Source organism: Aeromonas sp. RU39B, assembly GCF_900156095.1.
Taxonomy (GTDB): Bacteria; Pseudomonadota; Gammaproteobacteria; order Enterobacterales; family Aeromonadaceae; genus Aeromonas.
The window spans coordinates 225,886-282,812 of the sequence record NZ_FTMJ01000002.1; the positions used below are offsets into that span (position 1 = coordinate 225,886).

Consider the following 56,927-nt stretch of genomic DNA (forward strand, 5'->3'; position numbering starts at 1 on the left):
ACCCGGCTTGATGAGGCACTTGAGTTGACAAAAACCGTTCATTTGAGAGAGCGTCATCCGTCCACCCTGTCAGGTGGTGAGGCTCAACGGGTTGTGATTGCCGGAGCATTGGCGATGTGCCCCCGCTTGTTATTGCTTGATGAAGCTTTTACCCGGTTAACACCCCATGCGACCGGCGAAATGCTGAGCATGCTTTTAGCTTGGGCTGAGACTCACCAAAGTGTCGTCATATTGTTTGAAAAACATATTTATCCAGCACTGGGATTTTGTATGAAGGGGGTGGTATTAGAACATGGTTCAATATTAGCTGAGGGTGGCGCTGAAGATATACTGCCGTATGCCAGTCAAGCTGGGGTTATTATTCATCATGGTTGATGAACACTATGTTAATCACTGAGCATCTGAGTTGGCTGTGGCCGGGCAATCTCGCACCTTGTATCAATGATCTATCACTTAATATTGCCGATGGGGAGTGGGTCGCGTTAGTTGGCGATAATGGCGCAGGAAAATCGACCCTACTGCGTTTACTTGCCGGTCTGCTGACTCCCCGCCAAGGCGTTGTTAAATTAGATGGCATGTCACTGACGTCACTGACAGCAAGGCAACGAGCCAGTCGTATTGGCGTATTGTTTCAAGAGGTGGAAAAACAGTTATTCCATAGTTCGGTATTTGATGAAGTCGCGTTCGGTCTGCATGCCCAACAATTACCAGTCCGTGATGTTCTGAGTCGAACTCACGAGGCGTTAGCGTTTTGTGGTCTTACCGATGTTGCCAAGTGTCACCCTTTGGATCTTAATGCCGGGCAACGACGGATGATAGCCGTTGCTGCTTTAATGGCCATGTCACCCGATGTGTTGCTCCTTGATGAACCAAGCCGTGACTTTGATAGCCATTGGCTGGTCGTCTTTGAGCGTTGGCTTGCTTATTGTAAAGGGCAGCCGTGTACGGTGCTTTGTATTAGTCACGACTATCATTTTATTCTGAAACACTTTCATCGTTGCATCCGGCTCGACCAGGGCGAAATAGTGCAAGACCAAGTGCCGAAGCATGTACTCGGTCATTCACCTCATCACCAATAATTATCAGCAATCAGCGGCCAAAAAAGGGATGGACTTGTTGGCTGTGATGGGCAGTAGTGGCATCTCAGTATCGGACTCTTTGTCAGCTCGCCTATACGCTGATGGATTTTAACCCGATTCATCACCCGGGTTGGACTGGCTGTTGACGGTATTGAGGCGTAGCATGCTGCCCCTCTGAGCTTTTTAATCTCATGCAAGCTAACGGCTGAACGTGTCAGTATTGAGTTAGGACACAGTGGCATATGCCGGTAATAGGTTCTGGCTCGCGTGATAGTGATTATTTAAGGAGCAGGAGATTAGCTTCTGTGTATGCATCTGGCGGATATCTATCAGCGCGACCTGATATGAAATGTTGTCTGTAGATGTTTTTCATCGTTAAAGGGCGTTGTTATCGGGAGTCTTCATCATGTTACGTCGTATCTCGGCATTACTACTGCTATCCCTTCTTTTTTCCCCAGTGACATGGGCTGATCGTCACGTTATTGACCAACTTGGCCGTAATGTAACCGTTCCTGATCACATCGAGCGCGCGGTGGTGTTGCAGCACCAGACGCTGAATTTATTGGTCCAACTTGGGGCGATGGATCAGGTGGTGGGGGTGCTTGGCTCTTGGAAAAAGCAACTGGGCTCAAACTATCTCAGACTGGCACCAACGCTGGCGACATTGCCTGAACCAGGCGATATCACGAGCGTGAACATGGAAAGTCTGCTTGCGTTACATCCCCAAGTGGTGTTTGTCGCCAACTATGCGCCATCTGCGATGATTGCCCAGATTGAGCAGGCCGGGATCCCAGTGGTGGGTATTTCCCTGCGGCGTGTCAGTGGTGACCAGGCTAACAAGCTCAACCCGACCCTTGCCAATGAAGATGAGGTTTATACCAACGGTTTGGTGGATGGTATTCGACTGATTGCACAAGTGATGGGACATACCGACCGGGCTGAGGCAATGATCAAGGATACATTGGCGGGCAGAGCCTTGGTGTCGCAACGGCTCAAGGATCTGAAACCTGACGCGCGTGTACGCGTATACATGGCTAATCCGGGGCTGACGACGTACGGCTCTGGCAAGTATACAGGCTTGATGATGGAGCACGCTGGTGCCAGCAACGTGGCAGCAAAGGATATCAAAGGGTATCAACAGGTATCTATCGAAGATGTACTGAAATGGAATCCTCAGGTCATTTTTGTGCAAGAGCGTTATCCCGAAGTCGTCGAGGAGATCACACACTCTGAGCAATGGCAAACCATTGATGCAGTCAAACATCATCGCATTTATTTGATGCCGGAATATGCCAAAGCCTGGGGCTATCCGATGCCCGAAGCCGTTGCCCTTGGTGAGTTGTGGATGGCCAAGACACTCTATCCTACGCGGTTTAGCGATATCTCTTTGCAGCAACAGGTCGATCATTATTATCAGCGGTACTACCACGCAACCTGCTGCGCTGCCAAGTCGTGAAATTCTGGTGGTTGGCGCCACTGTGTCTGCTTGCCGCGGTCTATTCGCTGACATTGGGACACTATAGCGTCTGCGTCGAAAAGGTCGGTTGGCTAATACTCAACCCGCTTTCGCCAAGTGGTGATGAGGATGCCGTGGCGCGTCAGGTGGTGTTAATGGTGCGTCTTCCTCGTGTGCTGATGGCGTTTGGGGCCGGAGCGACCCTTGCGTTGGCTGGCGCTGCGTTGCAGGGGGTGTTTCGAAATCCACTGGTGGATCCCCATATTATTGGTGTTTCTTCTGGGGCGGCGTTGGGCGGGGCCTTGGCGATTTTGTTTGGGCTCTCTTCCTGGTTGCTATTAGGACTCTCCCTTATGGGCGGAATTACCTCGTTACTGTGTGTTTTTATACTCGGTGGTGGCGCGCAAAAAAGGGGAGGGTTGTTGTCCCTGGTTTTGGCAGGATTGATCGTCAGTGGTTTTTTCTCCGCCTGTGTGAGTCTGGTGCAATATCTGGCGGACAGTGAGGAGACGCTGCCCAGCATTGTATTCTGGTTGCTCGGCAGTTTTGCTACAGCCTCTTTTGCCAAACTCGCCATCCTCTATATCCCGCTATTGTTGGCTGGAGGCATTTTGTTGGTATTGAGGTGGCGGTTGAATCTTCTCTCCCTCGATGATGTAGATGCCCGTGCGCTTGGCATCAATACCGGGTATCTCAGGTGGTGGATTATCTTACTGTGTGCGTTGCTCGTGGCCGCTCAGGTTGCCGTGAGTGGCGCTATCGCTTGGGTGGGGCTGGTAGTTCCTCACTTGGCGCGGCAACTTGGAGGGCCGGATCATCGACGTCTGCTGCCGCTCTCGGCTGGCTTGGGTGGGCTCTATATGCTGCTTATCGATGATCTGGCCCGAACATTAAGCCAAGGGGAGATCCCTCTTGGCATACTCACAGCACTGATCGGTGCGCCTCTGTTTGCTGGAGTGTGGTTGCAGCGTCAACGGATGATGTGGCATGAGTGATCGTTTGCTGGTTGTTGAACATCTTGAGATGGGGTGGAAGCGGCAAGCGCCTCTATTTAGTGATCTCTCCTTTGACTTGGCGGCTGGTTGCGTGCTGGCACTGCTTGGTCCCAATGGCAGTGGCAAGAGTACACTGCTTGCCATCCTGCTCGGCCAATGCCAACCCACGGCAGGCCACATTTTTAAGCCCACGGCGATAGGTTATGTACCCCAGCACTTTCGTTTACCTTTTTCCTATCGGGTGATAGATGTGGTTCTTATGGGGCGAGCCAGTGCTTTGGCCTGGTATCAAAGCCCCTCAGTGCGCGATCAGCAATGTGCGCTGGAAGCATTAGAGCAGGTAAATATTCGACAACTGGCCGAGGTTGAGTTCGCTCGTCTTTCAGGAGGACAACAGCAGTTGGTTCTGATTGCGCGTGCTCTGGTCACCCGTTGTGATCTGCTGTTGCTCGATGAGCCGACTTCGGCGCTGGATTTACGCCATCAGGATCAAACATTGACGCTGCTTGATCATCTGGCGAAACAACAAGGCATGGGCATTGTATTTACGACGCATCAGCCAAGTCACGCGCTAGCCATCGCCGACAAGGTGCTACTTCTGGGTGAGCATAAACCGCTGCAGGGGCCTCCCGACGAGGTGCTGACTCCGGCCATTTTAAGTCGTTTGTTCGGCCTTCCGATCGCTCGGGTCTGTTTGCCAGAAGAGGGCGGGGTTTCACGCTCGGTGTTGGTTCCACGCTACACGCGTTTTTGAGGATAAGAGTATGCAGCAGATTGAGCTCTACAGCGCAGGCAGTTTACGCTTGGCATTTGGCGAACTGCTTGCAGCCTTTCGGCAGGCAGGCGGATGTCAGGTCAACGCCAAATTTGCGCCAGCGGGGCTGCTGCGACAGGAGATTGAAGCCGGCGCTAGGCCAGCGTTATTTGCATCTGCCAATCTGTCCCATCCGGAGCACCTGCGTGCAATCGGGTTGACAGCCGATGTGCAGCCCTTTGCCAGCAATACCTTGGCGCTGTGTGTTCGCACTGAACAACAAGACCAACAGGGATTACTAAGCGAACGCAGTGTAGTGGCACTACTGTGCGATGAGCACCTGCGTGTTGCCACGTCTACCCCAGGTTGTGATCCTTCGGGCGACTATACTTGGCAACTTTTTGAGCGTCTTGAGGCTCTGAGCCCTGGTGCAGGACGCAAATTGGCCGCGCGAGCATTAACGCTGGTTGGCGGTCCGACGAGTCAGTTACCTTCGGGACGACTGGCTGCCGAATGGGTTCTGGGCAATCAGTTGGCCGACCTCTATATCGGTTATGCCAGCTATGCCAGGGCACTGGCTGCCTATCCACAGATCAGGATGCTGACTCTCCCATCCGAATTATCGATTCGCGCGGACTATGGGTTGTGTTTACTGGGTCAGCCCTCACCCGAGGCTTGTGAGCTGTACCAGTTTATCTTGGGCCCTCAGGGGCAAGCGATCATCCAACAACATGGTTTGATGCCGTTAAGTTCGTTGGACAAAGAGAGCTGATATGCGATAAAAGCATTATTAATCATTGAGTTATATTTTCCCAATAACGCCGTAGGTATGCTGGCTTTATCCAGTTCTAAGCAGCATGGCCACGCTCCTTTGTGAGCAATGGTCAGGTGAATATCCTCTCCATAAGTTCATTTGTTACACCCATGGCGTGGGTTCGTTTGAGTTATTTTTTTGGTTGTTCTGAAAGATTGAGAGCTCTTTTATTTAAATATAAATGATAATGATTCGTATCCGTATTGATCTGTTTTGATCTTGTCATTATGATGCCGCCCATCATGACAATGCATCGACAAGGAAACCGATCATGAAGTTCAAACTGCAATGGCTGCCGCCGCTATGCCTGACGCTGGTGGCGCAACACGTAATGAGTGCGACCACTGATGTTGGTCAGGATAGTGCGACTGAACCGCAAGCAACGGTGGTGGTGCAGGCGAAAAAAGTCGCCACAAAGCAACCTGAAAGCAGCGTGTCGACTATCTCCAGCAAGCAGATTGCTCGTGATCAGAATCAGAGTCTGTCCGATTTGTTCAAGAAAGAGCCCGGCGTTGAAGTGACCCAAGACTCTCGCTTTGGCGTTAACAGCATCAATATCCGTGGCTTGGATGAGAACCGGGTTTACATGGATATCGATGGGGTGGTGCAGCCGGACGCGTATGCCCCAACCACCACTTATCTGCGAGCTGGCCGCGCATATCTGGATGTGGAGTCTCTCGAGCAGGTTGATGTGATCAAAGGTGGTGACGTCGTGGCTGGCAGCGGTGCACTGGGGGGCGCGGTGAAGTTTCGCACCAAAGATCCGAAAGATCTGCTCAATCCGAAGGGGGATGACTCTTATCTGAACCTCAAGAGCGGTTTTACCAGTGCCAATGAGCAATTCCACGAAACCATTACGGCCGCCAACCGTACCGGCGCGCTGGAGTCCATGGTGGTGGTGACTCGTCGGGATGGCCATGAGACCGAGAGCCGTGGCACTGGTAGCAAGGATGATGTGGGGGCAACCCGTGGCTTGGCTGATCCTGCCGATGTGGGATCCACCAACGTTCTCGGCAAATTGGCTTATCAGCTCAACGAGGACAATAAAATCGGTCTGGTGGCCGAGCAGTATCAGCTCAACACGTCCATGGATCTGAAATCAGAGAGCTCTTCCACTTCAACCCAGAAGGCGGACGATACCCTACAACGCAAGCACGTCGGGATCTGGCATGAAAATGCGACCAGCAATGCCCTGTATGACGAGCTGAAATGGCAACTCGATTACCAAGAGAAAAACACCGAAAACGGCACTCATATCGATTCGAGCACCCAGGATCGCTATGTCGATCGGACTTATGAGCAAAAAGACATTCAACTGCGTACTGATGCTAACAAAACAGTAGGTATTCAGTCGCTTAGTTATGGTTTGAGCTATAACCATGGTCAGCTGGAAAACCTCAACGAGAACGATGTCAACGGGACCACAACGGTGACGCGCTTCTCACCAAAGGCACAGAGCAATATTTGGGGCGCATATTTGCGTGACAATATTGCCGTGACGGATGCCTGGAACCTGATCCCGGCGGTGCGTTATGACAACTACAGCTATACCACCAAGAGCGACAGCTATATCGACTCATGGGGAGATAACAAGAGCCATGCCTTTACCGGTCAGCTCGGCACCGAATATGCGCTGACAGACAATTACACCCTGTTTGCCAAGTACGGTACCGGTTTCCGTGCTCCCAGCATGGAAGATCTCTATTACTACTATGAGAATGCAGGCAGTGTCGGTAGTTACCATTATGGTTACATCATCAAGCCTAATCCGGATCTTGAGCCTGAACGCAGCGTGTTCCTGGAAGGCGGGTTGCGCACTCAAGGTCGTTATGGGCGTGGTGAGATCACCGCTTTCTACAATCGTTATCGCAACTTTATCGAGCAGGTCACGGTCGGGACTTCTACGACCTATCCGACCGGCATCTTTACCAACGAGAACCTCGACCGCGTGGTGATCAAGGGGATTGAGGCCAAAGGTGAGCTGCAATTGGCCGAGTTGATCCATGCTGCTCCAGATGGGCTGCATTGGACCTCTGCCATCGCTTACGCTGACGGTAAGAATGTCGGTGACGCCGAACCGCTCAACAGTGTGGCACCGCTGACCTTTGCCAATACCCTGGGTTATGACGCTGATGACGACACATGGGGAGCTGACCTGACCGCCACTTGGCGTTCCGCGAAAAAAGCCAGTGATATCACGACCAGCTATCAATGGCAGGCTATTCCGGCATCTACTGTGTTGGATCTGACTACCTACTATCGTCCGCTCGATAACGTTACCCTGCGCGCAGGCTTGTTCAACCTGACCGACGAGAAGTACTGGCTCTGGAACACCGTCCGTCAGGTGGCAAACAGCTCTGCTAACCTGGACCGTTATACCCAGCCGGGTCGTAATGTCGGTGTTAGCGTGGATGTGACTTTCTAAGGTGTACCGATGAGGAGAGCTTGCGAATTCAATCCTGCAACGCCCCTTGGATAAACTCGCAACAGCCCTGGCCGATGTCAGGGCTTTTTTGTCAGTAAGGGCGAAGCCCCCCGTCTGCGTCGGACGCGGCTGACCATGAGTGGTAGACTGCACCAGTGGATAGGTTTACGGACTTAAAACAGGTGTGACTGACAATCACAAGGGAGTCTAGCCATGGGAAGTGTTGTACTTTCGAAAAACTGTCCTGCCAAAGTGGTGGTGGATACGGTCAGTGGTCAGGTCTTTACCGGTAGCTGGCAACAGGCGGTGTACGAGATGGCGAAAGCCGCCTTTTTACAAACCGATGATCCGGCGCAGACATTTGAAGATTGCGTAAGAGACACGGCCAGTCATCTGGTCGAGCTTCAATATCAGGATATTTTGCAAGAAGCTCGTGACAGAGAAGATCGCGGGTTAGATCTCAGTGAGCTGTGGTCAATCCGGCAGGGATTTGTGGTGCAGCAACAGAGCATGCATTAATCCGTGCGATACAAAAACGGGAGCGTCTGCTCCCGTTTGCGTTTAATCACCACTCTCATCGATGGCGTGTTCATCGCCAGCCGGGGTGGGTGGCCAGCCTCCCAACGCTTTCCAGCGATTGACGATATGGCAAAAGAGCTCGGTTGTGCGCTCGGTGTCATAAAGGGCCGAATGCGCTTCTTTGTTATCAAAGGCGATTCCGGCGCTTTGGCAGGCCTTGGCCAGCACGGTCTGACCGATGGCCAGGCCGGAGAGGGCGGCAGTATCAAAGGTGGCAAAGGGGTGAAACGGATTACGTTTTAGGCCGGCGCGCTCGGCGGCTGCCATCAGAAAACCGTGATCAAAGGTCGCGTTGTGGGCCACCACGATGGCGCGGCCGCAGTCGCTCTCTTTCATGCCTTTACGCAGGCCTTTGAATATCTCGGTCAGCGCCTCTTTTTCACTGACTGCACCGCGCAGTGGGTTGAACGGATCGATACCGGTAAAATCGAGCGCAGCTTGCTCCAGATTAGCGCCCTCAAAAGGCTCGACATGGAAATGAAACACCTGATCCGGGTGCAACCAGCCATCGGCATCCATCTTCAGGGTATAAGCCGCAATCTCGAGCAGAGCATCAGTGCGGGCATTGAAACCGGCGGTTTCCACGTCGATAACAACAGGATAAAAACCGCGAAAACGTCCCTTGAGGGTGTGAACAGGCTCGGTCATGGTTCTTCACTGACAGAAAACGAAGCGGCATTATGGCAAACTTCCCCCCGTTTGTCGCGCCGAGCCCGGCTGCACAAAAGCGCTAAAGGAAGGGGTTTTACCGCCGATAAGCCAGAAGAGATTATCTGGGGGTGGTGAGTGAAACACAGCGCGTGGGCCATCATAGTTGCAACCATACCTGCGCAGGCAGGGGTGACCGAGTTCGGTGCCGGGATTGATCAATCCGTCTGGCGGCTGACGGCTGACACTCAGATTGAGTGTCGCCTTGAGCACCCTATTCCTAGTTGGGGTAGCGGTATGTTTGTGGCGCGCGCGGGTAACAAGATCAATCTCGATTTTGAGCTGCACGGGTTACGGGCACAAGCGCGCACCCAATCGGTGACGCTCGGCTCTATGCCGCCGTCCTGGCGCCCCGGTGTGGCGGGCCGCGATTTGGCCCAGCTGCGCTTTTATCAGCAGTTCGATGGGCTGGTTGATGGTCAAACAGCCTGGACCATGCTCGATGAGCTCGAAGGCGGGCGCATGCCGACCTTCCAATATCGCGACTGGTATCGTCAAAACAATGCGGTGCGTGTCTCGCTGTCTAATGTTAATTTCCGGGTTAAATATCAGGCGTTTGTAGATTGCATGAACAATCTGCTGCCCTATAGCTTCGACGATATTGCCTTTACCATCCTCACCTATGAGAAAAACAGCGATAAGCTCAGTGCGGCCTCTCGCCGTCGTCTTGCCATGATTGGCGATTACCTAAAGGCGGATCCCTCCATCGACGTGGTGGTGATCAATGCCTACACCGATAGCTTCGGTGGCCGTTGGACCAACCAGCAACTGTCGGAAAAGCGCGCCGAGAGCATCAAGGCATTCTTTACCGGACTGGGGCTGGATGCGGGCAAGATCTCGGTGGAAGGGCATGGTGAGAAGAAGCACGTGGCCTCGAACGAAGAGGAGTCGGGCCGCAGTAAAAACCGCCGTGTGGTCATCTCGATGGAGCGCAGCAGTAACATTTGACGCTTTCTCCAGGCAGGTCAGTCAACTTGTCACGCTTTTTTTGCTATCATGTTGCTCTTGTGCGATGACTGGCACAGGGTGCCAGCAGGCACTCCCGGTCATGGCCCTGTTCCAATGGATTTATCATGAGTGTGACGACCAGTCTGTTAATGCTTGCGCTGCTGATCTTATGCAGCGTGTTTTTCTCCCTGTCTGAAATCTCGCTTGCCGCATCGCGCAAGATCAAATTGCAGGTGATGGCCGATGAAGGTCATCGCCACGCCCAGAAGGTGCTCGACCTGCAGGCCAAACCGGGCGATTTCTTTACCGTGGTACAAATCGGCCTCAATACGGTGGCCATCTTGGCCGGTGTGCTGGGCGAAGCCGCCCTGAATCCTGAATTTCGTGAATTGGTCGGCGCTGTCTATCAAGGCCCCTGGCTCTCCCAGTTAAGCTCGACTCTATCGTTTGTCTCGGTCACCGGTTGCTTTATTCTGATCGCCGACCTGATGCCCAAGCGTCTGGCCATGGTGTTCCCCGAGCAGATCGCGGTGAATATCGTCGGCCCGATGAGTCTGCTGGTGGTGGTGTTACGTCCGCTGGTGTGGGTGTTTAACGGTCTGGCCAACAGCCTGTTTCGTCTGTTTCGCATCCCGACGGAGCGCCATGACGAGATCACCTCTGACGATATCTTCGCGTTGATGGATGCCGGCGCCGAAGCCGGGGTGCTGCAGCGCGAAGAGCAGCAACTGATTGAAAATGTGTTTGAGCTGCAGTCGCTGTCGGTGACCTCCGCCATGACGGCGCGGGAAAATCTCATCTATTTCACTCTGCAAGAGAGCGAAGAGAGCATCAAGGCCAAGATTGCCGAGCACCCGCATAACAAATTTCTGGTGTGTGACAAACACCTGGACGTACTAAAAGGGGTCGTCGATGCCAAGGAGCTATTGATCCGGGTGATCAATGGTAAAAGCATCGATTTTCGCGGCGATTCGCTGGTTCACAACGTATTGATCATCCCTGATAACCTCACTCTGTACGAGGCCATGGAGTATTTCAAAAACCACCGTGGTGATTTCGCCGTGGTGATGAATGAGTACGGTCTGGTGGTTGGGATTGTCACCATGAATGACCTGATGAGCTCGGTGATGGGGGAGTGGGCAACCCATGTGGTGGACGAGCAAATCATCCAGCGTGATGCCAACTCCTGGCTGGTCGATGGCGTAACCCCGGTTTCTGATGTGATGCGTGCTTTTGATATCGAAGAATTTCCAGAGGATCAAAACTACGAAACCATCGCCGGTTTTATCATGTTTATGCTGCGCAAGATCCCCAAGGTCACTGACTCGGTGATCTATGCCGGCTACAAGTTTGAAGTGGTGGACATCGACAGCTACAAGGTCGATCAGCTGTTGGTGACCAAGTTAGAGCCCACTCCTGCAGAAAATGGAGGTCAGGAGTAAATGCAATCAATTCCGTCATTGGCAAAACGTCTGTTGCTGACATTGACTGTCGGTGCCTTGCTTGGCGCCTGTAGTCATCACCCTTCCCCGCGTCCTGCCAAGCCGCATACCACGGTTGTGCCAGCCAAGGTACAACCGGCCCGGGTCAATCCCAATGCCAAGGTGCAGACAGCAGGGGTCGAGCGGCTGGCCTTTACCGAAACATATCAAGGGCCACAGCAAGGCTCGCTGGAGTCAGTGAGCGCCCTGTTTGCCCGTGGTTATGTGGATTCGGCGCTGCGTGAAACCATGCTGGCTGCGGTGCGCAGCGACTATCCCATGCTCGGTATGCGGGATGTCAGCTTAAGTGACCCGGCGCGCAAGTTCTTACGCTCACCCAAAGCGGTGGAAACGGCCAAACAATATCTGCAGGCGGGGCTTGCCAAGCGGATGGGCTCACCGCTGAGTGAGGCCCGTTTTGCTGCGCTGTGGCAGAGTCTGCCACAAGATGGTCAGGTGCGGCACTGGAGTACCCGCATCAAGCAGTGGTTGGCGCGCGGCTAAACCTGTAGCGGGGGGCATCAGGCCCCTCGTTTTATTCATGGAGGTTTGATGCTCGCTGCTAGATCTCCACAAGCGCTGGCCAAACCGGTAGAATGCGCGGCCGCAGAATTTTCGGAGAGAGAGAATGTCGATTAACTGGTTCCCCGGCCACATGCACAAGGCCAGAAAAGAGATTGCCGAGGTGATGCCCGAGGTGGATGTCATCATCGAGATGATCGACGCCCGCATCCCTTTCTCCAGTGAAAATCCCCTTGTGCCCGAGCTGCGCGGCGACACGCCGGTTATCAAGGTGCTCAACAAAGCGGATTTGGCCGATCCGGAAATAACGGCCCTGTGGGTGGCCCATATGGAGCAGGAAAAAGGGATCCGCGCCTTGCCACTTACCCAGCAAAAGCCGGAGGACATTAAAGGTCTGCTGACACTGTGCCATGCCATGCTGCCAGAGCGCGATCGTGAGCTGCGCGGTGTGCGCGCCATGATCATGGGCATCCCTAACGTGGGTAAATCGACGCTGATCAATACCCTGGCCGGTCGCATTATTGCTAAAACCGGTAACGAAGCGGGCGTGACCAAGTCGCAGCAGCGCATCAAGCTCGATGGCAATATTATCTTAACTGACACCCCCGGCTTTTTGTGGCCCAAGCTAAGCCCGGCTGCATGCGGTTACCGGCTGGCAGTGACAGGGGCGATTAAAGACACCGTTATCGATTATGCCGATATTGCGCTGTTCGCCGCAGAGTATCTGCTCAAAGCCTATCCGGAGCGGCTCAAACATCGCTATCAGCTGACTGATCTGCCCGATACCGATATGGAGCTGCTTGATGCCATTGCCGAACGGCGCGGCTGTATGCGCAAAGGCGGGGTGGCCGATTTACACAAGGTCTCCGAAATCCTGATCCACGAACTGCGCTTGGGGCAGCTTGGGCCGCTGACGCTGGAAACCCCCGAGATGGTGGGCAAAGAGAAAGAAGAGGCCGAGGCTGACGAGCTGCGTAAAAAGGCTGAAAAAGCCGAGCATGATCGGCAGCGCCAAGCCAAAGCGCGCAAGCGTTACGGTAAATAACAGACAGGGCTTGATACGACAAAGCGGCCGTGATGGCCGCTTTGTTTTTTATGGTTTTGGTCTAACCAAAGCAGGCATTTGCCTCTTCAAATAGCATCAGGTGCAGCGGGATAAGCGCTTGCCAGTCACGCCGATAACCGCCGCCGGCTACGCAGGCAATAGGGATACCCCGTGTTTTAGCGGCCATCAGCACAGCGCGATCGCGAAGGCGAATACCTTGACTGCTGATGGCCAGATAGCCAAGCTCATCACCCTGATGGATATCGACGCCAGCCTGATAGAGGATCAAATCGGGTGAGCAGAGACGAAATGCCACTGCCAGCGCCTCGTCCAGCGTTTCAAGATAGCCCCTGTCATCCATCCCGTCGGGCAGAGCAACATCGAGATGGGAGTCGCACTTGCGGCTGGGGAAATTGCGCTCGGCATGCAGCGACAGGGTGATGATATCGCGCCGCCCGGCGCATAAACTGGCGCTGCCATCGCCTTGATGAACATCGAGATCAATGATCAGCACCTGGCTGCAGTGCGCTTCATCGAGCATGGCCTGGGCCGCAATGACCAGATCGTTAAACAGGCAAAATCCACTGCCCATAGCGTAATGGGCGTGGTGATAGCCACCTGATATCTGCAAGGCGCAACCTTGCTGGCACGCCATGCGAGCGGCCTCTATGGTGGCGCCCACCGAGTGCAGCGTGCGCTCAATGAGCTGATGGCTCCATGGAAAACCGATGCGGCGCAGTATGGGAGTGGGGAGCGTTCCGCACAGCAGATCCTCGACATACTGTGGCTCATGGACGCGTAATAACTGTGCCAACGTCGCGGGCTGCGCTGTGCGAATATCGACAGGGTATGAGCGAAGAGCGTGATACAGCGCTTGGTATTTTTGCAGCGGAAAGCGGTGCCCGGCGGGCAGATCCAGGGAAGAGTAAAGCGGGTGGTAGAAAACCGGTAGCATCATGAAGCAAGAGGGAGCCGGTGGCTCCCTCATAATTCTTACTGCTGTTGCTGGATAATCCAGATCTGGAACGCTTTGCGGGTCTCCGCATCCGCCTTGTTGTACCAGTTTTGCAGCTCGGTCAGCGCTTGCGGGTTGGCTTGGGCCTTGGCCGGAGCAATCTGGACCGGGGCGCTGTTGGCGGCCATCACGGCAGCGGTAGAAATGGTGACTTGTTTGGGTTGGTTGAACGCCTTGCCCATAGTGATCAGCTCCTGTGCATAATCACGGGTCATTTGGAAACCTTCCACTTTCGGCATCACAAAGCTATCACTCTTGATAGTCGAACCTGTACTGTTGTCTTTGAGTGCGACAGTCTGCGTTTTTACAAACTCAACAGCTTCGTTCTGGTTACGCGGTTTGGAGTAATCCAGAACAATATGTTGGCCATCTTTGGATTCAAAATTAATAACCAGTGGCTCTGCGGTCACCATTTTATTGTCGTTACGATTGGAGTAGTTGCCTTGGAAGGAGATGACGACCTGATGCTTACCATCTTTAAGCGGTAGGGTGTTGCTCTTTTCCAACAGCTTGGCATTTACACCCTGACCGTCTATCAGCTCAACCACATAGGGGTTCTTGATCTCAATCTGGGCATCGGCCAGTGCCACATTACCCCATACCAGACCAGCCAGCGCCGGTACCAGAACTGTCAGTTTCATCGTATCTCCTTGAACCACAATGGTCGCCACAAAAAAACTGTCCGCATTCTTGCAGGTTTGCCGCGTGGCGGCAAGGGAGCCGTCAAGGGCTGTGAACCACAGCTTTATTCAATCGTGCGACGAAATGGGGGCAGGGCATCGAGCAGTCCCTTTCCATAGCGCTTGGTTAACAGACGCCGGTCCAAAATCGTCACCCGTCCTTCGTCACTCTCTTTACGGATCAGTCGCCCGCAGGCCTGGATCAGTTTGCGTGAGGCCTCCGGTATGGTGACCTGTAAAAATGGATTCCCGCCGCGTTTTTCGATCCACTCTGCCGTGGCCTCTTCCACCGGTGAGGTCGGCACGGCGAAGGGCAGTTTGGTGATAATCAGGTTGGTCAGATAATGACCGGGTAGATCGAGCCCCTCGGCAAAACTGCCGGTGCCTAATATCACGCTGGGCGTCCCGCCATCGCAGCGACTGCGGTGCAGTGTCAGTAGCGCTGCCCGTGACGCTTCCCCTTGCACGAGTAATGAGAGACCTTGGCTGCGCAAGCCTTCGGCCACCTCGTTCATCTGTTTATAAGAAGAGAACAAAACCAGTGAAGCCTTTTGATGGCTCAATAGTGCCGGCAGTTTTTCAATCAGCTCGCCAGTAAATCCGGGATCGCTTGGCTCACATCTCATTCGGGGCAGGTAGAGTTCAGCCTTGTTGTAATCAAAGGGGGAGCGAAGACGCAGGTAACGGGTGCCGTCATGAGCTTTTAGCCCGGCTTGCTGGCGAAAGTAATCAAAGCTCGACAGTGCTGTCAGAGTGGCCGATACCAGCACGGCCCCTAAGCATTTGGACCAAAGCCACTCTTCAAGTAAGTAACCGACCTCAATGGGTGAGGCATGCAGCATAATATCTTGCCTGTCGTCACTTTGGCTTAACCAGCGAGCAAGCGGGGTTTTCCCCTCGGCAATTTCGCGCGCCATCAACTCCCACAGTTGATGGAAGTTTTCCAGGCGCTGCATAAAAAAGCCGGCTTCAGCCTGCAAAGGCTCCGCTTGCTTGCGTTTCAGATCGCCATCGCGCAGTGCCTCGGCGATGCCCCCTTGCACTCTGTCCAGCGCCCTTAACGCCACCTTGCTGGACTCTTTTAAATTGATGGCAAGCAGTGGCAGAGGGTCAGGCAGCTTACCTTCGCTAAAGCGATAATCAGACGATTCACTGAAAAACGGTTGCTGCGATAGCCAGTTATCGAGGGCTTTAAGATCCGGTTGTAGCGCGGCAAGTGCGTCTTGCAGCTTTAGCTGGGCATCGAGCAGACGTTCACTGGGCAGCGCTCGCCCCATCTTCCCTGCACTTTGTGCCAGTTTTTCCAGCCAGCGACGGCTGCCTTTGACTGACATAGAGGCCGAGCCATGGTCTCTGGCAACTGTGGGCAGGTGATGCGCTTCATCCAGCACATAAAAGCACTCATCCGGTGGCGGTAAGATAATGCCGCCGCCCATGGTCAGATCAGAGAGCAGCAGCGCATGGTTGACCACCAACACATCGGTTTGTTCCATCTTCTCGCGAGCGCGATGAAAGGGGCAGTGTTGGTGGTGGGTGAGGGTTCGGTTACAGGTGTGGCGGTCAGCGGCAATCCGCTCCCAGATAGGATCGGCGATGGTATCCGGCCAGTTATCCCGATCCCCATCCCATTTGCCGTGGGTATAGGCGTGCCATAAACGCTGATAGAGGGCGCGGTCGCTGTCATTGGGTTTATGGCGTGACAGCTCGGCAAAGGCAAATTCCAGATTGGCCTCTTGCTCACCCTGCGCCGCCACCTCAAGCAGGTGTTCGCAGCAATAGCGCTGACGGCCTTTGACCAGAATAAAGCTAAACGGCACGGCGCTGTGTTTGAGAAAAAATGGCAGATCCTTGTGGATAAGCTGCTCTTGTAGCGCCACCGTGGCGGTCGAGATAATCAGTTTTTTTTGCTGCAGGCGGGCTAGTGCAATCGCGCCTTGAGCATATGAGAGCGACTTACCAATCCCAGTCCCCGCTTCGGCCACCAGAATTCGGCGGCTTTTTTCATACTCACCACTTAAGGTTTTGGCGATTTCAGCCACCAGATAGTTCTGTTCGCGCCGTGCTACAAATCCGGGTAACCCGGCCGCTAACTGGCGGTAGCTATCTCGTATGGCTCCCTTTAGGCGTTCTGACAGCATCAAGCGACTTCAACATGATGGAAATAGGTCAACAAGCATACCTGAAAAGCATGCCCAGCGGGGGGCACCGTCATTCGTCACTTCGATAGAAGGCTATCCTGCCGATGGCAGGTGAGTGCCTGATCTTTTGTTATGCATAAATCAAAGGGCAGTGATTGCTGCCAAAAACGATTGCTTATAGCGCCATGGGGGCTTGTGGGATCGGGCTCACGTTTTGGCAAGAGAGACTATGAATGCGTTAAAAAGTTCCATGTTTTTTTATTGCGGAACCAGAAACACGATGCTAGTCTCGCCCTCATAGTGATGCGAAGAACGTCACTAACACAGGGAATAACAAAGACTTAGTGTTTAATTACAGTAGGCATTGGAAACTATGAAAAAGACAATTCTGGCTATTGCCATCCCGGCTCTGTTTGCATCCGCTGCTCACGCTACCGTAGTTTATGACAAGGACGGTACTACCTTTGATATCTACGGTCGTGTGCAGGCTAACTACTACAGTGATCGTGATGATACTGACTCCGAGCTGAAGGCTCAGACTCGTCTCGGTTGGTCTGGTAAGATTGCTCTGAACAACACTTGGTCCGCTATCGCTAAGACCGAGTGGCAAGTAGCTGCTGAAAACTCTGGTTACAAAACTTCTGATATCGACGCTCGTCATATCTACGCAGGTTTTGACGGTTCCCAATATGGTAAGATCATCTTTGGTCAGACCGATACCGCTTACTACATGGGCGTTTTGGAAAAGACTGATATCGCGTTTGAAGATGGCTCCGAAGCCAACCGTTACGATAGTCGTCAAGAAGGTCAAGCTATCTACATGGGTAAGTGGGGCGGTTTGTTCGCTAACGCATCTTATCAAACCAAGGATAGCTCCCAAGCGATCGATCACGGTTATGCAGCCTCTTTGGGCTATGATTTTGACTTCGGCCTGGGTCTGTCAGTAGGTGGTGAACGTAAGGAGTTCTCGGGTGCTGATCAGTTGGCCACTGATGCTGACACTTATAACTATGATAAGAAAGATGATTGGGCTGTTGCCGCTTCTTTCACCAAGGGGCCGTTCTATGTTGCTGGTATGTACAACCAATCCAAGGTTGACTACCTGAATGATGAACAAGCCAAGTTCCGTGGTTACGAATTCTTTGGTAACTACTCGGTTGACGCTTGGACCTTTGAGCTGGGTTATAACTTCTCTGAGCAGAAAGACGCTAAAACTACTACCAATCTCAATCCCAAGTACGAAGATGTTGCCGATTATACCTATCTGGGTGTTCAGTACGCCTTCACTCCGAAGCTGAAGACTTGGACCGAATACAAGATCGTCAATGTTGACAACAAAGACGACCAGTGGACTGTCGGCCTGCAATACAACTTCTAATCGAAGTTCTGTTGCATGACAGTAAAACCGGGGCTTAGGCCCCGGTTTTGTTTTATCGGTTTACCAACCCGGCTCATTGCACTTCCCGCACATCCCTATCGCACCATCTTGCTTGCTGCTTGCTGCTTGAGATTGAGCCGCTATGATGGGCGCTTAAGAGGAGAGCGTGATGAAATATATCGGAGCCCATGTTAGCGCTGCGGGTGGAGTGGAAAATACCATAGCGCGTGCCCGTGCGATTGGTGCCAATGCCTTTGCCCTGTTTACCAAAAATCAGCGTCAGTGGCAGGCTGCGCCGTTAACTCAGCAGTCTATTGACGCCTTCAAGCAATCTTGCGAGCAGCACGGCTTTTTACCCGCGCAGATCCTGCCACACGACAGTTACCTGATTAACTTGGGTCACCCGGAGCCTGAGGGGTTGGCCAAATCACGCGATGCGTTTCTCGATGAGATGCAGCGCTGTCAGCAACTGGGGCTTTGTTATCTTAACTTTCATCCCGGCAGTCATCTGAACAAGGTGCCAGAGGCCGTCAGCCTTAAACTGGTGAGTGAGTCGATTAACTGGACTCTGGAGCAGACCCAAGGCGTGACGGCGGTGATTGAAAATACCGCGGGGCAGGGGAGTAACCTCGGTTGGTCGTTTGAGCATCTGGCCGCGATCATTGATGGGGTAGAGGATAAGAGCCGCATTGGCGTGTGTCTGGATACCTGTCACGCGTTTGCCGCCGGTTATGATCTGCGTACCCGTGAAGGGTGTGAGCAGGTGTTTGCCGAGTTCGAGCGCGTCGTGGGTTTTCGCTACCTCAAAGGGATGCACATTAACGGCGCCAAGTGCACCTTTGGCAGCCGGGTTGACCGCCATCACAGCCTGCGTGACGGTAATCTCGGCGAGGCGGTGTTCCATGTTGTGATGACCGATCCGCGCTTTGATCGCATTCCGCTGATCCTCGAGACCATTGACGAGAGCATCTGGGCAGACGAAATTGCCTGGCTGCGCAGCCTTGCATCAGTGTAAAGGTGGATAAAAGTAACCGGGCAGCGACTGGCTGCGCATTTTGCGGATATAAATAATAGGGCAGCCATTGGCTGCCCTTGGTTGATCTGGAGTTAGCGCCATTATCTGGCGTGGCGTGACAGCTCACCGAGCAGATCGCCCATCAAGGCAAGACGAGCATCACGGCCGGTGGTGGGTACGTTGAACCGCAGCCGGCTCGGTCCTTCCATCTTGTAGATACGCGGTTGCTCGACCAGTAACTTCACTAAAAAAGCCGGATCGACGGCGGTGCTTTCCGAAAAATCGAGATAACCGCCACGTTCGCTCATATCGATGCGCCTGATGCCAAGCCGGGTGGCGGTCAGGCGCATAGCGGCCAGCTCCAGCAGGGTTTTGGTGGCATCCGGCAGCAGACCAAAGCGATCAATCAGCTCCACTTTCAGCTCGTCAAGCTCCTCTTGCGAGGCACTGCTGGCAATGCGCTTGTACATGGACAGGCGCATATTCACATCCGGCAGGTAGTCATCCGGTAGCAACGCGGGCAGGCGCAGCTCCACTTCGGTGTGATCCGACAGCAGAGTATCGAGCGCCGGCTCTTTGCCACTTTTCAGCGCTTCAACGGCCTGCTCGAGCATCTCCATATAGAGAGTAAAGCCGACCGATTCAATCTGACCGCTCTGATCGTCGCCGAGCAGCTCGCCAGCGCCGCGGATCTCCAGATCGTGAGTCGCCAGCGCAAAACCGGCGCCGAGATCTTCCAAATTGGCGATGGCATCAAGCCGTTTGGCCGCGTCCTTGGTCATCAACTTGGGATGGGGCGTGAGCAGGTAGGCATAGGCCTGGTGATGTGAACGCCCGACCCGGCCGCGCAGCTGGTGCAGTTGGGCCAGTCCGAGATGATCAGCCCTGTCCATAATGATGGTGTTGGCGCTCGGGACGTCGATACCGGTCTCGATGATGGTGGTGCACACCAGCAGGTTGAAGCGCTGGTGGTAGAAATCGGACATGATGCGCTCCAGCTCGCGCTCGCGCATCTGACCGTGCGCCACCCCAATGCGCGCCTCGGGCACCAGCTCGGCCAGATCACTGGCACATTTTTCGATGCTCTCCACGTCATTGTGCAGGTAATAGACCTGACCGCCGCGTTTAAGCTCGCGCAGCACCGCTTCACGCACGACGGCTGGATCGTGCTGACGCACGAAGGTCTTGATGGCCAGTCGCTTGGCCGGCGGCGTGGCGATAATCGACAGATCGCGCATCCCCGACATGGCCATATTGAGCGTGCGCGGGATCGGGGTCGCAGTGAGGGTCAGGATATCCACATCGGCGCGCAGCGCCTTGATCTTCTCCTTCTGGCGCACGCCAAAACGGTGCTCTTCATCAACAACCAGCAGGCCCAGATCCTTGAAGGTCAGCTCACTGCCGAGCAGCTTGTGGGTGCCGATAATGATATCGACCTTGCCCTCGCGCAGATCCGCCAGCACCGCCGTTTGCTCTTTCGCCGAGCGAAAGCGACTGAGCACTTCAACGCGCACCGGCCAGTTGGCAAAGCGGTCGCGAAAATTATCGTAGTGCTGCTGGGCCAGCAAGGTGGTCGGGACCAGCACCGCGACCTGCTTTCCGCCGTGCACCGCTACGAAGGCCGCCCGCATGGCCACTTCGGTCTTGCCAAAGCCCACGTCACCACACACCAACCGGTCCATGCTCTTAGCTTGGCACATATCGCCCAGCACCGCGTTGATGGCATTGAGCTGATCGTCGGTCTCTTCAAACGGGAAGCCGGCGGCAAATTGGCGATAGGCGTCTTTGTCATGGCGAAACGCAAAGCCGTCGCGCGCAGCCCGGTGGGCATAGATATCCAGCAGCTCGGCCGCCACATCGCGCACCTTCTCGGCGGCTTTTCGCTTAGCGCGGGTCCAGGCTTCACCGCCGAGCTTGTGACACGGCGGATTATCGGAGCCGGTGTAGCGGCTGATCAGGTGCAAGTTGGTGACCGGCACAAACAGCTTGTCACCACCGGCGTATTCGAGGGTGACGAACTCGGTGGGAAGTCCCCCGGCATTGAGGGTTTCAAGCCCGAGATAACGGCCAATCCCGTGATCGAGGTGAACCACGCTTTGCCCTTGCGTCAGTTCGCCTAAGTTGCGAATGACCGCATCGCTGCTCAATTGCTTGGCGCGATCGCGTTTGCGCTGGCTGCGAACCCGGCTGCCGAGCAGCTCGGTTTCAGTAATCAGAGCCAGTGCGCTCTCTGTCAGTACAAAACCGCCCTCAAGCGGGCAGACCATCACACCGACCTGGTTAGACGCGGCGACAAACGCATCCAGGTTATCGTACTCATCGGCTCGCACATCGATGCGGGCCAACAAATCACGCAGTGCTTCACGCCGGCCTTCACTCGGCACAGCAAACAAGGTGCGGCCGGTAAAGGTCTGTAAGAAGTGCTGCAGCGCCGCCATCGGCTCTGCATTTCCCTGCTCCAGCGTCAGCGCTGGCAGGCGGTCAATGGGCAGTGCCTCACCGCCATCACTCACTGCCTCTTGTAAGCGAACCGAGGGGTAGGCGTTAAGCCCGGCAAACAGCTGCTCAATCGGCAAATAGAGCTCGGCCGGTGGTAGCAGTGGACGGCTTTGGTCCCAGCGGCGGTCTTCATAACGCTGCTGGATATCGTTCCAAAACCGCTGGGCGGCAGGGTAAATTTCACCCGAGGTGACCAGCAGGGTCTCTTCGGGCAGGTAATCGAGCAGGCGCGCCGTGTCATCAAAAAACAGCGGCAGGTAGTATTCAATACCGGCCGGCCAGCGTCCTTTGCTGACCTCCTGATAGATGGCCCCTTCGGCGCGCGAGAGCTCAAAGCGCTCGCGATAATGGCCACGAAAACGCTCGATGGCCTCACTGTCGGTGGGAAATTCACGCGCCGGCAGCAGATTGACCGTCTTGATGGGATCGCGCGAGCGCTGGGTTTCCGGATCAAAGGGGCGGATGGAGTCCACTTCGTCATCAAAAAAGTCGATGCGATAGGGGCTCTGGCTGCCCATGGGGAAGAGATCAAGCAACGAGCCACGCGCGGCAAATTCGCCATGCTCAAGCACTTGCTCTACCGCCACATAGCCGGCCTGTGCCAGACGTTGACGCAGTCCTTGCAAGGAGAGTCGCTGCCCTTGCTTTAACTGCAGACTAAACCGGTCGAGATAACTGCGAGGCGGGCAGCGCAGCATCAGGGTGGTGATCGGGACAATCACCACGCCCCGGCACATCGATGGCAGCTGATACAGCGTCTCAAGGCGCTGGGACAAGATGTCCTGGTGCGGCGAAAAGGTGTCGTAGGGCAGGGTTTCCCAGTCGGGGAACAGCAGCACAGGGATGTCATGCTCGGCGAGCAAATAGCCGATTTCCTGCTCAAGGCGCAGGGCGGTTGGGGTATCTGCCGTTACCAGCAGAATTGGGCTTTCATGGCGCTCGGCCAGCGTGGCAACGGCTAAGGCATGGGTGCTACCAATCAGGCCACCGAGCGTTAATTTGAAGCCGGCGCGCTGTGGCAGCGCCGGTAAAGTCAATACAGTCATGGGGTCGTATCAGAGGTTGCGTTCGCGCTCGGCGGCGCGTTGTTTAAGCTGATGGGATTGGATGTGCAAGGTAGCTCGCACCAGCAGTTCGCGGTCTTCATCACGCAGCTGGGCATAATCGAGCACCACATGGTGGCCATGCTGGCCCTGGGTCACTTCGCGCACCTTGCCATAGCAATAAATGGCGGCAGCCTCTTCGCGCAGGAAGATTTTCAGGCGCACCAGTTGACCAGCCTTGGGGGGCTCGCCGTGGCCGCTGTGCGGAAACAGGTAGTGCAATTCGCCGGCGCCGATGCGCAGGGTATAGAAGCGGTGCTCTGCATGATCTTGCGCCGCCAGCACATAGCCCATGATGAGATCGATTTTGCGCGACTGCTGGTTGATGATTTCAATAATGTCTTGCAGGGAGTCGTTACCCTGATGACGGATCATCCGGCTGGTGTTGAGATCGATAGAAGAGATGGCCGATGCCACGCGAAACGGCTCCGGCATCTCGGCCTCGAGCTCGGTGAGGGATGGCAGATGGCCATTCTCGACCGGTATCACATTGACCGGCAGTGAATGAACAATGCTGAAGAACTCTTCCTGCATGATGGCGATCCCTTGTTGTCATGGTCGGTTTACCTTTATTATCCGGTATCTTATTTTCTTGGCAACGGCAGATCCTTGAAGACCGGACTTTTTCAGCCACTTGCGCTGGCTATTGGCCTTCGCTACGCGGGGTCGCGACGCAGCAACCGCTTCGTATCCTTTATCTCTCTTTTCTCCACTTTCGGTATCGCCATCGGCGTGGCGGCGCTGATCGTTGTCATTTCGGTGATGAACGGTTTTGAAGGCCAGCTCAAGGGGCGCATTCTCGGGGTGATCCCGCAGGTGATCGTCACCGATGCTCACTCCCGTCTGGCGCCTGATCCCCAACTGGTCGAGCGGTTGGCCGCCTTGCCGCATGTGCAGGCGGTTGCGCCCATGCTGGCGACCGAGGGCATGCTGCAAAGCCCCGGACAGCTGACCGGGGTGGCGGTTCAAGGCATTGATCCGGCGCACTGGCCCTCTGATGATCTGCTGCACCGGCAGATGCTGGTGGGCGATCTGGCCGGTTTGCAAGCTGGTGCCTATCGCATTGTGCTGGGGCAGGGCATTGCCCGTAATCTCGGCGTTGGTGTCGGCGATCAGGTGCGCCTGATGCTCACCGAGGGGAGCCGTTATACGCCGTTTGGCCGGATCCCGGCCCAGCGCCTTTTCACGGTGAGCGGCATCTTTGGGGTGGGCGCGGATGTGGATAACCAGATAGCACTGGTGCATCTGGCCGACGCCCAGCGTCTGCTGCGACTGCCTGCCGCTCAGGTGGGTGGATTGCGACTGTGGCTGGATGATGCGTTCGCCGTCGATGACGTGGTGAGCCAACCGCTGCCGAAGGGGCTGGTGTGGCAGGATTGGCGCCGCGAGCGCGGTGAATTGTTCCAGGCGGTGGCGATGGAAAAACGGATGATGGGGCTGATGCTGGTGCTCATCATTGCTGTCGCCACCTTCAATATTTTGTCGGCGCTGGTGATGGTGGTCAGCGACAAAGAGAGCGAGGTGGCAATTTTGCGCACCATGGGCATGACCGAGTCGGCGGTGGTTCGCATCTTTATGGTGCTGGGCGCGTCGAGCGGCGTGATCGGCGCGATCGCTGGTGCAGCGGTCGGACTGCTGCTCACCTACGGCATTAACCCCATGCTCAATGCCATTGGTTTGAACCTCTATATGGCGGCCGGTGGCAGTGGGTTGCCGGTGATTGTCTCGCCGCTGCAAGTGGTGGTGATCCTGCTTGGGGCCGTGCTGCTTAGTTTCAGCGCTACCCTCTATCCTGCAGCACGTGCAGCCCGCGTGCGTCCGGCCCAGGCCCTGCGTTATGAATAATATGAACGAATCGTTGAACCCTTCGTCTGATGAGAGAGCAAGCATGTCGATGAACAAACCGTTGCTGGAGTGCCGCAGCATTACCCATGTCTATCAGGAGGGTAAGCTGGAAACGCCGGTACTGCGCGGGGTGGATCTGTCGGTCTATACCGGTGAGATGCTGGCCGTGGTCGGCAGCTCGGGCTCGGGCAAATCGACGCTGCTGCACCTGTTGGGCGCGCTCGACACCCCCAGCGACGGTAAGGTGCTCTATCGCGGCGAAGATATCCATCATTGGGACAGCCGCAAGCAGGCGCTGTTTCGTAACCGTGAGCTCGGCTTTGTCTACCAGTTCCACCATCTGCTCTCTGAGTTCAGCGCGCTGGAAAATGCGGCCATGCCGCTGCTTATTGGCGGGGCGTCAGTCGCCGATGCCAGTGAAAAGGCGGCAGCCATGCTGGCGAGGGTCGGACTTTCTCATCGCCTGAACCACCGGCCGTCTGAGCTCTCGGGTGGTGAGCGTCAACGGGTCGCCATCGCGCGGGCGCTGGTCGGGGATCCCAGCCTGGTGCTGGCCGATGAGCCGACCGGAAATCTCGATCACGCCAGTGCCCTGAGCGTGTATGAGCTATTGTGCGAGTTAAACCGTGAGCTTGGCACCGCCTTTGTGGTGGTGACCCACGATCTCAACCTGGCGGCCAAGCTGCATCGCCGCGTGACGCTGGTCAGCGGACAGATGGCTGAGGTGGCCTGATGTTCAAGCCACTGCCTCTGTTTCTGGGCCTGCGCTACAGCCGCTCGCGCCAGCGTAACGGTTTTATCTCCTTTATTTCGGCGTCGTCGCTCATTGGTATTGCACTGGGGGTGATGGCGCTGATCCTCGGGCTCTCGGCCATGAACGGCTTTGAGCGTGAGCTTAAAAACCGGGTGCTGACCGTGATCCCGCAAGGGGAGCTCGACGCGGTCGAAACGCCGATGCAAAACTGGCCCAAGCTTAAACAACTGCTGTTAGAGCAGCCTGGCGTCACTGCCGTGAGCCCGGTCATTCGTATTAACGGCCTGCTCGAAAGCGGTGCACATCTTAAAGGCGTGCAACTGCGCGCCATTGAGCCCAGTGATGAGGAGAACATCTCCGACGCTGACAACTACATGACCGGCAAGGGGTTTCATGAGCTCAAACCCGGTGAAAAAGGGGTCATTCTGGGCAAGGCGATCGCCGATAAACTGGGCCTCAAGATCGGCGACTCAGTCGGCTTGTTGATGCCGTCGAGCACTGACGGTGATGGTCTTAAACAGCCGCGCCGCGAGCTGCTCAAGGTGGTCGGTCTGCTTGAGATCGGTGGTCAGCTCGATGGGCTGCTCGGATTTATGCATCTGGAAGATGCTCAGGCGATGACCGAGATGGGGAGCGCTATCAGCGGCTTTAGCCTCAAGGTCAGCGATGTATTTCGTGCTCAATCCATTACGGTGGAAGCGGCGCGCCACTTCCCTCACCACGTCTATATCCGCAGTTGGATGAACACCCAAGGGTACCTTTATCAGGATATCCAGATGGTGCGTACCGTGATGGTGGTGGTGATGCTGATGGTCGTTGCGGTCGCCTGCTTTAACATCGTCTCGACCCTGGTGATGTCGGTTAATGAGAAGCGTGGTGAGATAGCCATCCTCAAAACCATGGGGGCGAGCCCGGGACAGATCCGGCTCACCTTTGTTATTCAGGGGATGGTGAACGGGGTACTCGGCGCGCTGCTGGGCGGCCTGCTGGGAGGCGTCTTGTCAGCCTACTTGACGCCGTTGATGGCGGGGTTAGAGCGTCTGATTGGCCATCGCTTCCTTAATCCGGAAGTCTACTTTATCGATTTCTTACCGACAGAGCTGCATGCCAGCGATCTGCTCATGGTGGTGGGCGCTGCGATAGTGATGAGCCTGCTGGCGACCCTCTATCCGGCCTGGCGCGCCAGTGGCCTTATTCCTGCGCGGGAGCTGGGGCGCTAATTGCCAGTATGCAGGTAAGTAAAAAGACGAGGAGGCAAAGGCCTCCTCTCTCTTTTGGTCGATAACGCATTTCTCAGTGGGGGCTGAGCTCATCGAGAGGCAGGGAGAAGCTTGGCACGAAGGTGTCGATAAAGTAGCGGATCGTCGGTGTCATGCGCTGTGTCAGCATCTCTTCCAGACGCTTTCGCGCCGGCTCGAATTCCCGGTTACCGGCCGCGAGCTCTTCAAGACACTTGGTGTAGGCACACAGGGTATCGGCATCTTTCACCACACTGGCGAGCTTGGTATCGGCTGAGCCTGAGTCGAGCAGGGGGCGATAATCCTCTTTTAACTCAACAGGAAGCAAATCCAGCAGGCGCTGCTCGGCGGCCAGCTCGATCTTTTTGTATTCGCGGGCAATCTCGGGATTGTGGTATTTGACCGGGGTCGGCAGATCGCCGGTCAGCACTTCACTGGCGTCATGAAACAGGGCCATGACGGCGGCTCTGTCGGCATCAAGTTCACCACCGAACAGGCGATTGCTGATCACCGATAGCGCATGGGCCACCATGGCCACCTGCAGGCTGTGCTCGGCGATATTCTCGGACTGGATATTACGCATCAGAGGCCAGCGGTAAATCAGCTTCATGCGTGCCAGATTGGCAAAAAAATGACTGGGGATCATGAGGATATCCTGACTGCAAGTGATGCAGCCACCTTACACGTCCCGCTCAAGCGTGAAAAGATGCAAAGGGCAGGCGAGCCTGCCCGAATAGGGTTTAGCGGATATATTGACCGCTTTCGACCTCGTGCTTGGTCACTACGGTTTGACCAATCGGGGCGATACTGGCGATGGCCAGCTTAAGGTGCTGGATGCCAAACGGAATGCCGACAATGGTGACAAAGCAGGCCAATGCCGAGGCCAAGTGACCTGCCGCCAGCCAAATGCCGATGACGACGAACCAGAGAATATTGCCAACCACACCCCAAAAGCCGGTGCCCACGTCACTGCGGCCGGTGAAGTAACGACGGTTGACGGTGGTTTTGCCAAAAGGGAAGAAGGTAAAGGTTCCGAGCATGAAGCAGGCACGTCCCCACGGAATACCGATCAGGGAGATGAAACAGATCAAGCCTGCAACCCACCAGGCCAGCCCCATAATGACGCCACCCAGTACGAACCACAGCAGGTTGAAGAGAAAACGCAACACACCCATGAACGACTCCTTGCTTGATAGAGTGCACACATTAGCCAGCTCATCGGCGTGTGGCAACCAAAAAGGCGCTGGGAGGTGTAAGGGATACGTAAAACCTGATCTGCGCGTCACAGATCAGGTTCTCATAAGACAGGAAATGTCACTTTTTGTCGTCGAACGTGATGTTCAACTCAAGCACTGACAGCTCGTCACTCTTTTTGTCCATCTGAACCGTGACCTTCTCCGGATCGATGGATACGTATTTACGGATCACATCGAGAATGTCCTGTTTCAGCTGGGGCAGATAGTCAGGGCCGCCGCGAGACGTGCGCTCGTGGGCCACGATGATCTGCAGACGCTCCTTGGCCAGTTGTGCGGTGTTCTGCTTCTTGTTGGAACGGAAATAATCCAATAATGACATGTTTAACTCCCGAACAATCGGCTAAAGAAGCCTTTCTTCTCTTCCTCGAGGAAACGAAACTCCTTGGTTTCACCCAGCAGGCGGGAAACCGCATCATCATAGGCACCGCCGGCATCTGATTCCTTGTCAAGGATCACCGGCTCGCCGGAGTTGGAGGCGCGCAGCACCGCCTGGGATTCCGGGATTACGCCAAGCAGCGGAATAGCCAGGATCTCCTGAACATCCTGCACACTCAGCATGTCGCCACGGTTGACGCGGCTTGGGCAGTAGCGGGTCAGCAGCAGGTGCTCTTTGATAGGCTCTTCACCACGTTCTGCACGGCGTGACTTGGAGGCCAGGATACCGAGGATACGATCAGAGTCACGCACCGAAGAGACTTCCGGGTTGGTGGTGACAATCGCTTCATCGGCAAAATAGAGGGCCATCAGCGCCCCGGTTTCAATCCCGGCTGGCGAGTCGCAGACGATGTACTCATATCCCATCTCGGCGAGTTGGTTGAGCACCTTCTCCACCCCTTCACGGGTGAGGGCATCTTTGTCACGGGTCTGAGAAGCCGGCAGGATCGCGAGATTTTCCACCCGCTTGTCTTTGATCAGCGCCTGATTGAGGTTAGCTTCGCCATTGATGACATTGACGAAGTCATACACCACCCGACGCTCGCAGCCCATGATGAGGTCTAGGTTCCGCAAACCGATATCGAAATCAATGACGACGGTTTTGTGACCACGTTGTGCCAGGCCGGTACTGAGTGCCGCACTGGTGGTGGTCTTGCCGACGCCGCCTTTACCTGACGTTACGACGATGATTCGCGCCATTCTCGCTTCCTTGTCACTCTATTTGATGCTGTCTATACGAAGTTGTTCATTGTCGAGCCGGACATGGACCGGTCTCAGGATCAGCCCTGGTGGCAGTGCATCACTCAGCTGGAACGTGCCGGCGATGGAGAGCAGCTCTGCTGCCAGTTGCTGACAATAAATTCGTGCCTGCTGATTGCCACGAGCCCCAGCGAGGGCCCGGCCACGCAGAGTACCATATATGTGGATGCTGTCATCGGCGATCACCTCTGCCCCCGGGCTCACCGAGCCAAGCACGACCAGCGAGGTACCAGCGGCATAGATCTGTTGTCCGGATCGAACCGGCCCCACATGAACACGGGTCGGGACGAGGGGAGGAGGCTCTGTCGCTTTGACGGACTTGCTTGGAAGGACTTCTGTACGCTTGCCTTTGCCTGAGGTCATCACGGCAATGCCAGCAGTTTTGGCCGCAATTTTCATGGCCTCACTGCTAGCTCCAGTGATACCGACCAGAATAAACTCTTCTGCTTCAATCAGTTCACGTAGCTGTGCAAAATCGGGCACGCTCTCCAGTTTCTCTACATTGAGCACCAGTGGGGCGCAATTGAAAAAGTGGGGAGCCTGGGCCACCTTGCTTGCCAGTAACTGGCGAATGTTATCCGGGTGGGCATCGGTGATGTGCAGTACCGACAGGGTAAAGGTTGCGCCTTTAATCTCGTTTTCATGTTCGGCCATGAATCATCCCCGATCCAGCAAGGCAATCCGTTATTGTTATTGACAGTCCGATGGTATAATTAGCCTCCATCAGAGGCAATCAACCGCACGGATTATATCAAGTTACATGTTGTGTGCAGTCTATAAAAGTCGCAAAAAATCCGACACATATCTCTTTATCGAGCGCAGAGAGGACTTTTCCTCGGTACCCGAGCCGTTGCTGACTGCATTTGGTCGTCCGCAGTTGGTGATGATGGTGAAACTCGATGAGCAAAAACCGCTGGCATTTTCCGATGTGGCCAAGGTGAAACAAGCCCTTAAGGCGCAGGGATTCTATTTGCAGATGCCCCCGGCGCAGACCAATTTGCTCGATGAACACAAAGCCTTTTTAAAGAGCCAGAGTGAGCCGTCATGATCCCAACACCTTTCTGGCAGGAGAAAAGCCTGCAGCAGATGAGTGCAGGCGAATGGGAGTCGCTGTGTGATGGTTGCGGCAAATGTTGTCTTAACAAGCTAATCGACGAAGATACTGAAGAGCTTATTTTTACCAACGTAGCCTGTAATCTGCTCAATACCCGCACCTGCCAGTGCTCGGATTATGCCAATCGCTTTAGCAAAGAGCCTGATTGCCTGCAGATCACGGTCGACAAGATTGATGAGTACCACTGGTTGCCCTCGACCTGTGCCTATCGCTTACTGGCAGAGGGTAAAGCGCTGCCCGAATGGCACCCCCTGTTAACCGGCAGTGCCTCAGCCATGCACAAGGCGGGGCAATCGGTACGTGGCAAAGTGGTGCACGAAGATGAAGCGGGTGATTGGGAAGATCACATTATCTTCTGGGCCAGCTGATCACATCACAACTCATCATTATCTCAAATAAACACGGAGCCGCAGCAGGCTCCGTGTTTATTGGTGGCAAAGAGTTACTGGCAGCAGCGACCCTTGACCAGATTGCCAACGGCCACCACCAGAAATACCAGCAGGTAGGCCGCAAAGCAGCCGACCAACCACTGCGGCATGGAGAGGTTCAAGAACTGCCAAGTGATCTCCGAGCAATCGCCATCTGGCATAAACATCCATGGGATCCACTTGTCGAGCGGCAACCAGCTTGGAAAATCGGCGTAAGGGCTGCACACGTTGAACGGCGAGGGATGAAGCTGATAGTTGACGTGTTGCAACGCTAGTTGCAGACCGTGGAAGGCGCTATAGCCCCACAGCAGCATGCCACACCAGCGAACAACCTTGCTGCCGGGGTTGCTCATGCCAATCAAGCCAGCCACCACGATCCCGAGTACGGCAATGCGCTCATAGATGCACATGACGCACGGATGCAATCCAAGAATATGCTGGAAAAACAGTGCGCACAGTTCAAGAAACAGTGCAGACCCCGACAGCAGGGCCCACGGCCAGCGCTGAGCGGCCAATCTACGCAAAAACTCAACCATTGCTGTTGCCTGATAAACGGTGAAACTACGAGGCATTAGAGCAGAGCGCCTTGGCAAAGAAAAGAGGTATGCTCCATGGCCTTGTCTTTTAAAGAAAAAGGCCGCCAGAGGGCGGCCAAAACCAGCGGAATTTAGTGTGCCGTCACCGCCGGTATGGTGGACATCACTTGTGGACTTAGCCAGCCCCATTGGTAGAAAAGGTCGGTCATGGAGGGCAGCAGGTATTCAACGCACAACAAGCCGCCCCCTGCGAGCACCAGAGTGTAGGGCAGCGCCATCCACACCATGCGGCCATAAGAGAGCCGCAGTAGCGGTGCCAGGGTTGAGGTCAGCAAAAACAGAAACGCCGCCTGCCCGTTGGGTGTGGCCACGGAGGGGAGGTTGGTCCCGGTGTTGATGGCCACGGCCAACAGGTCAAATTGATGGTCGGTAATCGCACCACTTTCCAGGGCAGCTTTCACCTCGTTGATATAAACGGTGCCAACAAACACGTTATCACTGACCATCGAGAGTAGGCCGTTGGCGAGATAAAACAGGGCAAGCTGGTTTTCCGGTTTGGCGGCGAGCACCACGTCGATCACAGGGCGAAACAGTTGCTGATCGATGATGACGGCAACTACGGCAAAGAAGACCGCGAGCAGGGCGGTAAAAGGCAGTGCCTCCTGGAAGGCTTTGCCGATGGCATGCTCGTCTGTGATGCCATTAAGAGAGGTCGCCAGCACAATCACCGACAGGCCGATAAGACCCACTGCAGCCAAGTGCAGTGCCAATCCGATAACCAACCAGACGGCAATCAAGCTCTGAACGATGAGCTTAACCTTCTCTTGTCTGGAGCGGTGGGCATCGGACTGGCGATCTTGCTCAAGCAAAATCTGGCGAACAGACTCGGGTAATTTGGCGCCATAACCAAACCAGCCAAATTGCTCGACCACCAGACAGGTGAACAACCCGCAGAAAAACACCGGCACACTGACCGGTGCCATGCGCAGGGCAAATTCACCAAAGTGCCAACCAGCCTGCTCGCCGATGATAAGGTTTTGTGGTTCACCCACCAGAGTGCATACGCCACCCAATGCTGTGCCGACGGCTGCATGCATCATCAGACTACGTAAAAAGGCGCGAAAACCGTCCAGATCGCGGTGGTGCTCATCGGTTAGAGTCGCATCATCCTGATGATCATGATCCTGCGTGGCCCCTTTGCCCGAGGCTACTTTGTGATAGATGGCGTAAAAGCCGACGGCAACACTGATGACCACCGCAATCACGGTCAGGGCATCGAGAAACGCCGACAGAAAGGCCGCCGCTAGGCAAAATGCCAGCGACAGCGCTTGCTTGGAACGAATACGCAGCAGCAGTTTGGTGAACAGATAAAGCAGCAACTGCTTCATAAAATAGATACCTGCCACCATGAAAATGAGCAGCATCAGCACTTCCATGTTGGCAACCAGCTCGTGCTTTACCTGCCCCGGGGTGGTCATCCCAATGGCGACCGCTTCAATGGCTAACAAGCCACCAGGCTGCAGCGGATAGCACTTTAGGGCCATGGCCAGAGTAAAGATAAACTCCACGACCAGCAGCCAGCCAGCCATGAACGGGTCAACGTAGAACACCAAGGGGTTTATGATAAGGAAGGTGAGGATGGCTGTTTTATACCAGTTGGGCGCGTGTCCCAAAAAGTTGGATGCAAGTGCTCGTCCAAAGCTCATCTGCATGTTTGTCTCTCTAAATGCTGCGGTCGGATGGAACAACTTCATCTCCGGACGCTGACATCCCTGCGGAGACGAATCACATGTATGAATATTAATGGCTGTTTTATAAATGGGGTAACATTTGAAACAGAAAAAACAGCAAACTCGTTTGTTTGAATGAAAAGTGACCGACCTCTGCACAGAGGACCGACCTTTGTACTTGCCAGCTATCTTCCCTTTGCTATGATTCGTGAGCCTTTAACATCGTTATCACCTAACAGAGTCCGTTCATGGTCATAAAAGCGCAGAGCCCGGCCGGGTTTGCCGAAGAGTATATTATTGAATCTATTTGGAATAATCGCTTTCCGCCTGGTTCTATTCTGCCTGCCGAGCGTGAGCTCTCCGAACTGATAGGTGTCACTCGAACCACTTTGCGCGAGGTGTTGCAGCGCCTGGCTCGTGACGGCTGGCTGACCATTCAGCATGGTAAGCCGACCAAGGTGAACAATTTTTGGGAAACCTCCGGTCTCAATATTCTGGAAACATTGGCCAGACTCGATCAGGAGAAAGTGCCGGATTTGGTGGCCCAACTGCTGTCGGCCAGAACTAATATCAGCACTATCTTTATTCGTGGTGCGGTGCGCAATAACCCGGAGCGTGCTGCCGAAGTCCTGCGTGAGGCTAGCAACGTCGACGATTCTGCCGATGCCTATGCTGACTTTGACTACCGATTGCTGCATCAGCTTTCGTTTGCTTCCGGCAACCCGATTTACGCTTTGATCCTCAATGGCTTCAAGGGATTGTATGCGCGCGTTGGCCGTTACTATTTCTCTGATCTGCAAGCTCGTGAAACGGCGGATGCCTATTATGTGGCACTGCTCAAACTCGCGGAGAACAAGGATTACGAGTCGGTGTTTCAGACTGTGCGCCAATATGGCGTTGAGTCGGGCAAGCACTGGGCTCGGCTGCGGGAGCACATGCCAAGCAACTTCTGTGACCACTAAAGAGAAACGAAGCGCGCCAAAGGGCGCGCTTCTTGTTTGGGTTGGTTAATAAGGGTTCTTTTTCTCGGGACAGCGGGCAATGATCTCGGGGCTGAGTTCGCCGTTGTCTTGCTCGAGGATCACGTCAAATCCCCACAACTGATGCAGGTGCCGTAACACTTCATGCCGCGAATCGGAGAGCGGAATTCGGTTATGCGGCACATAACGCAGGGTGAGGGAGCGATCGCCCTTAACCGCCACGTTGTAGACCTGAATGTTGGGTTCGAGGTTACTTAAGTTGTACTGGGCTGACAATGTGCTGCGTAGCCTGCGATAACCCTCCTCATTGTGGATGGCCGCCACTTTCAGATAGTTCTTCATGTCGTCATCGTCGATAGCAAAGAGCTTGAGATCACGCATCACCTTGGGGCTCAGGAACTGGCTGATAAAGCTCTCGTCTTTAAAGTTCTGCATAGCAAAATGCAGAGTGTCTACCCAGTTGGTACCCGCATAATCGGGGAACCAGTAACGGTCCTCCTCGGTGGGGTGCTCGCAGATACGGCGCAAGTCAGTAAACATGGCAAATCCGAGCGCATAGGGGTTGATGCCGGAGTAGTAACGACTGTTGTAGGCCGGCTGGAACACCACGTTGGTGTGACTGTGCAGCACCTCCATCATGAACCGATCGGTCAGTTTTCCCTCGTCATAGAGGTGATTAAGAATGGTGTAGTGCCAGAAGGTGGCCCACCCTTCATTCATCACCTGAGTCTGCTTTTGTGGGTAAAAATATTGGCTTATCTTGCGCACAATGCGCACCACTTCACGCTGCCACGGTTCAAGCAGTGGCGCATTCTTTTCAATGAAGTAGAGAATGTTCTCTTGCGGCTCGGAAGGGTAGCGGCGATCTTCCACGCCTTCACTGCGAACTTGTTTAGGTAGCGTTCGCCACAGTTCGTTGACCTGGGTTTGCAGGTAGTCTTCTCGCGCTTTTTGGCGCCGTTTCTCTTCGGCAAGCGAGAGTTTTTGCGGCCGCTTGTAGCGATCCACCCCGAAGTTCATCAGGGCATGACAGGCATCAAGCAGTGACTCGACCGCATCAATGCCATGTTTCTCTTCGCATTCACTGATGTATTTCTTGGCAAACAGCAGGTAATCGATGATGGAAGAGGCATCAGTCCAGGTCTTGAACAGGTAGTTGTTTTTGAAAAACGAGTTGTGACCGTAGCAGGCGTGGGCCATGACCAGTGCCTGCATCGGCATGGTGTTCTCCTCCATCAGATAGGCGATGCAGGGATCCGAGTTGATGACGATCTCATAAGCCAGCCCCATCTGGCCACGCTTATAGGTGCGCTCGGTCTGGATAAAGTGTTTGCCATACGACCAGTGGTGATAGCCAATCGGCATACCCACACTCGAATAGGCATCCATCATCTGCTCGGCCGTGATCACCTCAATCTGGTTGGGGTAGGTGTCGAGCTTGTAAAACGCGGCTACCCGGGCAATCTCCTTGTGGTAGATATCCAGCAGATCAAACGTCCAGTCAGGCCCATCGTTGAGAGGGGCATAATCCCTGATGACAGTCTCGCTCATAGTCTCTCCCCTCAGGCTGCCTGTTTGCGAAACAGCTCCCGGAACACCGGGTAGATATCTTCCAGCTTGCGGATGTGCTCCATGGCAAAATGGGGGAACTGCCGTGCCACCGTTTCATATTCGTACCACAGAGTCTGGTGGGCGCGGGTAGTGATCTCGATATAGGAGTAATAACGCACCTTGGGCAGGATCTCCTTGATAAGCAGCTCCTTGCACAGTGGTGAATCATCCGCCCAGTTATCCCCATCCGAAGCTTGTGCAGCGTAGATGTTCCATTGCGAGGCCGGATAACGGGCATTCATGATCTCGCCCATCATCTTGATGGCACTCGATACTATGGTGCCGCCGGTTTCCTGAGAGTAGAAAAACTCGTGTTCATCCACCTCCTTGGCCTGGGTATGGTGGCGGATATAGACCACCTCCACATTCTTGTAAGTGCGAGTCAAAAACAGGTAGAGCAAGATATAAAAGCGTTTGGCCATGTCCTTGGTGGCCTGATCCATTGAGCCTGACACGTCCATCAGGCAAAACATGACCGCCTGGCTGGAAGGCACTGGACGCTTGACGAAGTTGTTGAACTTCAAATCAAAGGTGTCGATAAACGGCACCGCGTCGATACGCTTGCGCAGCTCACGGATCTCCTTTTCGAGCAAGGCAATGTCTGCTTGATGCTCGGTAGGATCTTCCATCAAGGCAGCCAGTTGCGCCTCCATCTCCCGCAATTGGCGTTTTTTACCAGCCTGCAAGGCGATACGGCGCGCCAGCGAGTTTTGTAACGAGCGCACCACGTTGATGTTGGTCGGTACGCCGCTTGAGGTGTAGCCGGCCCGGTAGGTTTTCACCTCCATCAATTGATTGAGCTGGGTTTGCTGTAAATTGGGCAGCTCCAAATCTTCGAACAACAGATCAAGGTATTCGTCTTTGGAGATCTGAAAGACGAAGTCGTCGCTACCATCCCCCTGATTGGAGGCTTGGCCTTCACCCGCGCCGCCTCCACCGCCCCCTCCTTGGGGGCGGTCAATCTTGTCACCGGAGACAAACTGATCGTTGCCCGGGTGTACCATCTCCCGCTGGCCGCCACGACCCTGATGAAATACCGGCTCGGTGATATCGCGGGTCGGGATGCTGATGCTTTCGCCCTTGTCCACGTCCATGATGCTGCGTTTGGTCACAGCATCCGAGACAGCCTGTTTGATCTGTTTTTTATAGCGGCGGATAAAGCGCTGCCGGTTGACAGCGCTTTTGTTTTTGCCGTTAAGTCTGCGATCAATGAAATGCGCCATTTTCCCCCCTTGGCCTTAGTTGGCTCAGGATGACTTACGCACCCTCAGATACCACTCAGAGAGCAGGCGCACCTGTTTGCGGGTATAGCCTTTCTCCATCATGCGCTCGACAAAGTTGTCGTGCTTCTTCTGCTCCTCGGCCGAGGTCTTGCTGTTAAACGAGATAACCGGCAGCAGCTCTTCGGTATTGGAGAACATCTTCTTCTCAATCACAGTGCGCAGCTTCTCGTAACTGGTCCAGGTCGGGTTGCGACCAGCATTATTGGCGCGGGCCCGCAGCACGAAGTTGACGATTTCGTTTCGAAAATCCTTCGGGTTACTGATCCCTGCCGGTTTTTCAATCTTCTCCAACTCACTGTTAAGGGCTGAGCGATCAAATAGCTGTCCGGTTTCCGGATCGCGGTATTCCTGATCCTGGATCCAGAAGTCGGCGTAGGTCACGTAGCGATCGAAGATGTTCTGGCCATACTCGGAATAGCTTTCGAGGTAGGCAGTCTGGATCTCCTTGCCGATGAACTCCACATAGCGCGGGATGAGATAGCCCTTGATGAACTCAAGGTAGCGATCGTGCAACTCTTGCGGGAATTGCTCGCGCTCAATCTGCTGCTCCAGCACATAGAAAAGATGCACCGGGTTTGCCGCCACTTCTGCGTGGTCAAAGTTAAATACTCGCGAGAGGATCTTGAACGCAAAGCGGGTTGAGAGGCCGTTCATCCCTTCATCCACACCGGCGTAATCGCGGTATTCCTGATAGCTCTTGGCCTTGGGATCGGTGTCTTTGAGGCTTTCACCATCGTAGACCCGCATCTTGGAGTAGAGGCTGGAGTTTTCCGGCTCTTTGAGGCGCGAAAGCACCGAGAACTGGCCAAGCAACTCGAGAGTGCCTGGCGCGCATTTGGCTTCGGTCAGTTGGCTATTGAACAGCAGTTTTTCATAGATCTTCACCTCTTCTGAGACGCGCAGGCAGTAGGGCACCTTCACGATGTAAACCCGGTCGAGGAACGCCTCATTGTTTTTGTTGTTCTTGAACTGTTGCCACTCGGACTCGTTGGAGTGGGCGAGGATGATCCCCTCGAACGGCAGCGCCGAAATGCCTTCGGTGCCGTTGTAGTTCCCTTCCTGGGTGGCAGTCAGCAGCGGGTGCAACACCTTGATAGGTGCCTTGAACATTTCAACGAACTCCATCAGCCCCTGGTTGGCTTTGCACAGGGCTCCGGAGTAGGAGTAGGCGTCGGCGTCATCCTGGGCATAATGCTCCAGCATGCGGATATCGACCTTGCCCACTAAGGAAGAGATGTCCTGATTGTTCTCATCGCCTGGCTCGGTCTTGGCGATGGCAATTTGGTCAAGAATGGATGGATTGACCTTTTCAATCTTGAACTTGGTGATGTCGCCGCCGAACTCATGCAGACGTTTTGCAACCCACGGCGACATAATCGGACGCAAATAGCGACGTGGTATACCGTATTCGCGCTCAAGCAACTCACCATCTTCATCAATATCAAACAGGCAGAACGGGTGATCGTTGACCGGAGATCCCTTGATTCGATAGACAGGCATCTTTTGCATCAATGCTTTGAGCTTCTCAGCCAGAGATGACTTACCGCCGCCGACCGGGCCGAGCAGATAGAGAATTTGCTTTTTCTCTTCAAGGCCTTGGGCTGCGTGCTTGAGGTAGGAGACGATCTGCTCAATGGCCTCCTCCATGCCGTAGAAGTCCTTGAAGGCTGGATAACGGCCGATTACCCGGTTGGAAAATATCCGGCTCAGTCTCGGATTGGTGGATGTGTCAATCATCTCGGGTTCGCCGATGGCGGCAAGCAAGCGCTCGGCCGCTGATGCGTAGCAGGACTTGTCCTGTTTACACATCGTCAGGAACTCCTGGATGGTGTACTCCTCTTCCCTGGCTTTTTCGTAGCGTTGTTGGTAGTGCTCGAAGATGCCCATAACCAATACCTCCGTATAAGAAGACGCTTACCCCAAAAGAGAATCACTGCCTACGAGTTGTCACATTTTCTTTTTAAGTTAAGCCTACCTGCCACCTCACTGTGTAATGAAACCGACAATCTTTACTTTGCATTGCGTCTTTACGTGATGAAGCGCAAATGCTGCCATGACCGGTTTCTATGTTACTGACTGTTAAATTATTTTTGACATGTGAATGAGTCCCTTGTCAAAGGCATAACAGATAAATCTTTCAATAGCGAATGGATTCGTAAGATAACGTTTATCGAAAAACCGACACTCACCTATCGAACAGTAAAAATTAAAGCCTAAGCTCTAATTTTTACATTGACGCAACATTTTTGGTTGCATAAATTGGTCCCGTGCATCCCCGTCTTCGAACTGGCGTTGTAAGTGAGGCAGGCCAATGCACAGCTCTGTTTAAGCACGTTTCCGTTGGCTTGGCCCTCGCATCGCGGGGGCCTTCTTTTTGTTTTGACCACTTGCTTTGCCGTTAACCTCTCTGCTACAAGCAATGTGATGCTTATCACGGAGTTTGTCATGACCTCATCAGCCAAATTCACCCTGTCGCGGGCCCTGTTTGTGGGGTTTATTGTTGCTACGCTCTGGCGGGTGTTAGCCCATGACCCTTGGCAGGAAGCAAAAAATGCTTGGCAGCAGGGCAAGTTTGATGTGGCGGTGCGCATCTGGGGCAAGATGGCGGCTGAGGGGGATGTGAACGCGCAGGTCATGTTGGCGCACGCTTATGCACAAGGTAGTGGCGTTGAGCAGGACAATCCCAAGGCTATCTCTATGTATCGCGATGCAGCGCAGCGTGGCAGCGGGGAGGGGCAATATTTGCTGGCAGAGGCCTATCTGCGTGGCAACGGGGTGGAACAAGATCTGAACAAAGCCTATCAATGGATGGAGTCGGCGGCGTCCTCAGGTCAGGTGGTGGCCCAGCTTAAGCTTGGCTTGCTCTGCTTGCTGGGCGTAAAAGGGGTGCCTGAGTGGGAAAAGGGCAAACGCTGGTTGGTGCGCGCCGCCTCGGCTGGCAATGACACCGCGCTGTGGGTGCTGCGTCAGGTGCAGTTGCGAGAGGCGGGGGAGAGCCGTTTTCCCGAGGGGGAGTTGGACACCCTGTTAGGGACACAAGGTCAATCTTGGAGAGTCAAAGTGTGAGCAAGATGGCAGATATCCTGCATGACTTGGCGCAGTATCGCCGGCCAAGTCAGGGAGGCCACCATGAGCCACTTACCGCACTGGTTACAAGAACCTGTTGATGCCCATGTGTTGAGTCTGGAGCAAGCCTATCTGGTCTTGGCGCATTTGGCTCGAGCGGGCACCCGCAACAACATGTCTGCCACGGCGGATGAAGCCGCTGCCTTCTGGCGTTGGTACTGTTACAAACAGGACGGTCAGACCCGTCACTGAGTGGCCAATAAATGACCGCCATGGCAAAAAAGTGGCGGTTTTTGTTACCCCATCAGCAATTTCATCTGCTACCATGCCCCATCACCTGACCGCTCACATGGGATATCCTCTGGATCTCCATTCCCGGCGTGTTTGCAGAGTAAAGCGAACAGTCAGGTGACGGCGTGTTATCACTTCAACCGATTTCACTCTCGTTGCATGTGGCCTTTGGTGTGGGTCACCACTGTACAAGGATTTCAAGATGCCAATCATTACCCTGCCTGACGGCAGCCAGCGTCAATTCTCCCAACCTGTTTCTGTCATGGATGTCGCCGCCGACATCGGTCCCGGTCTGGCCAAAGCGTGTGTGGCCGGTCGTATCGATGGTGAGCTGGTCGACGCCTGTGAATTGATCGAACACGATGCCGCGCTTTCGATCATTACCGCCAAGGATGAAGAAGGGCTGGACATCATCCGCCACTCCTGCGCGCACCTGCTCGGTCACGCTATCAAGCAACTGTGGCCGCAGACCAAGATGGCGATAGGCCCGGTTATCGATAACGGTTTCTACTATGATGTGGATCTCGATCGCGCTCTGAGTGACGAGGATCTGGCTGCCCTGGAAGCACGCATGCTTGAGCTGGCATCCAAGGATTACGACGTTATCAAGAAGAAGGTCTCCTGGCAGGAGGCGCGCGATGCGTTCGAAGCGCGCGGCGAAAGCTACAAGATGGAGATCCTCGACCAGAATATCGCGCGTGACGATCGCCCGGGTCTGTACCATCACGAAGAGTACATTGACATGTGCCGCGGCCCGCACGTGCCTAACATGCGTCACTGCCATCATTTCAAATTGCAAAAGATCTCCGGTGCCTACTGGCGTGGCGACTCCAGCAACAAGATGCTGCAGCGTATCTACGGGACTGCCTGGGCTGACAAGAAGCAGCTGAAGGCGTACCTGCAACGCCTGGAAGAGGCCGCCAAGCGCGACCACCGCAAGATCGGCAAACAACTCGACCTGTATCACATGCAGGAAGAAGCGCCGGGCATGGTGTTCTGGCACAACGACGGCTGGACCATCTTCCGCGAGCTGGAAACCTTTATTCGTGGCAAGCTGAAAGAGTACGACTATCAAGAGGTCAAGGGACCGTTCATGATGGATCGTGTTCTGTGGGAGCGCTCTGGCCACTGGGACAAGTATGCCCAGGCCATGTTCACTACCCAGTCGGAAAACCGTGAATACGCTATCAAACCGATGAACTGCCCGGGTCACGTACAGATCTTCAATCAGGGCCTGAAGTCTTACCGCGATCTGCCGCTGCGCATGGCCGAATTTGGCTCTTGCCATCGCAATGAGCCGTCCGGATCCTTGCACGGCCTGATGCGTGTGCGCGGTTTTACCCAAGATGACGCCCACATTTTCTGTACCGAAGCACAGGTGATGGACGAAGTGTCCAGCTGCATCCGTATGGTTTATGACGTATACGGCACCTTTGGTTTTGAAAATATCGTGGTCAAGCTCTCCACTCGTCCTGAGCAGCGTATTGGCTCTGACGAGATGTGGGATCGCGCCGAATCGGCCCTGGCTGAAGCCCTGACCCAAAACGGTCTGAAATATGACCTGCAACCGGGTGAAGGCGCCTTCTACGGCCCGAAAATTGAATTTACTTTGCACGATTGCCTGGATCGCGCTTGGCAATGTGGTACTGTGCAGCTCGACTTTGCACTACCGGGCCGTCTTGGCGCCACCTATGTGGGTGAAGACAACGAGCGCCATGTGCCGGTGATGATCCACCGTGCCATTTTGGGCTCCATCGAGCGTTTCATCGGTATTTTGACCGAAGAATATGCTGGCTTCTTCCCAACCTGGCTGGCACCGACTCAGGCGGTTGTCATGAATATCACGGATAATCAGGCTGATTATGCTCTTCAAGTCGCCAAAGCATTGAATGATGCGGGCCTTCGCGCCAAGGCAGACTTGAGAAATGAGAAGATTGGCTTTAAAATCCGCGAGCATACTTTGAAGCGAGTACCTTTTATGCTGGTTTGCGGCGACAAAGAGGTCGAATCCGGCAAAATTGCTGTGCGTACTCGCAAGGGGGCTGACCTGGGAACGTATCCCGTTGACGAGCTGATTTCACTGCTCACCCAAGAAGTTCAGTCCCGCGGACAAAAGAGAGTGGAGGAATAAGCTATAAAAGGCGGAAAAAAACTGGGCAAGCAACCGCAAGCCCGTGCTCATCGAATCAATACCGAAATTCGGCTGAAAGAAGTACGTCTGGTGGGTATTGAGGGCGAGGCCCTGGGTGTCGTCAGTATTCAAGAGGCCTTGAATCTGGCCGCTGAGGCCATGGTGGATCTGGTCGAGATCAGTCCCAACGCAGAGCCGCCGGTTTGCCGGATCATGGATTACGGCAAGTTCCTCTACGAAAAGAGTAAGACTGCCAAAGAGCAGAAGAAGAAGCAGAAAGTTGTCCAGGTGAAGGAAATCAAATTCCGTCCTGGCACCGATGAAGGCGACTATCAGGTAAAACTGCGCAACCTGATTCGCTTTCTCGAGGAAGGCGACAAGGCCAAGGTTACCTTGCGCTTCCGTGGTCGTGAAATGGCCCACCAAGACCTTGGTATCAAGGTGCTGGAGCGCGTCAAGGCCGACCTGGAAGAGCTGGCCGTGGTTGAAGCTTTCCCGAAAGTCGAAGGCCGTCAAGCAGTGATGGTCCTCGCACCCAAGAAGAAGTAATCAGGCCCACAAGAGATCCTGTCGTGGGGCATGCCTCATGACAGAATTCGCCTAATTATTTTGTTGTTATAGACAATGCGGAGTTCGAAATGCCGAAAATCAAAACCGACCGGGGCGCCGCCAAGCGCTTCAAGAAGACTGGCTCTGGTGGCTTCAAGTGCAAGCACGCCCACCTGCGTCACATCCTGACCAAGAAGAGCAGCAAGCGTAAGCGTCAGCTGGGCCCGAAGACCATGGTCTCCGCCGCTGACCACAAACGTGTTGTTGCTTGCCTGCCGTACGCATAAGAGAGGGGTGTGAAAAATGCCAAGAGTTAAACGTGGTGTGACCGCTCGTGCTCGTCACAAGAAAGTTCTGAAGGCTGCCAAGGGTTACTACGGTGCCCGTTCCCGCGTATACCGCGTAGCGGTACAAGCGGTAACCAAGGCAGGTCAGTATGCCTATCGTGACCGTCGTCAGAAGAAGCGTCAGTTCCGTCAACTGTGGATCGCCCGTATCAACGCGGCTTCCCGTCAGAACGGTCTGTCCTACAGCCGTCTGATCGACGGTCTGAAGAAGGCTTCCATCGAGATCGATCGCAAGATCCTCGCTGACATCGCCGTTCACGACAAGGTGGCTTTCACCGCTCTGGTCGAAAAGGCTAAGGCTGCTCTGGCTTAATTGCCGAGTCGTCATGATGAAAAGGAGGCTTAGGCCTCCTTTTTTATTCCTGTGAGGCTATAGCCTGAAGAAAGCCCATGCCAGAGGATCTTCTCTTACTCACCACAAGTAAGAAGGAAATCACTGACATGAGCAGTTACAGAAGTTCAGCACATGTGTTTTGGCGTTGCAAATACCACTTGGTTTGGACACCTAAATATCGCTATAAGATCTTGACGGGAGCAGTAGGGAAAGAGCTTTATCGTTCAATTTACATACTGTGCAATATGAAAGATTGCGAGGTATTGGAATTGAATGTGCAGTCAGATCATGTCCATTTGGTCGTGATGATGCCGCCAAAACTGTCGATATCGACGCTAATGGGCGTCCTGAAAGGACGCAGTGCTATTCGCCTCTATAACAAATTTCCACATATACGAAAAAAGCTTTGGGGCAATCACTTCTGGGCAAGGGGTTACTTTGCGGACACGGTTGGAGTGAACGAAGAGATTATAAGGCGTTATGTGAGGTATCAGGATAAGAAGGATCAGGAATACGAACAGCAGATGGAGTTGTTACAGGATTAAGACGAACAAGGCTCCCTTCTAGGGAGCCCCTCTTTAAAGCCACCTCTTCAAGAGGTGGATTTTTACTATTTGTATGTGAAAGCCGGCCGACAGCCGGCTTTCTTTATATCAGCAATAGCAAACCATCACATTCTGCCTATCTGATGATGTTCAGGGCATGTTGAATGTAATATCCGATCAGGGCTGGCGGTATTTTTGCGAAAGCAGGAAAGGTAAAGCAGGGAAGGGAAGGAGTAAACAGCGAGGGAGCCGTGGAGGCTCCCTCAAGCGCGGTTAAACGCTCTTGCCAAGGCCGTGACCGGCATCTTTCTTGGCGATAAGCTCAATCTTGTAACCATCCGGATCTTCGACAAATGCGATAACGGTGGTGCCGCCTTTAACCGGACCCGGCTCACGGGTGATCTTGGCGCCAGCACTGCGCAGTGCTTCACAAGTGGCGTAGATATCGTCTGCTTCCAGGGCGATGTGACCATAGGCGGAGCCTAAATTGTATTCGCTGACGCCCCAGTTGTAGGTAAGCTCAATCACCGCTTCATCTTTTTCATCACCGAAACCGACGAAGGCCAGGCTGTATTTGTACTCGGTATTTTCACTCTGACGCAGCAGCTTCATGCCAAGAATGCGGGTGTAGAAGTCGATAGAGCGTTGCAGATCGCCGACACGCAGCATGGTATGCAGAATTCTCATTTTCAGTTCTCCGGGTAGACTTTTTCTTTGTATTCGCACAGGTCCTCAATGATACAGGAGCCGCAGCGCGGTTTGCGAGCCAGACAGGTATAACGCCCGTGCAATATCAGCCAGTGATGCACATCGAGCTTGAATTCGGCCGGTACCACTTTGAGCAGGCGCTCTTCCACCGCATCCACGTTCTTGCCGGGGGCAAAGCCGGTGCGGTTGGAAACACGAAAAATATGGGTGTCCACGGCGATTGTCGGCCAGCCAAAGGCGGTATTGAGCACCACGTTGGCGGTCTTGCGGCCGACACCAGGCAGGGCTTCCAGTGCTTCACGGTTTTCGGGCACCTCGCCACCGTGCCGCTCAAGCAGGATGGCGCAGGTTTTGATGATGTTCTCGGCCTTGGCATTGTAAAGACCAATGGTCTTGATATAAGGCTTGAGCCCTTCCACGCCGAGCGCCAGGATGGCGGCCGGCGTGTTGGCATCTGGATAGAGCAGGGTAGTGGCCTTGTTGACGCTCACATCGGTCGCCTGGGCTGACAGGATCACCGCAATCAGCAGCTCAAACGGGGTCGTGTAGGCTAGCTCGGTCGTGGGCTGTGGATTATCGGCGCGCAGCCGCTCCAGGATCTGGCGACGTTTCTGGTTGTTCACAAGACTCCTTTACAGCTCAGTCGCGCGCACGGTTGCCGTCGGTACGCTGCAGTGAGCCTGGGTTGGGGCGCGTTGCACTTGGCGACGTTCATTGATGGCGTTTTTGGCGGCAATCAGCAAGCCCAATCCGATAAATCCACCGGGGGGGAGGATAGCGATCATCCATGCCGAATCGGCTGCATACAGTTGAATACGCAGCACGCTCGCCCAGCTGCCAAGCAGCTGCTCGGCACCATCAAACAGACTACCCATGCCAATGATCTCACGCATAGCCCCCAGCACCGACAGGACCAAGGTAAAGCCAAGCCCCATCATCAAACCGTCGAGTGCGGCCAGCAGTGGCGGGTTTTTTACCGCATAGGCTTCGGCGCGGCCGATGATGATGCAGTTGGTGACGATCAGGGCGATGAAGATGCCCAGTGCCTGATAGAGGCTGTAGGTGTAGGCGTTCATCAGCAGTTGCACGCACGTTACCAAGGCCGCAATGATCAGGACATACACCGGGATCCGGATATCCTTGGGCACGTAGTTGCGCACCAGCGAGATGGCAAGGTTGGAGAGCGTCAGCACCACCAGGGTCGCTAACCCCAGGCCCAATGCGTTGGTGAGGGTTGAGGTGACCGCCATGGTCGGGCACAGGCCCAGCACTTGCACCAGTGACGGGTTATTTTTCCAGAGCCCTTGCTGGAGCAGGCTCTTGAACTCTTCATTCATACTAGCTCTCCCTTACTCGGCACAGGTCGGCGCGTTATCAAGCAGCTCAGGATGTTCAGTTTGCATCAGTAGCACCCGTTTGACCGCTTTGACCACGGCGCGCGGCGTGATGGTGGCGCCAGTGAAGGCATCAAAATCGCCGCCATCTTTCTTCACGGCCCAGCTTGCAGCATTGTCACTGGTGAGTGTGCGGCCATTAAAGCTTTCTATCCAGTGCGATTTTTTCAACTCGATTTTATCGCCAAGGCCTGGGGTCTCTTTATGCTCGAGCACCCGCACAGCGGTGACAGTACCATCCGTTTTAAAGCCAACAGCCAAGCGAATGGCCCCACTGTAGCCATCGGGAGCGATGGTTTCTAGCGCATAAGCGGTCACCTTATCGCCCAGTGCCGCCGTATACAGCGGCATCGGCTGGTTGCTACCAAGGTATTGGCTGCTGCTGACCATCCGGCAACTACCCACCAGATCGTTATCATAACTGCCGGCTGGTAGCAGGGCTGACAAGGTGGCCAGCTTCTCCTGCTGATGCTGCTGCTCGATTCGTCCGGCGGTCAGCTGATTGGTCAGTGCCACCACGGCGGTACACACCAGCGCAAAGGCGCCGAGGATGGCCCCGTTCTTACTCATGCTGCGGATCATTTACCGGCACCTCCCTTGCGCTGACCATACACCGAAGGACGGGTCAGACTGTCAATCAGGGGAACGCACAGGTTGGCCAGCAAAATCGCAAAGGCAAAAGCGTCCGGATAACCTCCGAAGCGGCGAATGATATACACCAGCGCACCAATCATCACGCCGTAGATCAGTCGTCCGCGCGGCGTGGTGCTGGCACTGACCGGATCGGTAGCGATAAAGAAGGCCCCGAGCATGGTGGCGCCGCTCAGAAGATGCAGTAGCGGCGTGGCCGCCTTATCGGGGGTGGCCATCCAGCCAATGGTCGAGGCAATCAGCAGCCCGGCGATCACCGCCACGGGGATACGCCACTGGATCACTTTTTGCTGCAATAAAAACAGCCCGCCCAACAGATAGGCAAGGTTGACCCAGCTCCAGCCAACACCGGTACCGCTTTGGTAAAGCGGGCTACGCAGGATCTCAGTGCTGACAAAGCCCTGACCCAGACCGGTTTTGAAGGTATCGAGCGGCGTGGCCATGGTGGTGCCGTCGATGCCCTGGCGCAGCTGTAGCATGCTGAATCCATCGAGGCTATGACCGGTGAAAATGGTCATCCAGGCATCAAAAAAGCCAATCTCATGAGCACGCACACCGAGCGGTGGCATCCAATTGGTCATGTGTACCGGGAACGAAATCAGTAGCAGCACATAGGCCACCATGGCCGGATTGAACAGATTTTGTCCCAAGCCACCATAGAGCTGCTTGGCCACCACGATGGCAAAGGCTGTGCCGATCACCGCCATCCACCAGGGGGTAAACGGCGGAATGGATACCGCGATCAATATGGCGGTCACCACGGCGCTGCCATCCCACAGGGCAGGCATCACGGCGCGTTGGCGCAGTTTCAAAATAGCCGCTTCACTCAGGCATGCCGTGAGAGTTGCCAGCAGGATCTGGATCAGGGTTCCCCAGCCAAAAAACCATGTCTGCGCCAGCACGCCGGGTAGGCAAGCCAGCAATACCAGGCCCATCAGGACCGAGGTTTGTTTGCGATTGTGATCAAAGGGTGCGCTCGCAATCTTGAACATCAGTCACCCACCTTTTCGGAGTCAGAGAGTTGGGATGCCGCCTTCTTGGCCTTGGCGCGGGCGATGGCAGCGGCTACGGCGGCTTTCTTACGGGCCTCGGGATCGTCACTGTGGGCAGCGGCCTGCTCGGCCGTTTGCGGCGCTGCAACTATCGATTCGCCAGCCAAGGCGGTGTCAGCGGCGCGTTTGGCTTTAGCACGGGCCAGCGCAGCGGCGACGGCAGCCTTTTTACGGGCCTCGGGGTCGTCACTGTCGGCAGCGGCCGGCTCGGCCGTTTGCGGCGCTGCAACTGTCGATTCGCCAGCAGAAGTGGTGTCAGCGGCGCGTTTGGCTTTAGCGCGGGCCAGCGCAGCGGCGACGGCAGCCTTCTTGCGTGCGTCGGCATCATCAATGCCGATTGTTGCAACCGGCTCGGCCGTTTGCGGCGCTGCAACTGTCGATTCGCCTGCCGAGGCAGTGTCAGCGGCGCGTTTGGCTTTAGCACGGGCCAGCGCAGCGGCGACGGCGGCCTTCTTGCGGACGTCGGCATCATCACTGTCGGTTGCTACCGGCTCTGCCGTTTGCGGCGCTGCAACTGTCGATTCGCCAGCCGAGGCAATCTCAGTAGCGCGTTTGGCTTTAGCGCGGGCCAGGGCTGCGGCGACAGCAGCCTTCTTGCGGGCCTCGCCATCATCACTATCGGTTGCTGCGACTGGCGCGGTAACCGGTTGGGTGTCGGCGGCTCGCTTGGCTTTGGCCCGAGCCAATGCCGCAGCAATCGCGGCCTGTTTGCTGTCGCTGGCATCGCCGGTTGCGAGCACCTCGCTATGCGACGTGACATCGGCTTGCTCGGCCTGCTTGCTGGCTCGCCTAGCCAGTGCTTCACGCTTGCGCTCTTCGCGCAGCACAATCGCGGCGCGGTTATCCGGCTGGCCATCAGGCAGGGTACCCACCGTGGTTGCGGTCGCCTCTTTGGCCTTGATGCGAGCCAGCGCCGCCGCAACCGGATCTTCTCCGCCGGCCGCACTGGTCATGGCTTGACGACGGCTGGCAGCAGCCTGTGAATGGCGCGCTTCACGCGCCGCTTTTTCGCGCTCAAAGCGAGCCTGCTTGGCCTCAAAACGCAGCTTGGCACGTTCGGCGCGCTGGGTTTCCCGGCGGGTTTCGCGAATATCATCCTTGGCAATTTTGTAGTACTGCACCAAAGGAATTTCGCTCGGGCACACCCAGGCGCAGGCGCCACATTCGATGCAGTCAAACAGATTAAGCTGCTCAACCTTGTCATATTCACGCGCCCGGCTGTACCAGTAGAGCTCTTGGGGGAGCAGACTGGCCGGACAGGCATCGGCGCAGGCGCTGCAGCGAATGCAGGCCTGCTCGGGTCCAGGCGGCGGCAGCTCGGCCTTGGTGGGCGCCAGCAGGCAGTTGGTTGCCTTGACCACCGGCACCATGGCATGGGGCAAGGTAAAGCCCATCATGGGGCCACCCATGATCACCCGCTGCTCGGATTCGGGACGCAGATCAAAGCGGCGCAGTAGCCAGCGCACCGGCGTGCCGAGACGAACCCAGACATTGCCCTGATGGCCGAAGCTGTTGCCGGTCAGGGTGACCAGACGCTCCAGCAGCGGCTCACCGTTAATCACGGCCCGCTTGATGGCAAATACGGTGGCGACGTTGAGCACCATGATGCCGATATCGACCGCACGTCCCCCTTTGGGTACCTGACGGCCGGTGAGAATTTCGATGGTTTGTTTGGCGCCGCCCGACGGGTATTTGGTCGGGGTCACCTTGACCTGAATGTCATCCTCGCGGATTTCGGCATTGAGCGCCGCCACGGCCTCGGGCTTGTTATCCTCGACGCCGATCAGGCTCAGTCTCGGTTTGAGCAGATGGCGCAGCACGCGAATGCCTTCGAGAATATCGGCCGCGTAATCGCGCATCAGACGATCATCGGTGCTGATGTAGGGCTCGCACTCCAGGCCGTTGATGATCAGGATCTCGGTGCGCTGGCCACGTCCGTCAAGTTTGCTGTGGGTCGGAAATACCGCGCCGCCAAGGCCCGCAACGCCGGCTTGCTGGATGCGGGCGAGCAGTTCGCTGCGCTCCAGGCCTTGATAATCGGCGCACGCTGTGCGCTCAACCCACTCATCATCGCCATCCGGCGTGAGGGTGATACAGAGATCATCCAGGCCGGACGGATGCGCCACAGTATGGGGGCCGATGGCGGTGATAGTGCCTGAGGTGGATGCGTGGACCGGCACGGTGCGACCGCCGCGCCAGTCGGTCAGCGGCTGCCCTTTTTTGACCCGATCACCCACCTTGACCAATACCTCGCCGGCCGGACCTGCGTGCTGGCGCACCGGGATGATCAGCTGATCCGGCAAGCCGGCTTCGCAGATCGGGCTATGGCTGGATTGATCCTTGTTTTCTGCCGGGTGAATGCCGCCATGAAAATCCCACATGGCACCGGCTTTGATACGTTCAATTACGGAATGCATGACTACTCCACCACCTTGACCGGGATCTGGACGGTCGACAGGTTCCACTTCCAGTTGTCGACCGTGGTGGCGACAGGAATCAATTCAATACAATCGGTCGGGCAGGGGGCCACGCAGAGATCGCAGCCGGTACACTCGGACGCAATCACGGTGTGCATGGCCTTGGTCGCGCCAATGATGGCATCCACCGGACAGGCCTGGATGCACTTGGTGCAGCCAATGCACTGATCCTCATGAATAAATGCCACCTTTTTGACCGGCGCGGCGGCGTCGGCCGTGTCTCCGACTGGTTGAGGATCTACCCCCATCAACTCGGCGATACGGCGCATGGTGGGTTCGCCGCCGGGTACGCACTTGTTGATGACATCGCCGCCGGCGACCGCTTCGGCGTAAGGCTTGCAGCCAGGATAGCCACACTGACCGCACTGGGTTTGCGGCAGCAGAGCATCAATCTGATCGACAATCGGATCGGCCTCGACCCGAAACTTCACGGCCGCAAACCCCAGCAGCACACCAAAGATCAGTGCCAGCAGGGTCAGGACCACTATCACAATAAGAATATGAGTCATGCAGTTACATCTTGATGAGGCCGGTAAAGCCCATAAACGCCAGCGACATCAGGCCAGCGGTGATCATGGCAATCGAGACACCGCGAAATGGTGCCGGAACGTCGGCTGCGATAAGACGCTCACGCATGGCAGCAAACAGCACCAGCACCAGCGAGAAGCCGGCGGCAGCGCCAAAACCATAGAGCACGCTTTGAATAAAGTCGTGATGGCTGTTGACGTTAAGAAGTGGCACCGCCAAGACGGCGCAGTTGGTGGTGATCAGCGGCAGAAATATCCCGAGCAGGCGATAGAGGCTGGGGCTCGCTTTATGTACCACCATTTCGGTAAATTGCACGACCACGGCAATCACCAGAATAAAGGCCAAGATGCGTAAATAACCAATATCGAGCGGGATCAGGATATAGTGTTCGACCAGATAGGCGCAGGCACTGGCTAGCGTGATCACAAACGTGGTCGCCAGTCCCATGCCAATGGCGGTTTCCAACTTGCTTGATACACCCATAAAGGGGCATAAGCCGAGGAATTTCACCAGAACGTAGTTGTTGACCAGAACGGTGCTGATCAAAAGAAGCAGATACTCAGTCATCAAGGAAAATCGCTGGAATGAATGCGGCCGGTATTATCTGATGTTAGCCGTCGCTAAACAACTCTGCGTCCACAGGGTTATTAAACTGAACCATATTTCGGGAGAAGAGAGTGCGTCTGTTGCCAATGCTGGCGCTGACCCTGGCCATGTTGCTGTGGGGCAGTTCATTTATTGCGCTCAAGCATGTATTGAGTGTGTGGGGATTCGGTCAGGTACTGTTTATGCGGATGCTGGTGGCCGCCTGCTGCTGGCTATTTTTGTGGCGCAAGCTCGGCAATTTCCGTTATCAGGCTGGCGACTGGCGCTGGCTGGTGCTGCTGGCTGTGCTCGAGCCCTGCCTCTACTTCCTGTGTGAGGTCAATGCCCTGCGCTTTACCAGTGCCGGTCAAGCCGGGATGGTCTGTGCCCTGCTGCCGCTGATGGTGGCGCTGGTGGCCTATCTGCTGCTTGGCGAGCGCATCACCCGCCGTCAGATGGGCGGTTTTGCACTGGCGATTGCCGGTGTGATGGTGCTCAGTGTCAGTGGCGAGCAGCCATTAGGCGCGCCTAATCCACTGCTTGGCAACAGTCTTGAGATGCTGGCGATGTTGTGCGCAGCGACCTATTCGGTGACCTTTAAAAAGCTCTCCAGCCGCTATGGCGTGATGCCGCTCACTGCTCTGCAGGCGTTTGTTGGCTCCCTCTTCTTTTTCCCGTTTGCGTTAAGAGAGCCTTGGCCAGATAGCTGGCAACCGATGGATCTGGCGGTGATCATCTATCTGGGCGCCTTTGTTACTCTGGGGGCCTACCTGCTTAACAACTGGGCGGTGACCCAGGTCAAGGTGACGTTGGCCGCCGCCTACGTCAATCTGCTGCCGGTCTTTACCCTGCTGTTTGCCTATTGGCTGCTGGATGAACGTTTGACCCTGCTACAAGGACTGGCATGTTTGCTGGTGTTGATGGGGATTGCGGTGGGGCAGATGCCGGGCACCCGGAGGCGCCCGGTCACGGCGTAACAAGATTACTGGGTGGCGAGCCGGATGCCGAGCAGCACAAACAGGCCGCCCATGGCACGCTGCAACCCACTCTTCACCCAGGTCGGCAGAGCCATACGCTCACGGGCACGGCTGGTAAACCACACCAGCAGCAGGCACCACAAGGTCCCGCTGATATTAAACAGAGTGCCGAGCAGCACGAACGCCAGCGCCTTGTGGGGCGCTTGTGGCACGATGAACTGCGGCATAAATGCTAGGAAAAACAGTGCCACCTTGGGGTTGAGGACGTTGGTCAGCACTCCTTGGCGGTAGATCTGCCACAGGTTTGGCAGTGCATCTAGTGACTGGCGTGCTGTATGACGGCGCTGGCGCAGCATAGTGATGCCGAGATACACCAGATAGAGCGCGCCGACCAGTTTGACCAGCATGAAGAGCTCAGCCGAGGCGGCCAGCAGGGCAGAGAGGCCCAGCGCCGCGCACACCACATGTACCATCACCCCGCTGCTGATCCCCAGTGCCGCCATCAGGCCGGCGCGCCAACCCTGGCTGCCGGTGCGCAGCATTACCAGTAATGAATCGGGCCCCGGCATCAGGTTAAGCAGCAGGGATGAGGCGAGAAACAGGGGCAGATCGTGAATACCAAGCATGGATAACAACGCTCATAGGGTGATTTTCCTCAGTCTACACCGAGTCGGTGGCTTGGCCAGACCCTAGGCAGCCAGATTAGACGGGTCGGATGCCAGCTGATCGCTAAGCCAGATCGGATCAAGCCGGATGTCATCACGATCTTCTACCACCAAATGGCAGTGATGGCGGCCAAGACAGCCATAGCGCGCCGGTGAGGTCTGGGTGTAAAGGGCAAGGCAGGGCACCCCACTGGCCGCGGCCAGATGCAAAGGGCCGGTGTCGGCACAGATAAACAGGCTTAATCCGGCGCTAAAGCGTGCCAGCTCGGGCAATGAGCCGAACGACACGGCCTCGTCACCAAGCCGCATATCGAGCTGGCTGGGGTCCTGAATATGGATAAGGTGCGCAGTGGGGGCGAGGCGGCGCACCTGCGCCAGCAACCTCTGCCACTGGGCGTGACTCAATCCTTTGCCTTTGCGCGCCCCGGTAAAAAAGCCGATGCGTGGGCGTCTATCTCGCGCTGGCAGTGATATGCCGAGCTGCGGTGCATAGTGCTCCAGCGAGGGGGCTGCGGTTACGCCGAGCAGTTGCAGTGGACGATGGGCATAGTGCCACTGGCCGGTTGATATCGTGGGCGAATGGAAGATGAGCTCCCCATTCATCTCGGCAAAGCCCATCTTTTGCGAGGCAACGCTCCAGGCGGCAATCAGGTTATCGGTGCTGGAGGGGAAGGGGGCATAGACCCGGTCGTAATGGCGCCGGCGCAGGGTGCGCAGCGTGGCAAGCGCCGCCAGCCACTTTCCGGGGCGAACACTGACGTAAAACAGGCGGCTGATACCCAAGGTTGCGATAAACGGCTCGAGCAGCGGTGCGCTTTGTACCAGATCAATGGTGGCGCCAGGGTAGCGGGCGCGCAGGGTTTGCAAGAAGGGCAGCAGGAACAGGGCGTTACCGATGCGGTGGGTGCAGCGGATGACCAGAATGTGACGCGGATGGCTGGGTGGTGCGCCTTGCGTGCTGCGCGAGGCTAACATCGTTAGCAGCAGTCGTTCCAGATGCTTGCTCCAGCGGCGGCGCATCCCGTCAAACCGGCGCAGGCGGTCTTGTAATGAGATCATGATAAGACTCTCCCGAAGGTGGGGCGAGCCGTGATCTTGACCGGATTGAATGACGATTTGCTTAAGCGATGATGACCGTTTTCTTAAGCTGAGCAGGCAAAACCTGCGTTGGGTATCACGGTGGTGGGATATCTGGGGTTGTCTGCGGCAGACTAGGTATTGGTGCGGGCTCAGGGTATGCTGCCAGAGCGTGATTTATGAAGGGTGTAGTCAACATGATGCCAAAATGGGGGGCGCTGCTCCTGATGAGCCTTATCACAGGCGTTGCCCATAGTAGTGAGCCACAGATTTTCGGCTGGCTCGAGCATGGTGAAATTGAAGGCATTGCGCTCGATTTCAAGTTAGATACCGGCGCCGACACCTCCTCGCTGGATGCCCGCTCTATTCGGGAGTTTGATCAGGATGGCAAGCATTGGGCCAGCTTTGTCGTGCCCAGTGCGGCGGACGGCGAAGCGCACCGCTTTGAGCGGCCGATTGTGCGCTATGCGCTGGTTCGTGGGGCAGGCGGCAGCGAGCGGCGGCCGGTGGTGCGCATGACGGTGTGCCTTGCTGATGAGCAGTACCGGGAGGAGTTCACCCTCAATGATCGCAGCAAGATGAGCTACCCAGTGCTGATTGGTCGCTCCACCCTGCAACACATGCACGCTGCCGTGGCGGCCGAGCGGCAATACACCCGTCAGGGCGATTGTGCCAACTAGTGCGGTTGTCGTGGTGTATCTCTGACCGTGTGATCCGTTGTTTATCTACGGCGGGAACACATCAGAGCACCCAATCGCGGCACAATGAGGTATCTTATGCCCCGATTTCATCCATAAAACGGATCAGAGACTCGTATGATTATCAAACCCAAGGTTCGCGGCTTTATCTGTACCACCACCCATCCGCTGGGGTGTGAAGCCAATGTCCGTCGTCAGATCGCTTACACCCAGGCGAAAGGCCCCATCGAAAACGGCCCGAAGAAGGTGCTGGTGATTGGTGCCTCTACCGGTTACGGTCTGGCTTCGCGGATTGCCGCTGCCTTTGGCTCCGGCGCCGCCACCCTCGGCGTCTTCTTTGAAAAGGCCGGGACTGAAAGCAAGCCCGGCACTGCTGGCTGGTACAACTCGGCGGCCTTTGACAAGGCGGCCAAGGAAGCTGGTCTCTATGCCAAGAGCATCAACGGCGATGCTTTCTCCGATGAGTGCCGCGCCAAGGCCATTGAGCTTATCAAGCAGGATCTGGGTCAGATTGACCTGGTGGTTTACTCGCTGGCCTCGCCGGTGCGCAAATTGCCCACCACCGGTGAAGTGGTGCGCTCTGCCCTCAAACCTATCGGTGAGGTTTACACCACCACCGCGATTGATACCAACAAGGATCAGATCATCACCGCCACCGTTGAGCCGGCGAGCGAGGAAGAGATCCAAAATACCATCACCGTCATGGGCGGTCAGGACTGGGAGCTGTGGATGGCGGCGCTGCGTGATGCCGGCGTGCTGGCTGACGGCGCCAAGTCGGTGGCTTACTCCTACATCGGTACCGATCTGACCTGGCCCATCTACTGGCACGGCACCCTCGGTCGCGCCAAGGAAGATCTGGACCGCGCGGCGGCTGCCATTCGTGGCGAGCTGGCGACCAAGGGCGGTACTGCCCACGTGGCCGTGCTCAAATCCGTGGTCACGCAAGCTTCCAGCGCCATTCCGGTGATGCCGCTCTATATCTCCATGGCTTTTAAGATCATGAAAGAGAAGGGTATTCACGAAGGGTGCATGGAGCAGGTTGACCGCATGATGCGCACCCGTCTGTATGCCTCGGACATGGCGCTGGACGAGCAGGCGCGTATCCGCATGGATGACTGGGAGCTGCGTGAAGACGTGCAGCAAGCGTGCCGCGATCTGTGGCCCTCCATCACCAGCGAAAACCTCTCCGAGCTGACCGATTACACCGGCTATAAGCAGGAGTTCCTGCGCCTGTTCGGTTTCGGGCTGAATGAAGTGGATTACGATGCGGATGTGAATCCGGACGTGCAGTTCGACGTGGTTGAGCTCTAATTCGCTCTGGCGCATCAGTATCAAGGGCCGCATCACGCGGCCCTTGGTTTTTTTAGGCGCGAGATAACGCGCTGCGCAGATAAACAAAAAGCCTTGTCTTGCGACAAGGCTTTTTGCGGGGAATGATGGTCGGCGTGAGAGGATTTGAACCTCCGACCCCTGACACCCCATGACAGTGCGCTACCTGGCTGCGCTACACGCCGACGAGGTCAGCTTGGCTGACGGGGGCAGAGTCTATGGGGCGGGTGGCCTCGTGTCAACCGCCAATCGCCCCACGCCCCACTGTTCGCCTGCTTTATCACCTTATCGGGCAAAGCTTCAGCGATCGAAGCTCAGACGCTGACCGAGCACCTCATCGGTGACCTGACCGTTCTGATAGGCGATGCGACCGTTGACCAGCGTCATGTCGATGCTGCTTTGGAAGCGATAGCCGTTAAAGGGCGACCAGCCACAGTGATAGAGAATGTTGCTATTGCGCACCACGTAGGGTTTGCCCAGATCCAGCAGCACCAGATCGGCAAAGTACCCTTCGCGCAGATAACCGCGATCCTGGATCTCATAGCGCTCGGCCACCGCGTGAGAGGTCTTTTGCACGATCTTTTCCAAGGTAAACACCCCGTTGTGATAGAGCTCGAGCAGCGCCATCAGCGAATGTTGCACCAGTGGCAGGCCGGACGGCGCCTTGAAGTAGCTCTGCTGCTTCTCTTCCCAGGTGTGGGGGGCGTGGTCGGTGGCAATGATATCGAGCAGGTCGCTGCGCACCGCTTCGAGCAGCGCACGTTGATCCGCCACGGTTTTGACCGAGGGGTTGCACTTGATCTGGCTGCCGAGCGTCTCGTAATCGGTCTCGTTGAAAAAGAGGTGATGCACGCACACTTCGGCGGTGATCTGCTTGCTGCGCAGATCTTTGACATCCTGGCTGGCGGTAAACAGGGAGA

57 protein-coding genes and 1 tRNA gene (2 of these 58 only partly in view) are annotated in these 56,927 nt (G+C 55.5%); 30 read left to right on the top strand and 28 right to left on the bottom strand.

The window, feature by feature from the left end:
* The 8 genes from BW958_RS03825 to BW958_RS03860 form a co-directional block, all read left to right on the top strand.
* A protein-coding gene (locus BW958_RS03825) for an energy-coupling factor ABC transporter ATP-binding protein (RefSeq protein WP_076574403.1) crosses the window boundary here: on the top strand, positions 1–375 show its 3' portion. 363 nt of this gene lie to the left of the window's left edge; 375 of the gene's 738 nt are visible here — the last part of the coding sequence; its start codon lies beyond the left edge, outside the window; it ends in the stop codon at positions 373–375.
* Positions 376–383: 8 nt separating this feature from the next.
* Complete coding sequence (locus BW958_RS03830; protein ID WP_076574404.1) at positions 384–1,079, top strand: energy-coupling factor ABC transporter ATP-binding protein; 696 nt, start codon at positions 384–386, stop codon at positions 1,077–1,079.
* Positions 1,080–1,485: 406 nt separating this feature from the next.
* Positions 1,486–2,535 carry an ABC transporter substrate-binding protein gene (locus BW958_RS03835; protein WP_076574405.1) on the top strand — a complete coding sequence of 350 codons (1,050 nt, stop codon included), beginning with the start codon at positions 1,486–1,488 and terminating at the stop codon, positions 2,533–2,535.
* Entirely contained in the window at positions 2,532–3,530 is a 999-nt protein-coding gene (locus BW958_RS03840; protein ID WP_076574406.1) for a FecCD family ABC transporter permease, read from the top strand. Before BW958_RS03835 ends, BW958_RS03840 begins: the two co-directional genes overlap by 4 nt.
* Before the next feature lie 4 nt (positions 3,531–3,534).
* Positions 3,535–4,284, top strand: coding sequence for an ABC transporter ATP-binding protein (locus BW958_RS03845; RefSeq protein ID WP_218641735.1), 750 nt, complete (start codon positions 3,535–3,537; stop codon positions 4,282–4,284).
* A gap of 10 nt (positions 4,285–4,294) precedes the next feature.
* On the top strand, positions 4,295–5,056 hold the full coding sequence (locus BW958_RS03850) for a substrate-binding domain-containing protein (protein ID WP_076574408.1): 762 nt from the start codon (positions 4,295–4,297) through the stop codon (positions 5,054–5,056).
* Positions 5,057–5,369: 313 nt separating this feature from the next.
* On the top strand, positions 5,370–7,523 hold the full coding sequence (locus BW958_RS03855) for a TonB-dependent hemoglobin/transferrin/lactoferrin family receptor (protein WP_076574409.1): 2,154 nt from the start codon (positions 5,370–5,372) through the stop codon (positions 7,521–7,523).
* 213 nt (positions 7,524–7,736) lie between these two features.
* Positions 7,737–8,042 carry a hypothetical protein gene (locus tag BW958_RS03860; protein ID WP_076574410.1) on the top strand — a complete coding sequence of 102 codons (306 nt, stop codon included), beginning with the start codon at positions 7,737–7,739 and terminating at the stop codon, positions 8,040–8,042.
* Between the two features lie 42 nt (positions 8,043–8,084).
* On the opposite strand, the gene rnt is transcribed toward BW958_RS03860, so the two are convergent.
* Complete coding sequence (gene rnt, locus BW958_RS03865; RefSeq protein WP_076574411.1) at positions 8,085–8,750, bottom strand: ribonuclease T; 666 nt, start codon at positions 8,748–8,750, stop codon at positions 8,085–8,087.
* Between the two features lie 138 nt (positions 8,751–8,888).
* Between rnt and BW958_RS03870 the strand changes: the two genes are divergently transcribed.
* The 4 genes from BW958_RS03870 to ylqF all read left to right on the top strand — a co-directional run bounded on the left by BW958_RS03870 (position 8,889) and on the right by ylqF (position 12,806).
* Positions 8,889–9,758, top strand: a complete 870-nt coding sequence (locus BW958_RS03870) for a flagellar protein MotY (protein ID WP_076574412.1) — start codon at positions 8,889–8,891, stop codon at positions 9,756–9,758.
* A gap of 125 nt (positions 9,759–9,883) precedes the next feature.
* Positions 9,884–11,200, top strand: coding sequence for a polyamine export protein PaeA (locus tag BW958_RS03875; RefSeq protein ID WP_076574413.1), 1,317 nt, complete (start codon positions 9,884–9,886; stop codon positions 11,198–11,200).
* Positions 11,201–11,743 (top strand): hypothetical protein, encoded by a 543-nt coding sequence (locus tag BW958_RS03880; RefSeq protein WP_076574414.1) that lies wholly within the window; start codon positions 11,201–11,203, stop codon positions 11,741–11,743.
* A 124-nt stretch (positions 11,744–11,867) separates the two neighbouring features.
* Positions 11,868–12,806: a ribosome biogenesis GTPase YlqF gene (ylqF, locus tag BW958_RS03885; protein ID WP_076574415.1), complete on the top strand. Its 939-nt coding sequence runs from the start codon at positions 11,868–11,870 to the stop codon at positions 12,804–12,806.
* Between the two features lie 61 nt (positions 12,807–12,867).
* Here the strand turns inward: ylqF and BW958_RS03890 are convergent, their stop codons facing one another.
* From BW958_RS03890 to dinG, 3 genes are all read right to left on the bottom strand, one after another.
* Positions 12,868–13,764 (bottom strand): histone deacetylase family protein, encoded by an 897-nt coding sequence (locus tag BW958_RS03890; protein WP_076574416.1) that lies wholly within the window; start codon positions 13,762–13,764, stop codon positions 12,868–12,870.
* A 35-nt stretch (positions 13,765–13,799) separates the two neighbouring features.
* On the bottom strand, positions 13,800–14,462 hold the full coding sequence (locus BW958_RS03895; RefSeq protein WP_076574417.1) for a YccT family protein: 663 nt from the start codon (positions 14,460–14,462) through the stop codon (positions 13,800–13,802).
* 104 nt (positions 14,463–14,566) lie between these two features.
* On the bottom strand, positions 14,567–16,639 hold the full coding sequence (gene dinG / locus BW958_RS03900) for an ATP-dependent DNA helicase DinG (protein ID WP_076574418.1): 2,073 nt from the start codon (positions 16,637–16,639) through the stop codon (positions 14,567–14,569).
* 373 nt (positions 16,640–17,012) lie between these two features.
* On the opposite strand from dinG, the gene BW958_RS03905 reads away from it, so the two are divergent.
* The gene (locus tag BW958_RS03905; RefSeq protein WP_076574419.1) at positions 17,013–18,017 is read left to right on the top strand and encodes a porin; all 1,005 of its coding nucleotides are present in this window, start codon (positions 17,013–17,015) and stop codon (positions 18,015–18,017) included.
* A gap of 169 nt (positions 18,018–18,186) precedes the next feature.
* A complete protein-coding gene (gene nfo / locus BW958_RS03910) occupies positions 18,187–19,032 on the top strand; it encodes a deoxyribonuclease IV (RefSeq protein WP_076574420.1) in 846 nt (281 codons plus the stop codon).
* 101 nt (positions 19,033–19,133) lie between these two features.
* On the opposite strand, the gene mfd is transcribed toward nfo, so the two are convergent.
* Both mfd and BW958_RS03920 read right to left on the bottom strand, forming a co-directional pair.
* On the bottom strand, positions 19,134–22,577 hold the full coding sequence (mfd, locus tag BW958_RS03915) for a transcription-repair coupling factor (protein WP_076574421.1): 3,444 nt from the start codon (positions 22,575–22,577) through the stop codon (positions 19,134–19,136).
* Between the two features lie 9 nt (positions 22,578–22,586).
* Positions 22,587–23,168, bottom strand: coding sequence for a PilZ domain-containing protein (locus BW958_RS03920; protein ID WP_076574422.1), 582 nt, complete (start codon positions 23,166–23,168; stop codon positions 22,587–22,589).
* Positions 23,169–23,243: 75 nt separating this feature from the next.
* Between BW958_RS03920 and BW958_RS03925 the strand changes: the two genes are divergently transcribed.
* From BW958_RS03925 to lolE, 3 genes are read left to right on the top strand one after another with little or no spacing between them, the layout of a single operon-like run.
* Positions 23,244–24,479, top strand: coding sequence for a lipoprotein-releasing ABC transporter permease subunit (locus tag BW958_RS03925; RefSeq protein ID WP_076574674.1), 1,236 nt, complete (start codon positions 23,244–23,246; stop codon positions 24,477–24,479).
* A 43-nt stretch (positions 24,480–24,522) separates the two neighbouring features.
* Positions 24,523–25,212, top strand: coding sequence for a lipoprotein-releasing ABC transporter ATP-binding protein LolD (lolD, locus tag BW958_RS03930; protein ID WP_256701816.1), 690 nt, complete (start codon positions 24,523–24,525; stop codon positions 25,210–25,212).
* Positions 25,212–26,453, top strand: a complete 1,242-nt coding sequence (lolE, locus tag BW958_RS03935) for a lipoprotein-releasing ABC transporter permease subunit LolE (RefSeq protein WP_076574423.1) — start codon at positions 25,212–25,214, stop codon at positions 26,451–26,453. The genes lolD and lolE overlap by 1 nt, the downstream gene beginning before the upstream one ends.
* Positions 26,454–26,526: 73 nt before the next feature.
* Here the strand turns inward: lolE and yfbR are convergent, their stop codons facing one another.
* The 5 genes from yfbR to minC all read right to left on the bottom strand — a co-directional run bounded on the left by yfbR (position 26,527) and on the right by minC (position 29,575).
* Complete coding sequence (gene yfbR / locus BW958_RS03940; protein WP_076574424.1) at positions 26,527–27,117, bottom strand: 5'-deoxynucleotidase; 591 nt, start codon at positions 27,115–27,117, stop codon at positions 26,527–26,529.
* 94 nt (positions 27,118–27,211) lie between these two features.
* Positions 27,212–27,646: a YccF domain-containing protein gene (locus BW958_RS03945; RefSeq protein ID WP_076574425.1), complete on the bottom strand. Its 435-nt coding sequence runs from the start codon at positions 27,644–27,646 to the stop codon at positions 27,212–27,214.
* Between the two features lie 139 nt (positions 27,647–27,785).
* Positions 27,786–28,046, bottom strand: a complete 261-nt coding sequence (minE, locus tag BW958_RS03950; RefSeq protein ID WP_076574426.1) for a cell division topological specificity factor MinE — start codon at positions 28,044–28,046, stop codon at positions 27,786–27,788.
* 2 nt (positions 28,047–28,048) lie between these two features.
* Positions 28,049–28,861: a septum site-determining protein MinD gene (gene minD, locus BW958_RS03955; RefSeq protein WP_076574427.1), complete on the bottom strand. Its 813-nt coding sequence runs from the start codon at positions 28,859–28,861 to the stop codon at positions 28,049–28,051.
* A gap of 18 nt (positions 28,862–28,879) precedes the next feature.
* A complete protein-coding gene (minC, locus tag BW958_RS03960) occupies positions 28,880–29,575 on the bottom strand; it encodes a septum site-determining protein MinC (protein ID WP_076574428.1) in 696 nt (231 codons plus the stop codon).
* Between the two features lie 106 nt (positions 29,576–29,681).
* Between minC and BW958_RS03965 the strand changes: the two genes are divergently transcribed.
* The gene (locus tag BW958_RS03965) at positions 29,682–29,969 is read left to right on the top strand and encodes a YcgL domain-containing protein (RefSeq protein ID WP_076574429.1); all 288 of its coding nucleotides are present in this window, start codon (positions 29,682–29,684) and stop codon (positions 29,967–29,969) included.
* Positions 29,966–30,403, top strand: a complete 438-nt coding sequence (locus BW958_RS03970; RefSeq protein WP_076574430.1) for a YcgN family cysteine cluster protein — start codon at positions 29,966–29,968, stop codon at positions 30,401–30,403. The genes BW958_RS03965 and BW958_RS03970 overlap by 4 nt, the downstream gene beginning before the upstream one ends.
* A 74-nt stretch (positions 30,404–30,477) precedes the next feature.
* Here the strand turns inward: BW958_RS03970 and dsbB are convergent, their stop codons facing one another.
* Complete coding sequence (dsbB, locus tag BW958_RS03975; RefSeq protein ID WP_076574431.1) at positions 30,478–30,999, bottom strand: disulfide bond formation protein DsbB; 522 nt, start codon at positions 30,997–30,999, stop codon at positions 30,478–30,480.
* A 131-nt stretch (positions 31,000–31,130) separates the two neighbouring features.
* On the bottom strand, positions 31,131–32,711 hold the full coding sequence (gene nhaB / locus BW958_RS03980) for a sodium/proton antiporter NhaB (protein ID WP_076574432.1): 1,581 nt from the start codon (positions 32,709–32,711) through the stop codon (positions 31,131–31,133).
* Positions 32,712–32,977: 266 nt separating this feature from the next.
* Between nhaB and fadR the strand changes: the two genes are divergently transcribed.
* Positions 32,978–33,691 carry a fatty acid metabolism transcriptional regulator FadR gene (gene fadR, locus BW958_RS03985; protein WP_076574433.1) on the top strand — a complete coding sequence of 238 codons (714 nt, stop codon included), beginning with the start codon at positions 32,978–32,980 and terminating at the stop codon, positions 33,689–33,691.
* A 45-nt stretch (positions 33,692–33,736) separates the two neighbouring features.
* Here the strand turns inward: fadR and BW958_RS03990 are convergent, their stop codons facing one another.
* From BW958_RS03990 to BW958_RS04000, 3 genes are read right to left on the bottom strand one after another with little or no spacing between them, the layout of a single operon-like run.
* Positions 33,737–35,260: a SpoVR family protein gene (locus tag BW958_RS03990; protein WP_076574434.1), complete on the bottom strand. Its 1,524-nt coding sequence runs from the start codon at positions 35,258–35,260 to the stop codon at positions 33,737–33,739.
* An 11-nt stretch (positions 35,261–35,271) separates the two neighbouring features.
* Complete coding sequence (locus BW958_RS03995; protein WP_076574435.1) at positions 35,272–36,543, bottom strand: YeaH/YhbH family protein; 1,272 nt, start codon at positions 36,541–36,543, stop codon at positions 35,272–35,274.
* Between the two features lie 24 nt (positions 36,544–36,567).
* Positions 36,568–38,490, bottom strand: a complete 1,923-nt coding sequence (locus BW958_RS04000; RefSeq protein WP_076574436.1) for a PrkA family serine protein kinase — start codon at positions 38,488–38,490, stop codon at positions 36,568–36,570.
* 558 nt (positions 38,491–39,048) lie between these two features.
* On the opposite strand from BW958_RS04000, the gene BW958_RS04005 reads away from it, so the two are divergent.
* From BW958_RS04005 to tnpA, 7 genes are all read left to right on the top strand, one after another.
* Complete coding sequence (locus BW958_RS04005; protein WP_076574437.1) at positions 39,049–39,669, top strand: tetratricopeptide repeat protein; 621 nt, start codon at positions 39,049–39,051, stop codon at positions 39,667–39,669.
* Between the two features lie 63 nt (positions 39,670–39,732).
* The gene (locus BW958_RS04010) at positions 39,733–39,921 is read left to right on the top strand and encodes a hypothetical protein (RefSeq protein ID WP_076574438.1); all 189 of its coding nucleotides are present in this window, start codon (positions 39,733–39,735) and stop codon (positions 39,919–39,921) included.
* Positions 39,922–40,162: 241 nt separating this feature from the next.
* Complete coding sequence (gene thrS, locus BW958_RS04015; protein ID WP_076574439.1) at positions 40,163–42,091, top strand: threonine--tRNA ligase; 1,929 nt, start codon at positions 40,163–40,165, stop codon at positions 42,089–42,091.
* A 21-nt stretch (positions 42,092–42,112) separates the two neighbouring features.
* Positions 42,113–42,640 (top strand): translation initiation factor IF-3, encoded by a 528-nt coding sequence (gene infC, locus BW958_RS04020; RefSeq protein WP_256701845.1) that lies wholly within the window; start codon positions 42,113–42,115, stop codon positions 42,638–42,640.
* A gap of 89 nt (positions 42,641–42,729) precedes the next feature.
* The gene (rpmI, locus tag BW958_RS04025) at positions 42,730–42,927 is read left to right on the top strand and encodes a 50S ribosomal protein L35 (RefSeq protein ID WP_076574441.1); all 198 of its coding nucleotides are present in this window, start codon (positions 42,730–42,732) and stop codon (positions 42,925–42,927) included.
* Between the two features lie 16 nt (positions 42,928–42,943).
* Entirely contained in the window at positions 42,944–43,300 is a 357-nt protein-coding gene (gene rplT, locus BW958_RS04030) for a 50S ribosomal protein L20 (RefSeq protein WP_076574442.1), read from the top strand.
* A gap of 128 nt (positions 43,301–43,428) precedes the next feature.
* On the top strand, positions 43,429–43,866 hold the full coding sequence (gene tnpA, locus BW958_RS04035) for an IS200/IS605 family transposase (RefSeq protein WP_076574676.1): 438 nt from the start codon (positions 43,429–43,431) through the stop codon (positions 43,864–43,866).
* Positions 43,867–44,139: 273 nt separating this feature from the next.
* Here the strand turns inward: tnpA and gloA are convergent, their stop codons facing one another.
* The 8 genes from gloA to rsxA are packed head-to-tail and all read right to left on the bottom strand — an operon-like array spanning position 44,140 to position 51,243.
* Positions 44,140–44,553 (bottom strand): lactoylglutathione lyase, encoded by a 414-nt coding sequence (gene gloA / locus BW958_RS04040; protein WP_076574443.1) that lies wholly within the window; start codon positions 44,551–44,553, stop codon positions 44,140–44,142.
* Between the two features lie 2 nt (positions 44,554–44,555).
* Positions 44,556–45,197, bottom strand: a complete 642-nt coding sequence (gene nth / locus BW958_RS04045) for an endonuclease III (protein WP_076574444.1) — start codon at positions 45,195–45,197, stop codon at positions 44,556–44,558.
* A 9-nt stretch (positions 45,198–45,206) separates the two neighbouring features.
* Positions 45,207–45,911 (bottom strand): electron transport complex subunit E, encoded by a 705-nt coding sequence (locus BW958_RS20260; RefSeq protein WP_076574445.1) that lies wholly within the window; start codon positions 45,909–45,911, stop codon positions 45,207–45,209.
* 12 nt (positions 45,912–45,923) lie between these two features.
* The gene (gene rsxG, locus BW958_RS20265; protein ID WP_076574446.1) at positions 45,924–46,550 is read right to left on the bottom strand and encodes an electron transport complex subunit RsxG; all 627 of its coding nucleotides are present in this window, start codon (positions 46,548–46,550) and stop codon (positions 45,924–45,926) included.
* Positions 46,547–47,611 carry an electron transport complex subunit RsxD gene (gene rsxD, locus BW958_RS04060; RefSeq protein WP_083687232.1) on the bottom strand — a complete coding sequence of 355 codons (1,065 nt, stop codon included), beginning with the start codon at positions 47,609–47,611 and terminating at the stop codon, positions 46,547–46,549. Before rsxD ends, rsxG begins: the two co-directional genes overlap by 4 nt.
* A complete protein-coding gene (gene rsxC, locus BW958_RS04065; RefSeq protein ID WP_076574448.1) occupies positions 47,611–50,088 on the bottom strand; it encodes an electron transport complex subunit RsxC in 2,478 nt (825 codons plus the stop codon). Before rsxC ends, rsxD begins: the two co-directional genes overlap by 1 nt.
* A 2-nt stretch (positions 50,089–50,090) precedes the next feature.
* On the bottom strand, positions 50,091–50,657 hold the full coding sequence (gene rsxB / locus BW958_RS04070) for an electron transport complex subunit RsxB (protein WP_076574449.1): 567 nt from the start codon (positions 50,655–50,657) through the stop codon (positions 50,091–50,093).
* A 4-nt stretch (positions 50,658–50,661) separates the two neighbouring features.
* On the bottom strand, positions 50,662–51,243 hold the full coding sequence (gene rsxA, locus BW958_RS04075; protein ID WP_076574450.1) for an electron transport complex subunit RsxA: 582 nt from the start codon (positions 51,241–51,243) through the stop codon (positions 50,662–50,664).
* Between the two features lie 110 nt (positions 51,244–51,353).
* Here rsxA and BW958_RS04080 point away from each other — a divergent pair, with 110 nt between their 5' ends.
* Positions 51,354–52,238: a DMT family transporter gene (locus BW958_RS04080; RefSeq protein WP_076574451.1), complete on the top strand. Its 885-nt coding sequence runs from the start codon at positions 51,354–51,356 to the stop codon at positions 52,236–52,238.
* A 5-nt stretch (positions 52,239–52,243) separates the two neighbouring features.
* On the opposite strand, the gene BW958_RS04085 is transcribed toward BW958_RS04080, so the two are convergent.
* Both BW958_RS04085 and BW958_RS04090 read right to left on the bottom strand, forming a co-directional pair.
* Entirely contained in the window at positions 52,244–52,864 is a 621-nt protein-coding gene (locus tag BW958_RS04085; protein ID WP_076574452.1) for a LysE family translocator, read from the bottom strand.
* A gap of 63 nt (positions 52,865–52,927) precedes the next feature.
* The gene (locus BW958_RS04090) at positions 52,928–53,962 is read right to left on the bottom strand and encodes a glycosyltransferase family 9 protein (protein ID WP_076574453.1); all 1,035 of its coding nucleotides are present in this window, start codon (positions 53,960–53,962) and stop codon (positions 52,928–52,930) included.
* Positions 53,963–54,177: 215 nt separating this feature from the next.
* On the opposite strand from BW958_RS04090, the gene BW958_RS04095 reads away from it, so the two are divergent.
* Positions 54,178–54,660, top strand: coding sequence for an ATP-dependent zinc protease family protein (locus BW958_RS04095; RefSeq protein ID WP_179078814.1), 483 nt, complete (start codon positions 54,178–54,180; stop codon positions 54,658–54,660).
* A 135-nt stretch (positions 54,661–54,795) separates the two neighbouring features.
* On the top strand, positions 54,796–55,989 hold the full coding sequence (fabV, locus tag BW958_RS04100; RefSeq protein WP_076574455.1) for an enoyl-ACP reductase FabV: 1,194 nt from the start codon (positions 54,796–54,798) through the stop codon (positions 55,987–55,989).
* Between the two features lie 126 nt (positions 55,990–56,115).
* On the opposite strand, the gene BW958_RS04105 is transcribed toward fabV, so the two are convergent.
* Positions 56,116–56,192, bottom strand: a tRNA-Pro gene (locus tag BW958_RS04105).
* Between the two features lie 115 nt (positions 56,193–56,307).
* A protein-coding gene (locus tag BW958_RS04110; protein WP_076574456.1) for a dihydroorotase crosses the window boundary here: on the bottom strand, positions 56,308–56,927 show its 3' end. 727 nt of this gene lie beyond the right edge of the window; only the last 620 of its 1,347 coding nucleotides appear in the window; its start codon lies off the right edge, out of view — the gene reads right to left on this strand; the stop codon is at positions 56,308–56,310.

Bases quoted from the DNA above. Each gene is read 5' to 3' on its own strand.
- BW958_RS03830 (WP_076574404.1), top strand. From the start codon at position 384: ATGTTAATCACTGAGCATCTGAGTTGGCTGTGGCCGGGCAATCTCGCA.
- BW958_RS03835 (WP_076574405.1), top strand. From the start codon at position 1,486: ATGTTACGTCGTATCTCGGCATTACTACTGCTATCCCTTCTTTTTTCC.
- BW958_RS03850 (WP_076574408.1), top strand. From the start codon at position 4,295: ATGCAGCAGATTGAGCTCTACAGCGCAGGCAGTTTACGCTTGGCATTT.
- BW958_RS03855 (WP_076574409.1), top strand. From the start codon at position 5,370: ATGAAGTTCAAACTGCAATGGCTGCCGCCGCTATGCCTGACGCTGGTG.
- BW958_RS03860 (WP_076574410.1), top strand. From the start codon at position 7,737: ATGGGAAGTGTTGTACTTTCGAAAAACTGTCCTGCCAAAGTGGTGGTG.
- rnt (WP_076574411.1), bottom strand. From the start codon at position 8,750: ATGACCGAGCCTGTTCACACCCTCAAGGGACGTTTTCGCGGTTTTTAT.
- BW958_RS03875 (WP_076574413.1), top strand. From the start codon at position 9,884: ATGAGTGTGACGACCAGTCTGTTAATGCTTGCGCTGCTGATCTTATGC.
- BW958_RS03880 (WP_076574414.1), top strand. From the start codon at position 11,201: ATGCAATCAATTCCGTCATTGGCAAAACGTCTGTTGCTGACATTGACT.
- ylqF (WP_076574415.1), top strand. From the start codon at position 11,868: ATGTCGATTAACTGGTTCCCCGGCCACATGCACAAGGCCAGAAAAGAG.
- BW958_RS03890 (WP_076574416.1), bottom strand. From the start codon at position 13,764: ATGATGCTACCGGTTTTCTACCACCCGCTTTACTCTTCCCTGGATCTG.
- BW958_RS03895 (WP_076574417.1), bottom strand. From the start codon at position 14,462: ATGAAACTGACAGTTCTGGTACCGGCGCTGGCTGGTCTGGTATGGGGT.
- dinG (WP_076574418.1), bottom strand. From the start codon at position 16,639: ATGCTGTCAGAACGCCTAAAGGGAGCCATACGAGATAGCTACCGCCAG.
- BW958_RS03905 (WP_076574419.1), top strand. From the start codon at position 17,013: ATGAAAAAGACAATTCTGGCTATTGCCATCCCGGCTCTGTTTGCATCC.
- nfo (WP_076574420.1), top strand. From the start codon at position 18,187: ATGAAATATATCGGAGCCCATGTTAGCGCTGCGGGTGGAGTGGAAAAT.
- mfd (WP_076574421.1), bottom strand. From the start codon at position 22,577: ATGACTGTATTGACTTTACCGGCGCTGCCACAGCGCGCCGGCTTCAAA.
- BW958_RS03920 (WP_076574422.1), bottom strand. From the start codon at position 23,168: ATGCAGGAAGAGTTCTTCAGCATTGTTCATTCACTGCCGGTCAATGTG.
- lolD (WP_256701816.1), top strand. From the start codon at position 24,523: ATGTCGATGAACAAACCGTTGCTGGAGTGCCGCAGCATTACCCATGTC.
- lolE (WP_076574423.1), top strand. From the start codon at position 25,212: ATGTTCAAGCCACTGCCTCTGTTTCTGGGCCTGCGCTACAGCCGCTCG.
- yfbR (WP_076574424.1), bottom strand. From the start codon at position 27,117: ATGATCCCCAGTCATTTTTTTGCCAATCTGGCACGCATGAAGCTGATT.
- BW958_RS03945 (WP_076574425.1), bottom strand. From the start codon at position 27,646: ATGGGTGTGTTGCGTTTTCTCTTCAACCTGCTGTGGTTCGTACTGGGT.
- minE (WP_076574426.1), bottom strand. From the start codon at position 28,046: ATGTCATTATTGGATTATTTCCGTTCCAACAAGAAGCAGAACACCGCA.
- minD (WP_076574427.1), bottom strand. From the start codon at position 28,861: ATGGCGCGAATCATCGTCGTAACGTCAGGTAAAGGCGGCGTCGGCAAG.
- minC (WP_076574428.1), bottom strand. From the start codon at position 29,575: ATGGCCGAACATGAAAACGAGATTAAAGGCGCAACCTTTACCCTGTCG.
- BW958_RS03965 (WP_076574429.1), top strand. From the start codon at position 29,682: ATGTTGTGTGCAGTCTATAAAAGTCGCAAAAAATCCGACACATATCTC.
- BW958_RS03970 (WP_076574430.1), top strand. From the start codon at position 29,966: ATGATCCCAACACCTTTCTGGCAGGAGAAAAGCCTGCAGCAGATGAGT.
- dsbB (WP_076574431.1), bottom strand. From the start codon at position 30,999: ATGGTTGAGTTTTTGCGTAGATTGGCCGCTCAGCGCTGGCCGTGGGCC.
- nhaB (WP_076574432.1), bottom strand. From the start codon at position 32,711: ATGCAGATGAGCTTTGGACGAGCACTTGCATCCAACTTTTTGGGACAC.
- fadR (WP_076574433.1), top strand. From the start codon at position 32,978: ATGGTCATAAAAGCGCAGAGCCCGGCCGGGTTTGCCGAAGAGTATATT.
- BW958_RS03990 (WP_076574434.1), bottom strand. From the start codon at position 35,260: ATGAGCGAGACTGTCATCAGGGATTATGCCCCTCTCAACGATGGGCCT.
- BW958_RS03995 (WP_076574435.1), bottom strand. From the start codon at position 36,543: ATGGCGCATTTCATTGATCGCAGACTTAACGGCAAAAACAAAAGCGCT.
- BW958_RS04000 (WP_076574436.1), bottom strand. From the start codon at position 38,490: ATGGGCATCTTCGAGCACTACCAACAACGCTACGAAAAAGCCAGGGAA.
- BW958_RS04005 (WP_076574437.1), top strand. From the start codon at position 39,049: ATGACCTCATCAGCCAAATTCACCCTGTCGCGGGCCCTGTTTGTGGGG.
- BW958_RS04010 (WP_076574438.1), top strand. From the start codon at position 39,733: ATGAGCCACTTACCGCACTGGTTACAAGAACCTGTTGATGCCCATGTG.
- thrS (WP_076574439.1), top strand. From the start codon at position 40,163: ATGCCAATCATTACCCTGCCTGACGGCAGCCAGCGTCAATTCTCCCAA.
- rpmI (WP_076574441.1), top strand. From the start codon at position 42,730: ATGCCGAAAATCAAAACCGACCGGGGCGCCGCCAAGCGCTTCAAGAAG.
- rplT (WP_076574442.1), top strand. From the start codon at position 42,944: ATGCCAAGAGTTAAACGTGGTGTGACCGCTCGTGCTCGTCACAAGAAA.
- tnpA (WP_076574676.1), top strand. From the start codon at position 43,429: ATGAGCAGTTACAGAAGTTCAGCACATGTGTTTTGGCGTTGCAAATAC.
- gloA (WP_076574443.1), bottom strand. From the start codon at position 44,553: ATGAGAATTCTGCATACCATGCTGCGTGTCGGCGATCTGCAACGCTCT.
- BW958_RS20260 (WP_076574445.1), bottom strand. From the start codon at position 45,911: ATGAATGAAGAGTTCAAGAGCCTGCTCCAGCAAGGGCTCTGGAAAAAT.
- rsxG (WP_076574446.1), bottom strand. From the start codon at position 46,550: ATGATCCGCAGCATGAGTAAGAACGGGGCCATCCTCGGCGCCTTTGCG.
- rsxD (WP_083687232.1), bottom strand. From the start codon at position 47,611: ATGTTCAAGATTGCGAGCGCACCCTTTGATCACAATCGCAAACAAACC.
- rsxC (WP_076574448.1), bottom strand. From the start codon at position 50,088: ATGCATTCCGTAATTGAACGTATCAAAGCCGGTGCCATGTGGGATTTT.
- rsxB (WP_076574449.1), bottom strand. From the start codon at position 50,657: ATGACTCATATTCTTATTGTGATAGTGGTCCTGACCCTGCTGGCACTG.
- rsxA (WP_076574450.1), bottom strand. From the start codon at position 51,243: ATGACTGAGTATCTGCTTCTTTTGATCAGCACCGTTCTGGTCAACAAC.
- BW958_RS04085 (WP_076574452.1), bottom strand. From the start codon at position 52,864: ATGCTTGGTATTCACGATCTGCCCCTGTTTCTCGCCTCATCCCTGCTG.
- BW958_RS04090 (WP_076574453.1), bottom strand. From the start codon at position 53,962: ATGATCTCATTACAAGACCGCCTGCGCCGGTTTGACGGGATGCGCCGC.
- BW958_RS04095 (WP_179078814.1), top strand. From the start codon at position 54,178: ATGATGCCAAAATGGGGGGCGCTGCTCCTGATGAGCCTTATCACAGGC.
- fabV (WP_076574455.1), top strand. From the start codon at position 54,796: ATGATTATCAAACCCAAGGTTCGCGGCTTTATCTGTACCACCACCCAT.